54 protein-coding genes and 1 pseudogene (2 of these 55 cut by a window edge) are annotated in these 56543 nt (G+C 55.6%); 19 read left to right on the top strand and 36 right to left on the bottom strand.

The genetic code is table 11. The features are described from left to right. Together ACWKXT_RS13555 and rfaQ are read right to left on the bottom strand one after the other, a co-directional pair. Positions 1–40, bottom strand: partial view of a glycosyltransferase family 4 protein gene (locus ACWKXT_RS13555; protein WP_454532641.1) — the 5' portion only. 1088 nt of this gene lie to the left of the window's left edge; the window shows 40 of its 1128 coding nt (coding positions 1–40); the start codon lies at positions 38–40; its stop codon lies off the left edge, out of view. Next, a complete protein-coding gene (rfaQ, locus tag ACWKXT_RS13550) occupies positions 37–1107 on the bottom strand; it encodes a putative lipopolysaccharide heptosyltransferase III (protein ID WP_454532640.1) in 1071 nt (356 codons plus the stop codon). The genes ACWKXT_RS13555 and rfaQ overlap by 4 nt, the downstream gene beginning before the upstream one ends. Before the next feature lie 150 nt (positions 1108–1257). On the opposite strand from rfaQ, the gene ACWKXT_RS13545 reads away from it, so the two are divergent. Next, entirely contained in the window at positions 1258–2214 is a 957-nt protein-coding gene (locus ACWKXT_RS13545; protein ID WP_454528205.1) for a polysaccharide deacetylase family protein, read from the top strand. A 24-nt stretch (positions 2215–2238) separates the two neighbouring features. Here the strand turns inward: ACWKXT_RS13545 and ACWKXT_RS13540 are convergent, their stop codons facing one another. From ACWKXT_RS13540 to rfaD, 6 genes are read right to left on the bottom strand one after another with little or no spacing between them, the layout of a single operon-like run. Then, positions 2239–3453 (bottom strand): O-antigen ligase family protein, encoded by a 1215-nt coding sequence (locus ACWKXT_RS13540; protein ID WP_454532639.1) that lies wholly within the window; start codon positions 3451–3453, stop codon positions 2239–2241. After that, the gene (locus tag ACWKXT_RS13535) at positions 3441–4349 is read right to left on the bottom strand and encodes a glycosyltransferase family 2 protein (RefSeq protein WP_454528282.1); all 909 of its coding nucleotides are present in this window, start codon (positions 4347–4349) and stop codon (positions 3441–3443) included. The genes ACWKXT_RS13540 and ACWKXT_RS13535 overlap by 13 nt, the downstream gene beginning before the upstream one ends. A gap of 5 nt (positions 4350–4354) precedes the next feature. Further along, positions 4355–5455, bottom strand: coding sequence for a glycosyltransferase family 9 protein (locus ACWKXT_RS13530; protein WP_454532638.1), 1101 nt, complete (start codon positions 5453–5455; stop codon positions 4355–4357). Positions 5456–5458: 3 nt separating this feature from the next. Further along, positions 5459–6442: a lipopolysaccharide heptosyltransferase RfaC gene (gene rfaC / locus ACWKXT_RS13525; protein WP_454532637.1), complete on the bottom strand. Its 984-nt coding sequence runs from the start codon at positions 6440–6442 to the stop codon at positions 5459–5461. A 3-nt stretch (positions 6443–6445) separates the two neighbouring features. Further along, positions 6446–7492: an ADP-heptose--LPS heptosyltransferase RfaF gene (rfaF, locus tag ACWKXT_RS13520; protein WP_454532636.1), complete on the bottom strand. Its 1047-nt coding sequence runs from the start codon at positions 7490–7492 to the stop codon at positions 6446–6448. A 2-nt stretch (positions 7493–7494) separates the two neighbouring features. Continuing rightward, positions 7495–8427, bottom strand: a complete 933-nt coding sequence (gene rfaD / locus ACWKXT_RS13515; protein WP_454528210.1) for an ADP-glyceromanno-heptose 6-epimerase — start codon at positions 8425–8427, stop codon at positions 7495–7497. 215 nt (positions 8428–8642) lie between these two features. Here rfaD and kbl point away from each other — a divergent pair, with 215 nt between their 5' ends. Next, positions 8643–9839: a glycine C-acetyltransferase gene (kbl, locus tag ACWKXT_RS13510; RefSeq protein WP_024906617.1), complete on the top strand. Its 1197-nt coding sequence runs from the start codon at positions 8643–8645 to the stop codon at positions 9837–9839. Between the two features lie 9 nt (positions 9840–9848). Then, positions 9849–10877 (top strand): L-threonine 3-dehydrogenase, encoded by a 1029-nt coding sequence (gene tdh, locus ACWKXT_RS13505; protein WP_042717745.1) that lies wholly within the window; start codon positions 9849–9851, stop codon positions 10875–10877. A 27-nt stretch (positions 10878–10904) separates the two neighbouring features. Here the strand turns inward: tdh and ACWKXT_RS13500 are convergent, their stop codons facing one another. The 5 genes from ACWKXT_RS13500 to gpmM are packed head-to-tail and all read right to left on the bottom strand — an operon-like array spanning position 10905 to position 16852. Continuing rightward, positions 10905–11819: a hypothetical protein gene (locus tag ACWKXT_RS13500; protein WP_454532635.1), complete on the bottom strand. Its 915-nt coding sequence runs from the start codon at positions 11817–11819 to the stop codon at positions 10905–10907. A gap of 15 nt (positions 11820–11834) precedes the next feature. Further along, the gene (locus ACWKXT_RS13495; protein ID WP_454532634.1) at positions 11835–13040 is read right to left on the bottom strand and encodes a glycosyltransferase; all 1206 of its coding nucleotides are present in this window, start codon (positions 13038–13040) and stop codon (positions 11835–11837) included. Between the two features lie 20 nt (positions 13041–13060). Continuing rightward, on the bottom strand, positions 13061–14011 hold the full coding sequence (locus ACWKXT_RS13490; protein ID WP_454528214.1) for a divergent polysaccharide deacetylase family protein: 951 nt from the start codon (positions 14009–14011) through the stop codon (positions 13061–13063). Positions 14012–14014: 3 nt separating this feature from the next. Beyond that, entirely contained in the window at positions 14015–15274 is a 1260-nt protein-coding gene (gene envC, locus ACWKXT_RS13485) for a murein hydrolase activator EnvC (protein ID WP_454528283.1), read from the bottom strand. 33 nt (positions 15275–15307) lie between these two features. Continuing rightward, complete coding sequence (gene gpmM, locus ACWKXT_RS13480; protein WP_454532633.1) at positions 15308–16852, bottom strand: 2,3-bisphosphoglycerate-independent phosphoglycerate mutase; 1545 nt, start codon at positions 16850–16852, stop codon at positions 15308–15310. Between the two features lie 246 nt (positions 16853–17098). Here gpmM and ACWKXT_RS13475 point away from each other — a divergent pair, with 246 nt between their 5' ends. The 5 genes from ACWKXT_RS13475 to cysE all read left to right on the top strand — a co-directional run bounded on the left by ACWKXT_RS13475 (position 17099) and on the right by cysE (position 20209). Continuing rightward, positions 17099–17530, top strand: coding sequence for a rhodanese-like domain-containing protein (locus ACWKXT_RS13475; protein WP_014882007.1), 432 nt, complete (start codon positions 17099–17101; stop codon positions 17528–17530). A gap of 11 nt (positions 17531–17541) precedes the next feature. Then, entirely contained in the window at positions 17542–17793 is a 252-nt protein-coding gene (grxC, locus tag ACWKXT_RS13470; RefSeq protein ID WP_080329847.1) for a glutaredoxin 3, read from the top strand. A 32-nt stretch (positions 17794–17825) separates the two neighbouring features. Then, positions 17826–18293 carry a protein-export chaperone SecB gene (gene secB / locus ACWKXT_RS13465; RefSeq protein WP_003860835.1) on the top strand — a complete coding sequence of 156 codons (468 nt, stop codon included), beginning with the start codon at positions 17826–17828 and terminating at the stop codon, positions 18291–18293. Beyond that, entirely contained in the window at positions 18293–19312 is a 1020-nt protein-coding gene (gene gpsA / locus ACWKXT_RS13460) for an NAD(P)H-dependent glycerol-3-phosphate dehydrogenase (RefSeq protein ID WP_045630251.1), read from the top strand. The genes secB and gpsA overlap by 1 nt, the downstream gene beginning before the upstream one ends. Positions 19313–19387: 75 nt before the next feature. Then, positions 19388–20209 (top strand): serine O-acetyltransferase, encoded by an 822-nt coding sequence (gene cysE / locus ACWKXT_RS13455; RefSeq protein WP_008502718.1) that lies wholly within the window; start codon positions 19388–19390, stop codon positions 20207–20209. Here the strand turns inward: cysE and trmL are convergent. From trmL to ACWKXT_RS13410, 9 genes are all read right to left on the bottom strand, one after another. After that, positions 20206–20679: a tRNA (uridine(34)/cytosine(34)/5-carboxymethylaminomethyluridine(34)-2'-O)-methyltransferase TrmL gene (trmL, locus tag ACWKXT_RS13450; RefSeq protein ID WP_454532632.1), complete on the bottom strand. Its 474-nt coding sequence runs from the start codon at positions 20677–20679 to the stop codon at positions 20206–20208. The genes cysE and trmL overlap by 4 nt on opposite strands. Positions 20680–20724: 45 nt before the next feature. Continuing rightward, complete coding sequence (locus ACWKXT_RS13445; protein ID WP_454532631.1) at positions 20725–22065, bottom strand: MFS transporter; 1341 nt, start codon at positions 22063–22065, stop codon at positions 20725–20727. A 179-nt stretch (positions 22066–22244) separates the two neighbouring features. Continuing rightward, positions 22245–23432 (bottom strand): quinone-dependent L-lactate dehydrogenase, encoded by a 1188-nt coding sequence (gene lldD, locus ACWKXT_RS13440; RefSeq protein WP_454532630.1) that lies wholly within the window; start codon positions 23430–23432, stop codon positions 22245–22247. Further along, entirely contained in the window at positions 23429–24202 is a 774-nt protein-coding gene (gene lldR, locus ACWKXT_RS13435) for a transcriptional regulator LldR (protein ID WP_014882013.1), read from the bottom strand. The genes lldD and lldR overlap by 4 nt, the downstream gene beginning before the upstream one ends. Beyond that, positions 24199–25854 carry an L-lactate permease gene (lldP, locus tag ACWKXT_RS13430; protein WP_003860175.1) on the bottom strand — a complete coding sequence of 552 codons (1656 nt, stop codon included), beginning with the start codon at positions 25852–25854 and terminating at the stop codon, positions 24199–24201. Before lldP ends, lldR begins: the two co-directional genes overlap by 4 nt. A gap of 290 nt (positions 25855–26144) precedes the next feature. Beyond that, the gene (locus ACWKXT_RS13425) at positions 26145–26507 is read right to left on the bottom strand and encodes a YibL family ribosome-associated protein (protein WP_049001282.1); all 363 of its coding nucleotides are present in this window, start codon (positions 26505–26507) and stop codon (positions 26145–26147) included. A gap of 57 nt (positions 26508–26564) precedes the next feature. Beyond that, positions 26565–27155, bottom strand: a complete 591-nt coding sequence (gene mtlR, locus ACWKXT_RS13420; RefSeq protein WP_028015045.1) for a mannitol operon repressor MtlR — start codon at positions 27153–27155, stop codon at positions 26565–26567. Then, the gene (mtlD, locus tag ACWKXT_RS13415; protein ID WP_454532629.1) at positions 27152–28300 is read right to left on the bottom strand and encodes a mannitol-1-phosphate 5-dehydrogenase; all 1149 of its coding nucleotides are present in this window, start codon (positions 28298–28300) and stop codon (positions 27152–27154) included. Before mtlD ends, mtlR begins: the two co-directional genes overlap by 4 nt. A gap of 104 nt (positions 28301–28404) precedes the next feature. Beyond that, entirely contained in the window at positions 28405–30312 is a 1908-nt protein-coding gene (locus ACWKXT_RS13410) for a PTS mannitol transporter subunit IICBA (RefSeq protein WP_454528223.1), read from the bottom strand. A gap of 635 nt (positions 30313–30947) precedes the next feature. Here ACWKXT_RS13410 and ACWKXT_RS13405 point away from each other — a divergent pair. The 3 genes from ACWKXT_RS13405 (at position 30948) to ACWKXT_RS13395 (ending at position 33142) form a co-directional block, all read left to right on the top strand. Beyond that, the gene (locus tag ACWKXT_RS13405; protein WP_454532628.1) at positions 30948–31304 is read left to right on the top strand and encodes a DUF3302 domain-containing protein; all 357 of its coding nucleotides are present in this window, start codon (positions 30948–30950) and stop codon (positions 31302–31304) included. Positions 31305–31306: 2 nt separating this feature from the next. Continuing rightward, the gene (locus ACWKXT_RS13400; protein ID WP_454528225.1) at positions 31307–32443 is read left to right on the top strand and encodes an HlyD family secretion protein; all 1137 of its coding nucleotides are present in this window, start codon (positions 31307–31309) and stop codon (positions 32441–32443) included. Between the two features lie 90 nt (positions 32444–32533). Further along, entirely contained in the window at positions 32534–33142 is a 609-nt protein-coding gene (locus ACWKXT_RS13395; protein ID WP_454532627.1) for a glutathione S-transferase, read from the top strand. A 24-nt stretch (positions 33143–33166) separates the two neighbouring features. Here ACWKXT_RS13395 and ACWKXT_RS13390 read toward each other — a convergent pair whose 3' ends face one another. Further along, entirely contained in the window at positions 33167–34060 is an 894-nt protein-coding gene (locus tag ACWKXT_RS13390) for a hypothetical protein (RefSeq protein ID WP_454532626.1), read from the bottom strand. 226 nt (positions 34061–34286) lie between these two features. Here ACWKXT_RS13390 and selA point away from each other — a divergent pair, with 226 nt between their 5' ends. Both selA and selB read left to right on the top strand, forming a co-directional pair. Continuing rightward, a complete protein-coding gene (selA, locus tag ACWKXT_RS13385; RefSeq protein ID WP_454532625.1) occupies positions 34287–35675 on the top strand; it encodes an L-seryl-tRNA(Sec) selenium transferase in 1389 nt (462 codons plus the stop codon). Next, positions 35672–37510 carry a selenocysteine-specific translation elongation factor gene (gene selB, locus ACWKXT_RS13380; RefSeq protein WP_454532624.1) on the top strand — a complete coding sequence of 613 codons (1839 nt, stop codon included), beginning with the start codon at positions 35672–35674 and terminating at the stop codon, positions 37508–37510. The genes selA and selB overlap by 4 nt, the downstream gene beginning before the upstream one ends. Before the next feature lie 3 nt (positions 37511–37513). Here the strand turns inward: selB and ACWKXT_RS13375 are convergent, their stop codons facing one another. Beyond that, positions 37514–38398, bottom strand: a complete 885-nt coding sequence (locus ACWKXT_RS13375; RefSeq protein WP_454528230.1) for an ROK family protein — start codon at positions 38396–38398, stop codon at positions 37514–37516. Between the two features lie 165 nt (positions 38399–38563). On the opposite strand from ACWKXT_RS13375, the gene aldB reads away from it, so the two are divergent. Then, entirely contained in the window at positions 38564–40102 is a 1539-nt protein-coding gene (aldB, locus tag ACWKXT_RS13370; protein ID WP_454532623.1) for an aldehyde dehydrogenase AldB, read from the top strand. Here the strand turns inward: aldB and ACWKXT_RS13365 are convergent. Then, positions 40099–41064 carry a LysR family transcriptional regulator gene (locus tag ACWKXT_RS13365; RefSeq protein WP_454532622.1) on the bottom strand — a complete coding sequence of 322 codons (966 nt, stop codon included), beginning with the start codon at positions 41062–41064 and terminating at the stop codon, positions 40099–40101. The two genes, aldB and ACWKXT_RS13365, sit on opposite strands and share 4 nt — an antisense overlap. Positions 41065–41181: 117 nt before the next feature. Between ACWKXT_RS13365 and ACWKXT_RS13360 the strand changes: the two genes are divergently transcribed. The 3 genes and pseudogenes from ACWKXT_RS13360 (at position 41182) to ACWKXT_RS13350 (ending at position 42735) form a co-directional block, all read left to right on the top strand. Then, the gene (locus tag ACWKXT_RS13360) at positions 41182–41922 is read left to right on the top strand and encodes a MipA/OmpV family protein (protein ID WP_454532621.1); all 741 of its coding nucleotides are present in this window, start codon (positions 41182–41184) and stop codon (positions 41920–41922) included. Between the two features lie 209 nt (positions 41923–42131). Beyond that, a pseudogene (locus ACWKXT_RS13355) lies at positions 42132–42316 on the top strand (type II toxin-antitoxin system HicA family toxin). A 14-nt stretch (positions 42317–42330) separates the two neighbouring features. Then, the gene (locus ACWKXT_RS13350) at positions 42331–42735 is read left to right on the top strand and encodes a type II toxin-antitoxin system HicB family antitoxin (protein ID WP_080329864.1); all 405 of its coding nucleotides are present in this window, start codon (positions 42331–42333) and stop codon (positions 42733–42735) included. 43 nt (positions 42736–42778) lie between these two features. On the opposite strand, the gene ACWKXT_RS13345 is transcribed toward ACWKXT_RS13350, so the two are convergent. Together ACWKXT_RS13345 and ACWKXT_RS13340 are read right to left on the bottom strand one after the other, a co-directional pair. Then, positions 42779–44728 (bottom strand): glycoside hydrolase family 127 protein, encoded by a 1950-nt coding sequence (locus tag ACWKXT_RS13345; RefSeq protein WP_454532620.1) that lies wholly within the window; start codon positions 44726–44728, stop codon positions 42779–42781. Between the two features lie 10 nt (positions 44729–44738). Then, a complete protein-coding gene (locus ACWKXT_RS13340; protein ID WP_454528236.1) occupies positions 44739–46139 on the bottom strand; it encodes an MFS transporter in 1401 nt (466 codons plus the stop codon). Between the two features lie 225 nt (positions 46140–46364). Between ACWKXT_RS13340 and ACWKXT_RS13335 the strand changes: the two genes are divergently transcribed. Next, the gene (locus ACWKXT_RS13335; protein ID WP_454532619.1) at positions 46365–47183 is read left to right on the top strand and encodes a helix-turn-helix domain-containing protein; all 819 of its coding nucleotides are present in this window, start codon (positions 46365–46367) and stop codon (positions 47181–47183) included. On the opposite strand, the gene araD is transcribed toward ACWKXT_RS13335, so the two are convergent. The 8 genes from araD to yiaK are packed head-to-tail and all read right to left on the bottom strand — an operon-like array spanning position 47184 to position 54739. After that, positions 47184–47879 carry an L-ribulose-5-phosphate 4-epimerase gene (gene araD, locus ACWKXT_RS13330; protein WP_454532618.1) on the bottom strand — a complete coding sequence of 232 codons (696 nt, stop codon included), beginning with the start codon at positions 47877–47879 and terminating at the stop codon, positions 47184–47186. It lies immediately after the preceding gene. Then, positions 47873–48733, bottom strand: coding sequence for an L-ribulose-5-phosphate 3-epimerase (locus tag ACWKXT_RS13325; protein ID WP_454528239.1), 861 nt, complete (start codon positions 48731–48733; stop codon positions 47873–47875). The genes araD and ACWKXT_RS13325 overlap by 7 nt, the downstream gene beginning before the upstream one ends. 2 nt (positions 48734–48735) lie before the next feature. After that, positions 48736–49389: a 3-keto-L-gulonate-6-phosphate decarboxylase UlaD gene (gene ulaD, locus ACWKXT_RS13320; protein ID WP_454528240.1), complete on the bottom strand. Its 654-nt coding sequence runs from the start codon at positions 49387–49389 to the stop codon at positions 48736–48738. Beyond that, entirely contained in the window at positions 49386–50891 is a 1506-nt protein-coding gene (locus tag ACWKXT_RS13315; RefSeq protein WP_454528241.1) for an FGGY-family carbohydrate kinase, read from the bottom strand. The genes ulaD and ACWKXT_RS13315 overlap by 4 nt, the downstream gene beginning before the upstream one ends. Before the next feature lie 56 nt (positions 50892–50947). Then, positions 50948–52267, bottom strand: a complete 1320-nt coding sequence (locus tag ACWKXT_RS13310; protein WP_454528242.1) for an MFS transporter — start codon at positions 52265–52267, stop codon at positions 50948–50950. Positions 52268–52309: 42 nt separating this feature from the next. Then, positions 52310–53236, bottom strand: a complete 927-nt coding sequence (locus tag ACWKXT_RS13305; RefSeq protein WP_454532617.1) for a DUF4862 family protein — start codon at positions 53234–53236, stop codon at positions 52310–52312. Between the two features lie 26 nt (positions 53237–53262). Further along, complete coding sequence (locus tag ACWKXT_RS13300) at positions 53263–53730, bottom strand: YhcH/YjgK/YiaL family protein (RefSeq protein WP_454528244.1); 468 nt, start codon at positions 53728–53730, stop codon at positions 53263–53265. Between the two features lie 10 nt (positions 53731–53740). Beyond that, positions 53741–54739 carry a 3-dehydro-L-gulonate 2-dehydrogenase gene (yiaK, locus tag ACWKXT_RS13295; protein WP_080329875.1) on the bottom strand — a complete coding sequence of 333 codons (999 nt, stop codon included), beginning with the start codon at positions 54737–54739 and terminating at the stop codon, positions 53741–53743. 224 nt (positions 54740–54963) lie between these two features. Here yiaK and yiaJ point away from each other — a divergent pair, with 224 nt between their 5' ends. Continuing rightward, a complete protein-coding gene (gene yiaJ, locus ACWKXT_RS13290) occupies positions 54964–55782 on the top strand; it encodes an IclR family transcriptional regulator YiaJ (RefSeq protein WP_217479256.1) in 819 nt (272 codons plus the stop codon). 4 nt (positions 55783–55786) lie between these two features. Here yiaJ and avtA read toward each other — a convergent pair whose 3' ends face one another. Continuing rightward, a protein-coding gene (avtA, locus tag ACWKXT_RS13285; protein WP_454528245.1) for a valine--pyruvate transaminase crosses the window boundary here: on the bottom strand, positions 55787–56543 show its 3' portion. The gene runs 500 nt beyond the window's last position; the window shows 757 of its 1257 coding nt (coding positions 501–1257); its start codon lies beyond the right edge, outside the window; its stop codon occupies positions 55787–55789.

The raw sequence follows: 56543 nt of genomic DNA, 5'->3' as shown, positions 1-56543 counted from the left end.
GATACTTTTGGCGAACAATTGCCAGACGATGGTGTTTCATGACAAATATCTCCTTGCAGCGGAGACGACAGCATCAACAGGAATGGCGTCGAGGTAGCGTTCTTTCGTTTTGGTATCAATAGCGTCGGGGTCGGGGAGGGGGCCGTAGTCGCCAGCCCAGATGACTTCACCGTTGACTTGCCATGGAGACCAAAACGTCAGTTTGGATGGGCCAAAGAGCGCCACGCAGGGCGTTTGCAGCGCGGCGGCCATATGCATTGGAACGGAGTCAACGCCAATAAAAAGACGCGCGTGATCGATAAGTGAGGCCAGCTGGCGCAACGTGAGCTGGCCTGCCAGCGAGACAACTCCCGTCTTCGGTGAAGCGGCGAGAATGCGTTCGATCATCGCCAGCTCTTTTTTATCCGGCCCCGCAGTGAGTACGATAGTGTGACCATCCTGCTGCAGCGCAGTGATGGTTTGCGCCATTTTGCCTTCGTCCCAGCATTTAAAGAACCAGCGTGACGTAGGCTGAATCACGATGTAATTGTCTCCCACACCGTTTTGCTTCAGCTTTTGGTGTGCGTCGTGCCAGTCTTCGGCACGGTAGGCCATGGTCACAGCAGGTTGAGCGGTTACCGGTAATGGCGACAAAATGGAGAGATTCTGTTCGACAGTGTGCAGCGCGTTGTGCCCGGCCACAGAGACCAAATCACTATGGCAAAACCGCCAGAATGCGTTGTTGCGCTTGTTAAAAGCGAAGCCGAGTCGAACCGGCGCACCGGTGAAACGGGTGACGATAGCGCTGCGCCACTGATCGGCAAGATTGATCACCAGGTGATAGTGTTGTCTTCTTAACGCACAGAGCAATTGCCACTCTTTTTGCAGATGTTTCAGCGTGCCCAGCTGCTTCCATTTACGATCGATCCCGTAAACGGTACCGAGCGCCGGGTGAGCAGCGAGCATATCGCGGGTTTCTTCATACAACAGCACATCAATCTGTGCCTGCGGCCATTTTTGACGTAATGAATCAATGACGGGAGTGGTCAGCAACATATCGCCATGATGGCGGAGTTTGATAAGTAAAATGCGCAAATCAGGCGTGTCAGGTAAGTTATTCATCATCATCTTATCGGCGTTGTACTGTTGGCAATTCTAATAGACCTGATAGCGACTTGCACTCTTTCTCCATAATCTCAGGAATTTCCCAGGAAGGGTTTACTCAGGCTTTGGAGAGTGCGTAACATAGCGCTAACTTCCCTGTCTTGCGGACTCATTATGAAAAAACCAGCGTTTATCATCACGATTGATACTGAGGGCGATAATCTCTGGCAGAACCACCGCGTCATTAAAACGGAAAACGCGCGCTATCTGGCCCGGTTCCAGGCCCTGTGTGAGCGTTTTGGTTTTAAGCCCGTCTGGCTGACAAACTATGAGATGGCGATCGAGCCCGTTTTCATCGAATTCGCAAGGGACGTGATCGCCCGTGGTCAGGGGGAGGTGGGAATGCACCTTCACGCATGGAACAGCCCACCTGAGCACGATCTCACGGGAGATGACTGGCGCTGGCAACCTTATCTGATTGAATTTTCAGACGAGGTGATGCGTGAGAAAGTGCTGTTCATGACCCGTCTGCTGGAAGAGACATTCCAGACCAAGATGCTGAGCCATCGCGCCGGGCGCTGGGCATTTGATAGCCGCTATGCAAAATTGCTCGTTGAACTGGGTTACCAGGTTGATTGCTCCGTGACGCCACGCGTGAACTGGCGCAATGCGAAAGGTGCGCCGCAGGGTAATGGCGGAACGGATTATCAGCACTTCCCCGATCACGCCTATTTTATGGATTTAGATACGATTTCCCGGGCGGGTAATAGCCCTTTACTCGAAGTGCCGATGAGCATTCAGTATAAACATCCGGCATGGCTGAACACGATCAAACAGGGTTACGATCGGCTTCGCGGGAAATATCGCTCGCCTTCCGTGAACTGGCTACGACCGACCGGAGGCAATGCGTCGCAGATGATTCAGGTCGCTCAGCAATGCCTGTCGCAGGGACATGACTATGTGGAGTTTATGCTTCACTCGTCTGAATTTATGCCCGGCGGAAGCCCGACGTTTAAAGATGAGGCGGCGATTGAAGGGTTATATCAGGATCTAGACGCGCTTTTTAGCTGGCTATCCGATAAGACGACAGGGATGACGCTGGCGGAGTTTTATCAATACAAGAAAAAATAATGCCCGACTGGCGGGCATTACCTTTTATTGATGTTGTCTGGTTTGCGAGAACGGTGTGCTCAGCGCAAACACGGTGACAAAGAAGATTAGGGCTTCTGAGCTCAGTAAAATAACGTCCGTCAGGCCATAGAGTAATAACAGCAGCATGGTCGACAGCAGCAGGCCATTTCTGTTCTTCAGCGCGTACGCGATCATCGAAACGAAGAAAAAGAGTAATATCGCCAGGCCCGGGATCCCTTGCAGAGAGTATTTTTCGATGAATTCATTGTGCAGATGGACTCTGATATAATCGAGTGCGGCCGCGAGGTGCGGATGCCCATTTTTAACATACTGCTGTGTCCATACTTCACGGTCTTCTACCGACTGCCCCAGCGGGTGTGCAAGCCCGTTCTGAATACCAATTGTCCACATAGAAAAACGCGCCCCGAGTGACGTCGTGTCATGACCCTGTTGGTAGCTTTCCAGTTCCATCTGCGTTTGATCTATCTTTGGCGAGATCAACGGTTTGTAGCTAACGATAATAATACCTGCCACAATACATAAAAAAATCAGCGTTGATTTAAGATGAATTCTTCTGAAATGGTAAAGCGTGAGTACAATCGCAAGGAGCAAATATAATCCCATTGCAGCACGTGTACCCGTTAAAAGAATAACGAAGTAAGATATTAAGATGGTGAGACCCGCGACGATATACAGTGTTCTTTTTTTTTGAAGATAAAGACCGTATACCAGCGCCAGTGACAGAACAGAGTAAACATAGGCAGACACGGTGGCGCGATTGATTGCCATTTGTATACGTCCCATACCCTGTGATGCCTGCCACAAGCCATATCCCGTGGCGAGGACAACCCCCGCACCTGCCGCGTACAGAAAGTACTTCTGGAAAGTGATTTTATCGACGTAAGTTTTAAACCGGTCAATATAGAAAACGAGAATGCTCGCTAATATCAGTTTTTTGCTGGCACCCAGATAATCGCTGTAAGCATTTAAACCTTCTCTATGATATTCGTACACCATATACCAGACAAGATTGAGCAGCCCAATCAGCAATATGGGGAGCGCGATTGAAAAGGGGCGCAGGGTGATTTTTTTATATTCGCAAGCTAAGCCGATAATGCTGGCATAAACCGCAATATAGAAAAATTCGCGTTGTTTACCTGAGCTCAGCAGCGCCAGTGCAAATGAAATGAGGCTCAAAATCAGCGTCAGCTGATAGAGTCGCAGTTTTACTTTTTCCATAATGCCTCAATGACCCTTTTTTTGTAGCTGAAACGTACATCTCCGGAGAGGAAGAAAGAGAAAGAATAAAGTGCGTTTACCCGCTGCTTAACCAGTTTGAGCTGCGGGTCGGTCAGATGTTGCCGATGATTACTGTAGATATCAAACCAGTGGCAATTAACAAGATGCTTAAACGATCGCGGGAATGTTTTTTCCATCTGTAACGTACACTCAACCAGCGTAGCGATTTTACTGGCATCGAGACGGCTCGACAAACTGTCGCTGCGTTTGATGTAGTAATAGTGCCCCTGGCGCTGGTAGTATATTTTACCCGATTGCATCAGCATGCCGGGAAATACCGCGAAATCCTCATAACAGACCATTGCAGGGATCGGGTTGCTTGCGTACAGTTTGCGATGCGCGAATTGCCCGATGAGATGCGCCTGAAAATCTTTGTGCTGCAAGAAACGCTTTATTGCATCGCTTTGCGACAATAAGGCAGGTGTGAATCCTTGCCAGTCGGAGGTGATTTTCCGCATATCCCGTATTTCCAGCAGGCGCGTCAGCAGCATATCAGGATGCTCTGCTTTCAGGAATGCGATGGCGTCCCGGATGCTACCCGGTTTCAACAGGTCATCGCTATCCAGCATCGTAATGTATTCGCCTGATGCCAGAGAGACCGCACGGTTTCGAACATGCCCTACGTTACGGTACTCAACGTATCGGGATTGCGCATTCGGAAGCTTTGGTAACCAGGTCTCAATAATATTCTGAGTGGCATCATCGGAACTGTCATTAAAGATAATGACTTCTACATCATCGCCTGCATTCTCTATCGCGTTTTGCAGGCTTTCCAGCGTGGCGTGAAGCGTGTTTTCGGCATTATGTGCGGCAATAATGATGCTGAGAAAAGCCATAGTAATTAGTTTCCCTGCGCATCAACGGCAGAATTTGCTGTTGGCAGTCCGCAAATGAAATGTTTGAGTTCGTCCAGCGATTCATCTGTTACCGCGAAGAGTTCTTCCCGGCTTTGTGAGAAGTAATAACGAGTTTCAAAAACATACGAGCAAATATTGTCATCATTGCCAATCAGCAACACGTTGCCAAGCGGGCGCTGCTCGTAGTGACAGCACGGACCGAACAGTAAGACGACCGGCACGCCCACTGCATCGGCAATGTAGACATTTCCGGAGTCAGACGCGATATAGCAGTCCATCTTAGAAATGGCCCACGGAAGCTCTTCCAGCGAGAGCTTGCCAATCAGATTAATAAAGTTGGGCAGTTCACCGTAAGCGCGGGTGATATCGTCCATCCATGATTGTTCATTTGGCGCGCCAAACACGTAAAACTCGCAGGGCAGGTCGGCGAGGTGATCGGCAATCCGTTTCCAGATGCCCGGCGGAACGGTTTTCGCTTTATTCCCTGCAGCGATACTGATGCCAATGCGGATAACGCCGGGTTTATCAAGAATTGCCGGATAGGTTGCGGGTTTAAACAGTGGCTTTGTGGCGTGCTTGGGAGCGTCTTGCCAGGTCAGCGCGCGATCCGCCAGCTTAAGATAGTTCGTGACGGACAGCGTCTTCTTTTCGTGCTCAACCGTACCGTCTGCCGTTGCATAGAAAATCCCGTGATACCACCTGCGTGTGTAAGTGCTCAAAAATTGCTTGTTTTTAGCATTACACACGGAAGCGAAAAAGAGATTTACACTGTTGGGTTGCAGGAGATAGACGTTGTCATAGCGGTTCATGATCCTGCAGGCAAAGAGCAGCTTTCGCCACAGGTTACGTTTATGCTGCTCGATAAAAAAAATCTCTTCGATCGTCTCATCATGCTTCGCCAGCGCGCCTACGCCGCGACTGATGAGCACGTCGCTTTTTTGCAGCCAGGCCAGAAGGGGCGTTGCATTAACAAAATCGCCGATTTTGGCTGTCTGAATAACCAGGTTTTTCCCTGTCTCTTTGCGGAACAGCTTCCGGAGAAGCTTCACCGGAAAGAGTAAAATCAGCAGAAATACGTAACTCATGGGTTAAATATCCCTGTTAGAAAGCCAATGGCTGCCCTGTAAAAATGAAAAAATTGCATCTGCGCTGATATCCTTCGTTTGCTGAGTCGGGCTGACCATCTGATGCTGGTTTTTGCCGTATCCCCCGATCAGGCCGGGATCGGTCGGGCCAAAAAGGGTGATATTTGGACGATCCAGCGCCGCGGTTAAATGGCTTAAACCCGTATCCACGGAAACGACGGCGTTAGCGCCTGCCAGCTCTGCGGCAACCTGTGCCAGCGTGAGTTTGGGTAACACCTCGACGTGGGAAAAGCCTGCTGCCAGACGCTCTGCACGCTGCCGTTCATGCTCAGCGCCCCACGGGAGTTTAATATGGATAGCGGAGGGTTGCATTAGTTCAATCAGCCTTCGCCAGTGCGTTTCCGGCCAGTGCTTATCGTCACGCGTTGTGGCATGCAGGAAGACAAGATAAGGCTGAGCAGACGGATCTGTATTGTGCAAAAAGTGCTGCGCGATGGCATAGTCGCCCTGGGTTTCCGGTTTCGCATAGCCCAGGCTTTTCGCAAACAGCTCGCGGGTGCGTTCAACCGCATGCTGCTGTTTTGCGATGTGGTGGCGGCGGTTATAGAACAGGCTCGCCAGCGGTTCGCGGGCGGTGTGCCAGTCCATGCCGTGCTTTACGCCGTGTGCTAAACGCGTCACCAGCGCGGCGCTTTTAACCAGCCCCTGCGCGTCGATAATCGCGTCGTAACGATGTGCCTGCACCGCCTCGCGGAAGGCTTTGCGTTCGGCTTTAATCGGTGCGGAGAACCACGCTTTGCGCCAGCGGCGAATCGCCACCGGGATCACGCGGTCAACCGCTTCATGCCAGGTGGGGATCTGCGCGAAGCCTTCTTCCACCACCCAGTCAAAACGGACGCCGGGAATGGCCCGCACAGCGTCCGTCAACGACGGCAGCGTATGCAGAACATCGCCCATCGAGGAAGTTTTTACGATCAATACCCGCATCCGTTATCCTTCTTCGCTCAACAGCAGTGCGTTGAGTTCTTCGAGAACACGCTGGGGGGTAATGTCGATCAGGCTCTGATGGTAACCTTCTACGGCGTCGCCTTTGCGCACCTTGTGGTAGCCGGTGATCAAACGAATTACGCGCGCTTTGTGCGACAGCGGCGGCGTGAAGTCCGGGCTGCTTGGGCCATACAGCGCGACCAGCGGGCGATCCAGCGCGGCGGCGACGTGCATCAGACCTGAGTCGTTGCTGACCACGGCCTTACAGGCGGCAATCAGGATAACCGCCTGTTCGAGCTGCGTTTCGCCGGCCAGATTGCGGCACCAGGCCTGTTGCTCGGTGCTCAGCGTGGCGAGAATTTCGTTGCCCGCCTCGTGATCTTTCGCCGAGCCAAACAGGACAATCTGATAGCCTTCGTCGATCAGCTGTTTCGCCAGTTCGGCGTAGTGGTAGTGCGGCCAGCGTTTTGCCGGGCCGAACTCGGCGCCAGGGCAGAAGCCAATTATCGGGCGTTCAGACGAAATGCCAAACGCGTTGCAGGTGTGGGACTTCTCTCCGTCGTTAACCTGAAGCTGCGGCCACAGCAGCGGCTGCGGCAGGTCTTTCGCGCTGCGCATCACGCCTTTGTCGTAGGCCAGCGCCACGTAGCGCTCCACCATCAGCGGCCAGGCCTCTTTATCCAGCACCCGCGCGTCGTTCAGCAGACCGTAGCGCATTTCACCGCGCCAGCCGGTACGGTGTGGGATGCCCGCAAAGAAAGGCACGAGGGCGGATTTAAAGGAGTTTGGCAGCACGTACGCGCGGTCATAGCGCTTCTCGCGCAGGCTGTGACCGAGCTTGCGGCGTTCACCGATCTCCAGCGCCCCGTGGCCGAGCGGCATCGGGATCGCCTCGTTCACTTCCGGCATACGCGATAACAGCGGACGGCACCATGCAGGTGCCATCACGTCGATTATCGCCTGGGGATAACGCGCCTTGAGCGTGCGATAGAGACTTTGCGACATCATCATGTCGCCCACCCATGACGGGCCGATCACCAGAATCTTCATACTTATGCGTCGCGGTTCAGCCAGGCCATATATTCCGTTACGCCTTCGGCAACGGTCTTGAACGGCTTGTCGTAGCCTGCGGCGCGAAGGTTGGTCAGGTCCGCCTGCGTGAACGCCTGATAACGGCCTTTCAGCTTGTCCGGGAACGGAATGTACTCAATGCTGCCTTTCTGATGGTATGCCAGCGTCGCATCTGCCACCGCCTGGAAGGATTCCGCGCGACCGGTGCCCAGGTTGAAGATGCCGGAAACGCCGTTTTCCCAGAACCACAGGTTTACTGCGGCAACGTCGCCCACGTAGACGAAATCACGCTTAAAGCCGTCGCTCCCTTCAAACAATTTCGGGCTTTCACCGTTATTCAACTGGGTGTTCAGGTGGAACGCCACGCTCGCCATGCTGCCTTTGTGGCCTTCGCGAGGACCGTAGACGTTGAAATAGCGGAAGCCAACAACCTGGGAGTTCGCTTCTGGCAGGATCTGACGCACGTACTCGTCAAACAGGAATTTGGAGTAACCGTAAACGTTCAGCGGCTGCTCATATTCGCGGGATTCGATGAAATCTGAAGTGCGCCCACCGTAGGTTGCCGCTGAAGAGGCATACAGGAACGGAATTTCACGCTCCAGGCAGTAGTGCAGGAGCTCTTTGGAGTACTGATAGTTATTATCCATCATGTACTTGCCGTCCCACTCGGTGGTGGAGGAGCACGCACCTTCGTGGAAGATGGCCTCGATCTCGCCGAACTCTTCACCCGCCATAATCTGGATAAGGAAGTCTTCTTTATCCATGTAGTCAGCGATGTTCAGATCCACCAGGTTAACGAACTTGGTGCCGTCTTTCAGGTTGTCCACCACCAGGATGTCGGTGATGCCTTTGTCATTGAGGGCCTTGATAATGTTGCTGCCGATAAAGCCCGCGCCGCCGGTAACGATGATCATAACTGTAACCTTTGAAGTGTGGAGCCCGGGGACAATCCCGGACGCTAATATTCATATCATATCATTAGTATGACGACCCTTCAGCCATTCACCGATATGCAGCAGGGTTACACGTGATTTATGCTGCAAAAACGAGAAGAGATACTGCGTCATCTCGTCATGAACTATAGGTTTGGGTAATATGTGCCGAAATTTGCCGAGTCTGGAGAATTGCAATGCGTGGTGATTTTTACAAACAGTTAAACAGCGACCTCGACACCGCACGTGCGGAAGGGTTGTTCAAGGAAGAGCGTATTATCACGTCTGCTCAGCAGGCGGACATCACCGTTGCCGACGGCAGCCATGTGATCAACTTTTGTGCGAACAACTACTTAGGTCTTGCGAATCACCCTGAGCTGATTGCCGCTGCAAAAAACGGCATGGACACCCACGGTTTCGGCATGGCCTCCGTACGCTTTATCTGCGGTACGCAGGACAGCCACAAGCAGCTTGAGCAAAAGCTGGCGAGCTTCCTCGGAATGGAAGACGCGATTCTGTACTCCTCCTGCTTCGACGCCAACGGCGGTCTGTTTGAGACCCTGCTCGGCGCAGAAGATGCGATTATCTCCGACGCCCTGAACCACGCCTCTATCATCGACGGCGTACGCCTGTGTAAAGCGAAGCGTTTCCGCTACGCCAATAACGACATGGTTGAGCTGGAAGCGCGCCTGAAAGAGGCCCGTGAAGCGGGGGCTCGCCACGTGCTGATCGCCACCGACGGCGTGTTCTCCATGGACGGCGTGATCGCCAACCTGAAGGGCGTGTGTGACCTGGCGGATAAATACGACGCGCTGGTGATGGTCGATGACTCTCACGCGGTCGGTTTTGTGGGCGAAAATGGTCGTGGTTCCCACGAATACTGCGACGTAATGGGCCGCGTGGACATCATCACCGGTACGCTGGGCAAAGCGCTCGGCGGCGCGTCCGGCGGCTATACCGCCGCGCGCAAAGAGGTGGTCGAGTGGCTGCGTCAGCGCTCCCGTCCGTATCTGTTCTCCAATTCCCTGGCACCGGCGATTGTGGCTGCGTCCATTAAAGTGCTGGAGATGGTGGAATCCGGCGCTGAGCTGCGTGACCGCCTGTGGTCCAACGCCCGTCTGTTCCGTGAAAAAATGAGCGCCGCAGGGTTCACCCTGGCCGGTGCCGATCACGCCATTATCCCGGTGATGCTGGGCGATGCGGTCGTCGCGCAGCAGTTTGCCCGCGAACTGCAGAAAGAAGGGATTTATGTCACCGGGTTCTTCTTCCCGGTGGTGCCAAAAGGTCAGGCGCGCATCCGCACCCAGATGTCTGCGGCGCATACGCCTGAACAAATTGAACGTGCGGTGGAAGCCTTTACCCGCATCGGTAAACAGCTGGGCGTAATTGCCTGAGGACGTGTGATGAAAGCGTTATCCAAACTGAAAGCGGAAGAAGGGATTTGGATGACCGACGTGCCGGAGCCGGAAGTCGGTCATAACGATCTGCTGATCAAAATTCGTAAAACCGCCATCTGCGGTACTGACGTTCACATCTACAACTGGGACCAGTGGTCGCAGAAAACCATTCCGGTACCGATGGTTGTCGGTCACGAATATGTCGGCGAAGTGGTCGGTATCGGCCAGGAAGTGAAAGGCTTCAAGATTGGCGATCGCGTCTCCGGTGAAGGCCATATTACCTGCGGCCACTGCCGTAACTGTCGCGGTGGACGCACGCACCTGTGCCGCAACACCGTCGGCGTGGGCGTAAACCGTCCGGGCTGCTTCGCGGAATACCTGGTGATCCCGGCGTTTAACGCGTTCAAAATCCCGGACAATATCTCTGACGATCTGGCCTCCATCTTCGACCCGTTCGGCAACGCGGTACACACGGCGCTCTCCTTCGACCTGGTGGGTGAAGACGTGCTGGTCTCCGGCGCGGGCCCAATCGGCATTATGGCGGCAGCCGTGGCGAAGCACGTGGGTGCGCGCAACGTCGTGATCACCGACGTGAACGAATACCGCCTGTCGCTGGCGCGTAAAATGGGCGTCACCCGCGCGGTGGATGTCTCCAAAGAGAGCCTGACCGACGTGATGGAAGAGCTGGGCATGACCGAAGGCTTTGACGTGGGACTGGAAATGTCCGGCGCGCCACCGGCGTTCCGCACCATGCTGGACACCATGAACCACGGTGGCCGTATCGCGATGCTGGGTATTCCGCCGTCAGATATGTCCATTGACTGGAACAAAGTCATCTTCAAAGGGCTGTTCATCAAGGGCATCTATGGCCGCGAGATGTTCGAGACCTGGTACAAGATGGCGGCGCTGATCCAGTCCGGTCTGGATCTGTCCCCGATTATTACTCACCGTTTCTCCATCGATGAGTTCCAGCAGGGCTTTGACGCGATGCGTTCCGGCCAGTCAGGGAAAGTGATCCTGAGCTGGGATAAGTAATCAAAAAGGGGCCTGCGGCCCCTTTTTTTACTGATTCTTTTTCTCTTCGTCCGTCAGATAACGCACCTTGCGGGTGTAATCCTGACCTTTGAACAGCAGCTTATTATCCGGCGATTCAAGATACTTCTGCCATTCGGAAAGCGGGAAACCGCCGTGTGCGCCAATCACCTCTTTCGGCACAACGGCTTCCTGACCGCCGATCTTCTTGGAGACCGGCCAGTTCATCCAGTCACCCAGGTTAACCGTTTTTAGATCCAGCATGTCCAGCAGCGCGGCGAGCGGCAGCTGATCGGTCGGCGGCTGCGTGTCATCCATCAGCTCCCAGGTATCCTGGAACAGCGTCAGCCACAGCGGGCAGATACGGCGCCAGGTCTTTTTGGTGGCGGCAAGAAACGCGCCGTTAACGTGATCGACCAGATACGGGCGCACCGTTTCTTTGTAATACGCCGGCACCTTCTCCGCTGGCGCACCGTCCAGCTTGGCAATCATTTTGCCCTGACGGAAGCTGGAGTAGATGTGCATATCCGCCATGTTGATCTCTGGCATTTTCAGCAGGTTGAGATCGGAGTCGATCATCAATACCCCTTCACCGCGCGCCTGCAGCGGGGCGTTCAGCTTCACCAGACGGCTGAGGTAGATCTGCTTATAGCGGTAATTCTCCTCACGTACCGGAAGGGTAAGCGTGACCACACGGGTTTTTGGTGGCAGTTTGCCGAAAGCGGATTCAGGCTGATCGCTGACGATAACAATCTCGCTGACGTCCGTGGCGTAACGCTCTGCAAAGGTCGCTGACAATAACGCTTCTTCGACAAAATCCGCGCCCGTACACGGGATCACGATGGAGTCCACCGCCACGAGATCGCGCGTGACCGGAAGGGAAGCGTACGGAATGTTATGTCGCCCGGTGATGTGGCGGTAGCGGGCATTCAGGAATTTAAACATGTTCTTCTCGTTTGGTTATTGCGCGCCAAGCACGGCCTCGACACCGTTAACATAGCTTTCAATGGCATACACGTTGCAGACATTCTGATGCGCAGCCGCGGCGAGCCGGGCGCGTAAATCAGGATCCCGCCAGATATTATCCAGATGTTGAGCAAGTTGCGACACATCGCTCCAGGGGAATAACAGCCCGGTCGACTCGTGATCGATCAATTCTGCCGTGCCGGTCACTTTTGAACCAATGACGGGGATGTTCAGCAGCATCGCTTCCAGCACGACGCGGGGCAGACCTTCGCTCTGCGAGGCGAGAATAAACGCGTCAAAGGTAGCAAGGTAGTCAAAAGGCGTGTTCTGGAAACCGGTAAAAATCACGTGTTCAGCAATACCCAGCGCGTCAGCCTGTGCTGCCAGTGCGCCACGTTCAGCCCCTTCACCGACAAGCACCATCTTCCATTTTGCCTGCGGATGCTTCTGGCTGAACTGGGCCAGCGCCTCCAGCGTGTGGTGGTTGGCCTTGCGTGGGATTAATGAGCCAATGCTGCCGAACACAAACGTCTCTTCATCAATGTTCAGGCGCTGGCGCATGGCGCGTCGGTCGGGCAAAGGCTGGTGGATATCGATGGCATTATTGACCGTCGTGCACAGTTCGGGCCGGACGCCATGCTGAAGCAACACGCGCTCGACGCCGTGCGACACGGCAATGATTTTTGTGGCATGGGCATTCACCAGCTTCACCAGCGGCGGCGTCAGCACCGGTTCAATGCGGCAGTGCTGGATGATCCGAGTGCGCAGCTTTGCGCCCGCCAGGTAACCCTCTTCGTTAGAGCCCGGCTGGTTGTTCATATACAGCGTATCGAAACCGCCATCCCTGAAAATCGTCTCGATCTTACTGACGTTGGGGCGAATGCGCCACAGCGTATCAATATGTCGGGTAAACGCCTTGCGGGCGCTGCGCGAGAAAAACAGCAGGCCACGGCCCAGCTCTTTCGCAACCTTCGCCCAACCGGGCTGCTTTTGCTGCGGAATGACAATTAACGGGATGCCAATGCCGTTCAACACCTGGCCGATGGTTTCCCCTTCGGCCCGGCTGTAATCGCTGTAAAAACAACAGGTAATATCAAACTTCTCGCGGTTAATCCGCTTCAGAAGTTCGAGCATGCTGTTGGTGCCTCCTCCCCACTCTTTACCGGTATCGAGGAGCAGAATTTTGTGTCGTTGCGGCATCTTTCTACCTTAATCGCCTGTCACTGGGTTGGGCTCGCTGCTGTTTTTTTCCCCCAGCCCTGCCACTGATGCTGGAAGTATTGCACCAGCGTACTCTGGCTCACGCTTTCGCTGATGACCGCGAAGAAGCGGGTTGCATGCACCGGTTCAGGCGGTTGTTTCAGCGTGCAGTTTTTCACGCCGCGGAACGGATTACGCGGCTGCGTTGCCGGAGGTTGAGCGCTCTCCGGACGAGACGTATCTACCTGCGGTTCATTGAGCAGATCGCTCGGGCGTACCAGCGTGATATCGGCGGGTAAGGTCGGCAGCATTTGCTGTAAAACGCGAACGGTAGACGGATGCGGGTGCCCGATGGCAATGGCCGAACCGTTACGGCGCGCCAGCGCTACCGCGCGGTTAAACTGCACGCGGATATCCGCTTCATTCTGGGAGTCGTCCAGGAAGACTTTACGCTTAATGACCTTTACACCTGTACCCTGAGCGGCACGCATCGCCTGGCTGTTGCCGATGGTCATGCTGTCGAGGAAGTAGAGATTGTAACGTTCCAGCGCCTGCATCACTTTCAGCATACCGTACAGGCTGGAGGTCATCGCGCTGCCCATATGGTTGTTCAGACCCACGGCATACGGCACTTTGTTGTAGGCGTCGCGGATGATGCGCTCGATCTCATCGCTGCTCATATCCGGGCGCAGGGTATCTTTTTCCAGCGGCTGCTTGCTGAGCGGTGCCATCGGCAGATGGATAAGGACCTGATGGCCGCTATTGTGGGCTTTGGTCGCCATCTCATGCGCGTGTGGCGCATTCGGGAGGACGGCGACAGAGATGGCTGACGGCATCGCCAGCACCTGATTTTCATAGTGAGGACGATAACCGAAGTCATCAATCACGATGGCGAGTTTGCCTGCGTATACCGGTGCAGCCAGCGCCAGTGCGCTGACGACGGAGAGAATCATTCGACGAAATTGAAGCAAAACTTATCTTCCCAACCACGGCTGTGGATTGACCGCCTGACCCTGACGACGAATTTCGAAATAGAGTGACGGGCGGCCCTGACCGCCACTGCTGCCCACAAGGGCGATGGGTTGGCCCGCGCGCACCTGGGTGCCGACGCTGACCAGCGCGCTCTGGTTGTAGCCGTAAAGGCTCATGTCGCCTTTTCCGTGTTCGACCACGACCACCAGCCCGTAACCCTGCAGCCAGTCGGCCAGGATCACGCGGCCATCGGCGATGGCTTTCACTTCGCTACCTTCAGACGCACCGATAACGATCCCTTTCCAACGTAGCTCACCCTGCAGCTGTTCGCCATAGCGATGCAGAATAGAGCCGCGAACCGGCCAGTAAGCCTGGCCACGAGGGGAACCCAGACCACCGGTACGCGACATCAGGGAACGTTCGCTTTCGCTTGGCTTGTAGGTGGTTCCTTTGCGGGAGGCTTCCTGCTGCTTGTCGCGAACCGCCTGCGCCTCGCGGGCCTCTTTTTCGGCACGCGCCTTCGCTGCGGCTTCCGCACGGGCGATACTGTTACGCAGTTTTGATTCGTTGGCGCGCATTTCACTTAGCTGGCTCTGACCTTCCTGAATGGAAGATTCGAGACCGGACAGCGTTTTCTTGCGCTCATTACGGGCCTGCTCAAGCTTTGCCTGCTGCGCTTTTTGTTCATAGAGCAACGTCTGCTGCTGGCTCTGCTTCTCTTCCAGCTCCGCTTTTTGGGTGGAGACCTCTTCACGCGTCTGCTTCAGTTGCGCAATGGTTTCCTGGCGTGCCTGGTTCAGATAGCCAAAGTAGGCCTGCAGACGCTGGCCGCGCTGGCTCTCTTCACCGCTGAGGATAAGCTGCAGGCCGGTGTGTTCACCCTGGCGGAAGGCGGCATCGAGCTGAGCCGCGAGATTGCGTTCCTGCGCATCACGCTGGCGTTCCAGTTTGGCAATCGACGCGTTCATTTCGTCGATCTGTTTATTCAACTGAGCGAGGGTGTTTTGCGTTTCACGTAACTGACGCGCTGCCGCGGAGATGGCCTCTTCCTGCTTTTTAAGCTGGGCGAGCAGGGTGGCGCGCTGCTGTTGCTGCTGGCGTACCGCACGCTCTTTAGCGGCGATATCGGCCTGAATGGATTTCAGCTGGTCGCGGTCATCCGCGTGGGCGGATGCGGCGCACAGCAATACGCCAGCGCTGAGTGCGCTGGCGCAAAGCAGAGGTCTGACTGATAGCCTAAGCGGCTTCACGACCCATGTGATTGAAAAAATCGCCTTTCCCCTCATGGGGAGCGATTATTCCACGATGAACAGCGGCTTACCAGTCATCTCTTCAGGGATCGGCATGCCCATCAGCGACAGCATGGTTGGCGCGATGTCGGAAAGCTTGCCGCCTTCCACTGCTTTCACTGATTTATCACCCACATAAATCAGCGGAACCGGCAGGTTGGTATGAGCCGTGTGCGCCTGGCCGGTTGCCGGGTCGCGCATCTGTTCAGCGTTACCGTGGTCAGCGGTGATCAGCAGCTGGCCGCCGACGGATTCAACCGCTTTCGCGACCTGCTCAACGCAATGGTCCAGCGCTTCAACCGCTTTAACAGCTGCTTCCATCACGCCGGTGTGACCGACCATGTCGCCGTTCGGGTAGTTACAGATGATGGTGTCGTACTTGCCGCTCTCGATGGCCGCGACCAGTTTTTCAGTTAATTCTGCAGAGCTCATTTCTGGCTGCAGATCGTAAGTCGCAACTTTCGGTGAGTTGATCAGAATGCGCTCTTCGCCTTTGAACGGCTCTTCAACGCCGCCGTTAAAGAAGAAGGTCACGTGCGCGTATTTTTCGGTTTCGGAGATACGCAGCTGCGTTTTGTCGTTCTTCGCCATCCACTCGCCGAAGGTGTTTGCCAGAGATGCTGGCGGATAAGCGCAAGGCGCTTTGATGTCTGCGGCGTATTCAGTCAGCTGGATGAAGTCGATGCTCACCACTTTCTTGCGGGCGAAACCGTCGAAATCGCTATTCACGAACGCACGGGTGATTTCACGCGCGCGGTCAGCGCGGAAGTTCATGAAGATCAGCGCGTCGCCATCTTCCATGGCGGCATCGGCCTGGCCTTCAGCGCGGATCACGCTTGCTTTCACGAATTCATCGTTTTCATCACGCGCGTAAGCGGCTTCCAGCGCTGCAACGGCGGTCGCGAACTGGAATTCCCCTTTTGCCAGAGTCATCAGGTCATAGGCCTGTTCAACGCGATCCCAGCGGTTGTCGCGGTCCATCGCGTAGTAACGACCAATAATGGAGGCCACGCGGCCTTTGCCCAGCGCGGCGAATTTATCTTCGAAGGCTTGCAGAGAGCCTTTTGCGCTGCGCGGCGGCGTATCGCGACCATCGAGGAAGGCGTGCAGATAGATTTTTTCCGCACCGCGCTCGGCGGCCAGTTCAACCATCGCCATGATGTGATCTTCGTGGCTGTGCACGCCGCCTGCAGAGAGCAGACCCATAATGTGCACGGCTTTGCCTGCGGCAACGGCTTTATCTACAGCACCGCAGAGAACCGGGTTCGCGAAGAAGGTACGTTCTTTGATTTCGACGTCCAGACGAGTCAGGTCCTGATACACGATACGGCCTGCGCCGAGGTTAACGTGACCGACTTCGGAGTTGCCCATCTGGCGGTCCGGCAGGCCCACTTCCAGACCGGATGCGTCAATCAGGGTATGCGGACGTTTTGCCCACAGTGCATCCATGACCGGGGTTTTTGCGTTGAAAATAGCGTTATCCTGGCTGTCTTCACGGTAGCCATAGCCATCCAGAATCACCAGTACCATAGGTTTTTTAGAAACCGACATTGCAACAACCTCATGCTCAAGAGTCAAAATTTGCGTAATTTTACTACAGCTGAATCGATCAAATAGCCGCAGAAGATCAAAGAAAGCGCGGGGGCAAGGTGGTGACCAGACCATTTTGAGGCATTTTTTTAGGTGGCATGCCGCAGAAAATGGATTAGGTTATGGTCGCTGGCTGTATTTGCCAGAACGCACAGGTATACTCCTGTCCTGGTTTTTTTATCACTTAGTCGGGAGTAGTTACCCTCCATGCAAGAAATTATGCAATTCGTTAGCCGCCATCCGGTTCTGAGCATCGCGTGGATTGGCCTGCTGGCTGCTGTGCTGTTCACCACATTTAAGAGCCTGACGTCTAAGATTAAGGTTATCACCCGTGGTGAAGCGACGCGTCTGATTAACAAAGAAGATGCCGTCGTGGTCGATCTGCGTCAGCGTGACGATTTCCGTAAAGGTCACATTGCCGGCGCAATCAACCTGTTGCCAGCTGAAATCAAAGCTAACAACGTTGGTGAGCTTGAAAAACACAAAGCCCAGCCGATTATCGTTGTGGATGCGACCGGTATGCAGGCGCAGGAATCTGCCAGCGCGCTTTATAAAGCGGGCTTCGAAAATGTAACGGTACTGAAAGAAGGAATTTCCGGCTGGAGCGGGGAAAATCTTCCTTTGGTACGCGGTAAATAAGGAGTTCAGTCATGGCCAATATTGAGATCTACACCAAAGCGACGTGCCCGTTCTGCCACCGTGCGAAAGCGCTGCTGAACAGCAAAGGCGTCACGTTCCAGGAACTGCCGATCGACGGTGACGCGATTAAACGCGAAGAGATGATCCAACGTAGTGGTCGTACGACGGTTCCGCAGATTTTTATTGATGCACAGCACATTGGCGGCTGTGATGATTTGTATGCGCTCGACGCCCGTGGTGGACTCGATCCACTGCTGCGCTAAGAGACTTTAGGACAATTAAAAAGGGTATTTCCATGTCAGAACAAAATAACACCGAAATGACTTTCCAGATCCAGCGTATCTACACCAAGGACGTCTCTTTCGAAGCGCCAAATGCGCCGCACGTTTTCCAGAAAGACTGGCAGCCAGAGGTTAAACTTGATCTGGATACCGCATCCACCCAGCTGGCGGATGACGTGTATGAAGTCGTACTGCGTGTGACCGTGACCGCCTCTCTGGGCGAAGAAACTGCATTCCTGTGTGAAGTACAGCAGGGCGGTATCTTCTCCATCGGCGGCATCGAAGGCAACCAGATGGCGCATTGCCTGGGTGCATACTGCCCGAACATCCTGTTCCCGTATGCCCGTGAATGCATCACCAGCCTGGTTTCTCGCGGTACATTCCCGCAACTGAACCTTGCGCCAGTGAACTTTGATGCGCTGTTCATGAACTATCTGCAGCAGCAGGCTGGCGAAGGTGCCGAACAACATCAGGATGCCTGATGAGCACTGTTAATGCGTCAATGACTGTGATCGGTGCCGGCTCATACGGCACCGCTCTTGCCATCACGCTGGCAAGAAATGGTCACGACGTGGTCCTGTGGGGCCACGATCCAAAACATATCGCCACGCTGCAGCGCGACCGTTGCAATGTGGCGTTTCTCCCGGACGTTCCGTTCCCTGACACCCTGCACCTGGAAAGCGACCTTGCGACCGCGCTGGCGGCCAGCCGCAACATTTTGATTGTGGTGCCGAGCCATGTTTTTGGCGACGTGCTGAATCAGATCAAGCCGCTGATGCGTCCTGATGCGCGCATCGTCTGGGCGACCAAAGGGCTGGAAGCGGAAACCGGACGCCTGCTGCAGGACGTTGCCCGCGAAGCGCTGGGTGATGAGATCCCGCTGGCGGTCATCTCCGGGCCGACCTTTGCTAAAGAGCTGGCTGCGGGCTTGCCAACGGCGATCTCGCTGGCCTCCACCGATCAGGCCTTCTCTGACGATCTCCAGCAACTGCTGCACTGCGGCAAGAGCTTCCGCGTCTACAGCAACCCCGATTTTATCGGTGTACAGCTGGGCGGCGCGGTGAAGAACGTGATTGCCATCGGTGCCGGGATGTCTGACGGGATTGGCTTTGGTGCCAACGCACGTACAGCGTTGATTACCCGCGGCTTAACCGAGATGTCCCGTCTGGGCGAAGCGCTGGGTGCCGATCCGGCCACCTTTATGGGGATGGCGGGCCTGGGCGACCTGGTGCTGACCTGTACCGACAACCAGTCTCGTAACCGCCGCTTTGGCATGATGCTCGGACAGGGCAGCGATGTAAAAAGCGCGCAGGAGAAGATTGGACAGGTGGTGGAAGGCTACCGCAATACCAAAGAAGTTCGCGAATTGGCGCACCGGTTTGGTGTCGAAATGCCAATAACCGAGGAAATTTATCAGGTATTGTATTGCGGAAAAAATGCGCGCGAGGCAGCATTGACCTTATTAGGTCGTGCGCGCAAGGACGAGCGCAGCAGTAACTAGTCGGAACCGTTGTCACCTGAATGACCCAGCCAGCGCAGAACTGGCTGGTCATTATACTATCGTCTGGAGTTAGCAATGCCGTGTGAAGAACTGGATATCGTCTGGAACAATATTAAAGCCGAAGCCCGGGCGCTGGCCGACTGTGAGCCAATGCTGGCCAGTTTCTACCACGCGACGTTACTCAAGCACGAAAATCTGGGCAGCGCGCTGAGCTATATGCTCGCCAACAAGCTGGCCTCCTCGATCATGCCCGCTATCGCCATCCGTGAAGTGGTGGAAGAAGCCTACGCCGCAGACCCGGAAATGATCGCCTCTGCTGCCTGCGATATCCAGGCCGTGCGCACGCGTGACCCGGCGGTGGATAAATACTCTACGCCGCTGCTGTACCTGAAAGGTTTTCACGCCCTGCAGGCTTACCGCATCGGCCACTGGTTATGGAATGAAGGCCGCCGCGCGCTGGCGATCTTCCTGCAAAACCAGGTCTCCGTGACGTTCCAGGTCGATATTCACCCGGCGGCAAAGATTGGCCGCGGGATCATGCTCGACCACGCTACCGGGATTGTCGTCGGGGAAACGGCGGTGATTGAAGATGATGTCTCGATCCTGCAGTCGGTCACCCTGGGCGGTACCGGTAAAACCAGCGGCGATCGCCATCCGAAAATTCGCGAAGGGGTGATGATTGGCGCGGGTGCCAAAATCCTCGGCAATATCGAAGTCGGACGTGGCGCGAAAATCGGCGCAGGCTCCGTGGTGCTCCAGCCGGTTCCGCCGCACACCACCGCCGCTGGCGTTCCGGCGCGCATCGTCGGTAAGCCAGACAGCGATAAGCCGTCCATGGATATGGATCAGCACTTCAACGGTATTCACCATACGTTTGAGTATGGTGACGGCATTTAACTTCTGAGAATGGCGCCCGGATAACCCAGCTGGCGCCAGGCTTCATACACCACCACCGACACCGCGTTCGACAGGTTCATGCTGCGGCTGTCCGGCATCATCGGAATACGGATTTTCTGCTCAGCGGGCAGGGCATCAAGAATGGCGGCTGGCAGGCCGCGCGTTTCCGGGCCAAACATCAGATAGTCACCCTCCTGATAGCTCACGGCGCTGTGCGCTGGCGTGCCTTTGGTAGTCAGGGCGAACATGCGCTGCGGTTTCTCTGCTTCCATAAACGCGGCGTAATCGTGATGGCGCACCACGGCGGTAAATTCATGGTAATCCAGACCCGCGCGGCGCAGACGTTTGTCGTCCCACGTAAAGCCCATCGGCTCAATAATGTGCAGACGAAAACCGGTGTTGGCGCACAGGCGGATGATATTGCCGGTGTTCGGCGGAATTTCTGGTTCGAATAAGACGATGTTAAGCATGCTGCCCCCTTAATTGCGGGGGCAGAATAGCAGAAAAGAGAGGAACTACGCGACGCCGGGTTCCTGAGCGCGACAGCGCAGCATTTTGTAGACGGTTGCCGCAGCGGCCACCAGGGCGGGCACGCTGAGGATCATTAAAATACTGTCTGCCTGCCACTGCATGGAAAGAAGCTGGGCGCTGGTCATGGTGCCCGCTACGCCGCCAAAGCGGCCGATCCCCTGCATCCAGGCGATGCCCGTTGCGCGGCACTCGGTAGGGTAAAAGGTGGCCGCCAGGGTTTGCATACCCGACTGCGCGCCGTTCATGGCGATCCCCATCAGGAAAATCAGCCCGCCAAACAGGGCGATATGGTTATGCTCAATGCCAAGCAAAAGAATCAGGCCCATCGTCAGCACAAATCCCCCTGCGACCACCTTGTGCGCTTCCCAGCGGTCCATCATCCAGCCCGCGAGCAGAATGCCGGCGGTGCCGCCAAAGGTGAACAGCGAGGTGAGCCAGGCGGATTCCGCCAGCGCATAACCCATCCCCTGCATCAGCGTTGGCATCCAGCTCAGCAGGACGTAATAAATTACCAGTCCCATAAAGTAGGTGACCCACAGCATCAGGGTACCGGGCAGCCAGGGCATGGCAAACAGCTGCGACACACTCCCTTTTTTAGACGCGACTTTCTCCTCAGCCAGGAAAAAGCCCGTAACGCTCTCCAGCGTGCTGCGGGCGAACCGGCTGGCAATACGGCGAACCTGCATGACGTCCTTCCCGCGCTGCACCAGAAACTTCACCGATTCCGGCAACAGCAGCGCCAGCAGCACGGTTAAAATCAGCGGCGCAATTGCGCCGGTCAGCAGCACGCTTCGCCAGCCGTGGTGAGGTATAAGCCAGGAAGAGATCGCGCCGCCGCCCGCCGCACCCAGAGGGAAGCCGCAGTACATGGTATTAATCGCCATGGCGCGACAGCGCTGAGGGGCAAACTCGGAGATAAGCGTAATGGCGTTAGGCATGGCGGCGCCGAGGCCGAGTCCTGTCAGAAAGCGCCACAGCGTCAGGGTATTCAGGCTTTGCGCCCAGGCCGTGCCCAGACTCGCCAGGCCGAAGAACAGGCATGAAAAGACCAGCACGCGCTTGCGTCCCATCCGGTCCGATACCGGACCTGCAATCAGGGCTCCCAGCGACAGCCCCAGCAGCGCCGCGCTCAGCACCGGCCCCAGATCCTGTTTGTGTATTCCCCATTCTGCCGACAGCGTAGGCGCAATGTAGCCCATCGCTGCGGTATCGAAACCATCGATCGCCAGAACCAGAAAGCCCAGCACGATAAGAAGCCAGTGAAACCGTGAAAAAGGACTCTCGTCGATCACCTGCTGAATATCCACCTTACCTGAATACGCCATACGCTCCACTCCGATCTGATGTTGTTTTTGTGTTCTTGTATTTGCTTGTCTATACAATTGCGAACGGGCGGGGTGTGTCAAATTTTCTTATCAAGAATGTTACACAGGTGTTATTTTCAACAAAAAAGCGCCCGAGAGGGAAGTCGGGCGCATGCGAAAGGGAGTTTAACCGGAGGAGATCAGGCCGCGTTTCCCTGAGAAAGGGGCGCCAGCGCCGCAGGCAGCTTACTCAGTTCCTGCACAAGCGAGTCCTTGCTAATTTCGCTAATCGACTTCGCACCGGTCAGCGTCATCGCCACCTTCATCTCTTTCTCGATCAGATCCAGCAGGTTCGCCACGCCTGCCTGGCCCGCCGTCGCCAGCGCATACAGATACGCACGCCCCAGCAGCACGCTGTCGGCGCCCAGCGCAATCATGCGCACCACGTCCAGCCCGTTGCGGATGCCGCTGTCGGCCAGGATGGCAATATCGCCTTTCACCGCATCGGCGATGGCCGGCAGGGCGCGTGCGGAGGAGAGCACCCCGTCGAGCTGGCGTCCACCGTGGTTAGAGACCACGATCCCGTCCGCGCCAAAACGCACCGCGTCGCGGGCATCTTCCGGATCGAGGATCCCTTTGATCACCATCGGGCCGTCCCAGAATTCGCGGATCCACTCCAGGTCTTTCCACGAGATGGACGGATCGAAGTTGTTCGCCAGCCAGCCGATGTAATCCTCCAGCCCGGTCGGTTTACCGAGATAGGCCGAAATGTTCCCCAGATCGTGCGGACGACCGTTCAGCCCGACATCCCACGCCCACTGCGGGTGGGTCACGGCCTGCCAGTAGCGGCGGAGCGCAGCATTCGGGCCGCTCATGCCGGAGTGGGCATCACGATAGCGCGCGCCGGGAGTCGGCATATCGACGGTAAAGACCAGCGTGGAGCAGCCCGCCGCTTTGGCGCGCTCGAGCGCGTTACGCATAAAGCCGCGATCCCGCAGGACGTACAGCTGGAACCACATCGGGCGCTTGATGGTCGGGGCGACCTCTTCAATCGGGCAGACGGACACGGTGGAAAGGGTAAACGGAATGCCTTTGGCATCCGCCGCGGCGGCGGCCTGCACTTCGCCACGGCGGGCATACATGCCGCATAAGCCGACGGGCGCGAGCGCCACCGGCATGGAGAGCGTTTCGTTAAACAGCTTTGTCTCAAGGCTCAGGTCGGACATATTCTTCAGCACGCGCTGGCGCAGAGCCACCTCCGACAGATCTTCCACGTTGCGGCGCAGGGTGTATTCGGCATAGGCCCCGCCGTCGATGTAGTGGAACAGGAACGGGGGCAAAATGCGCTGCGCCGCGGCGCGATAGTCACTGGCTGCTGAAATAATCATGCTTTGTTCTCCCTGGAAATATCACTGTCGCCAGGCAGACGGGTAATACGCGCCTGTCGGGCCTGGTCTTCATCGAATCGTTTAATGGTGGTGTGCACGAAGCCCAGATGCGCCATCATCGCTTTGCGCGCGGCTTCGGCATCACCGGCCAGAATGGCGTTGAGCACCGCCTCGTGCTGTTCGGTCAGCTGGGCAAAGACCGGCGGAACCAGATACATGCGCTGGCGGCTCTGCTTCACGGAGGATTGCAGCAGGTCGAAAAAACCGCGCATGGTCTGGAGCAGCACCACGTTGTGCGAGGCCTCGGCAATCGCCAGGTGAAAACGCACGTCCGCCTGGGAGGCGATATCCGGGTCGCTGCTTTGCGTGGCTTCAAAACAAGCTTTGAGCTTCTCTTTGTCGGCCTCGGTTGCCCGCATCGCCGCGTGCCACGCGGTACTGGTTTCGATGGCGTGGCGCGCTTCAAGAATGTCGAAGCTGTAGTCCGGGTCGTTTTCCATCAGCGTCTTCAGCGGCTGGACGATGTTTTGCTCGGACCAGTCGTCATGCTGCCAGCGCACAAAGGTGCCGCCGCCGCGACGGCTCACCAGCACGCCTTCGCTGACCAGCGTGGCGAGAGCCTCGCGCAGTGAGTTACGCGATACGCCAAGCTGGGCGGCAAGCTGCCGCTCGGCGGGCAACTTCATGCCCGCTTCCAGCTGTTGTTCTTCAATCAGCGCCCGCACGCGAGAGGCAATCTCGTCGGACAGGCGTCTGGGCATCACTATCATGGAATCATCCAGGTTAAGACATAGGCCTGCAGGGTGGTGATCACCCCCACCATGCAGGTGAATATCAGGCTGTGTTTCACGGTAAAGCGGAACAGGTCCGACTCTTTGCCCACCAGTCCCACCGCAGCACAGGCAATGGCGATGGATTGTGGGGAGATCATTTTGCCGGTCACGCCGCCGGTGGTGTTCGCGGCGACCAGCAGCACGTCCGACACGCCAATCTGCTGCGCCGCCGTCGCCTGCAGGGCGGCAAACAGGGCGTTAGACGAGGTATCGGAACCGGTCAGGAATACCCCCAGCCAGCCGAGGAACGGCGAGAAGAAGGTGAACGCGTGTCCGGTGTGGGCCAGCGCTAACGCCAGCGTCGACGACAGGCCTGAGTAGTTCGAAATAAACGCGAACGCCAGCACCATGCCGATGGAGTAGATTGGCAGCATCAGCTCTTTAATCGTCGCCGCAAAGGTCTGCACCGCGGCGGCAGGCTTCATGCGCAGCCACACTACGGAAAGGATAGCGGCAAACAGGATGGCCGTGCCGGTGGCAGAGAACCAGTCGAACTTAAACACTGCCGCATACGGGGTCGCGTCGTGCACCACCGGCGGCATACGAGCGACCATCTTGTCGAGGAACGGCACGGAGATATTTATCACCATGTCGTACAGCGCGCCGCCCGGGGCGAACAGCGCCTTAAACGGCGGAATGCTCCACAGCGTCACGGTGGCGGTCAGGAACAGGAACGGTGACCATGCGCGCACAATCTGTCCGGCGGTATAGCCGGTGCGCGCCAGCGTCTGATCCACGTGCGATGCGCCCATGTCAGCAAAGCGGAAGATACGTACCGGCTGCCAGCGTTTCAGGAATAATGTCAGACAGACCAGCGACACCAGGGAAGAGATGATGTCCGGCAGTTCCGGGCCGAGGAAGTTGGAGCTGAGATACTGGGCAATGGCGAACGAACCGCCCGCCACCATCACCGCAGGCCAGGTCTCCTTCACGCCGCGCCAGCCGTCCATAATCGCCATGATCCAGAACAGGACGATAATGGTCAGGAACGGCAACTGGCGTCCAACCATCTGGCCGATCTCAAAGCTGTCCAGCCCGGTCACCTGTCCGGCCACCAGAATCGGGATCCCCATCGCGCCAAATGCTACCGGCGCGGTGTTGACGATAAGGCAAAGACCGGCGGCATACAGCGGGTTAAAGCCCAGCCCGACCAGCAGCGCGGCGGTGATTGCCACCGGTGCGCCAAAACCTGCCGCGCCTTCCAGAAACGCCCCGAAGGAGAAGCCGACAATCAGCATTTGCAGGCGCTGGTCCGGCGTGATGGAGAGAATCGACGAGCGAATAATGTCGAACTGCCCGGTTTTCACCGAGATTTTGTAGACAAAGACCGCGGCGATGATGATCCACGCAATCGGCCACAGGCCGTAGAAGAAGCCGTAGACAACGGAGGCCAGCGCGCGATCGACCGGCATCTTGTAGAAGAACAGCGCCACCAGCAGGGCGATGGCAACGGTGTACGTTGCGGCGAGGTAGCCCTTCAGCTTGAGCTTAATCAGCGCAAAGAAGAAGAACAGGATCGGAAGCGATGCGATCAGGCTCGACAGCCAGATATTCCCGGCCGGGTCGTAGTTTTGTTGCCAGAGGCTCATGCAGGTCTCCTGAGGACCAGACAGCCTGCGCTGCGGGTGAGTCTCCGCTCGATTCTGCATCACAGGTTGTGTAAAATTGGTCCTGCCAATATTGTGTTGTAGGGTTAATGACAATGAATGGTTAACCAAATGTTATGGCCAGGCAATAAATTTGTGAGCGGAATTAATGGAATTGTGAACCGGGAAAGAAAGAAAAGGGGGATTGGTTGGGCCAATTTGAAGCGGGATGGGAGAAAACTGCACCGTACAGGCCCCTCGCCCCTTTGGGGAGAGGGTGAGGGGAAGAATGATTAGAACGATGTCTTACAAAAACCCGTCATCTCTTTCAGGCCCATTTCACGGCCAAGCTCGGTCATCGGGTGCACTACCACCAGGCCACGGACGCTTTTCTTCAGCTTGCCCATGTCAGCCTGTTCTTTTTTGGTGATCGCGCGGCGGTGCGGCATGTTCATCAGCTTCTGCGCTTCTTTGCTCAGTTTCTGGCCTTTCACTTCGCGCAGGCGCTCGATTTCCGCTTCCAGCTTCGCGGTCTCTTTTTCCAGCTCGGCGTATTTCTCGGCGGAATCAACCAGAGACAGGCCGGCCATCTGGTGACGGATCAGATCCAGACGGTCGCTCAGGCGTTTAATTTCGTTCTTTTCGACTTCTTTCATGACAAATGACTCTAAATCGGGGGAATTTACAGGAAGGATACACCAATGTGTGCAGGCTTACTTCTGAAACGCTTTTTTTAAGCTGATTTTAGAAATCAGCTCAGTCAGGGAGAGGACCATAGTGGAACGGACAACCTGTTGATAGCGCAGCTTTTGCATCGCATACAGCTCAGGGTCGCTGTTATCAAAATGGGGAGCAGGGGGCAGGGCGGTGACGCAGTGCAGTTCGCCGAAAGGTCCCAGAATCTCATCATCGGTAAAGGTATACTCGTTACCGTCATGATTGAGCTCTTCGCGCAGCGCCATTAACAGCTCGGCGTCTTCATACTCCTGGCGGTTCAGCACGCCAAGACCGTAAATCAGCTTCAGCCGTACCGATAAATCGCCCAGCGGTCCGTCTCCGTCCAGTAACGGTTCTACAGCATACTTTACCGCGTAGTCGTCTTTGCGAAACACCTGAAGCACCAGAATATTCACCGCCTCGGTTAACAACTCGACGGCGGCAATCAGGAAGCTTCGTACGGTTTTGCCAGCATTCAGACGCTCAAGCACACGATTTTCAAAGGCCTGGGTTTGTTCCATTATTGCCTGCATATCTGACAATCTGTTATTCGGGCGCAGGCTAACCTGCGCCGGATTCTGCATCATTTGGTTGCGTTGTATGCGTTAACCGCCTCCACAACCACGTCGCTGTTGGCGTCCAGACCGGAAATCTGCGCCAGCGCAGCCTGCGCGCCTTTGTCATCAATCAGCTGAGCCAGCTCAATCGCCTGCGGGTCCTGCTCGCTGCGGTAGTGCATCGCGGCGGCAATCCCTTTCACCAGGTTGGCGTGCGGCAGGCCGTATTCCAGCGTGCCCAGCAGCGGCTTGATCAGGCGGTCGCCCGCGCTCAGTTTACGCAGCGGCTGACGACCCACGCGCTCAACGTCATCTTTCAGATACGGGTTTTCAAAACGACCGAGGATTTTCTGGATGTATGCTGCGTGTTTATCAGCATCAAAACCGTAGCGTTTGATCAGCACCGCGCCGCTCTCTTCCATCGCCCCTTTTACCACCGCGCGGATCTTCTCATCGAGGATCGCGTCACGAATCGTCTGATGACCGGCCAATTTTCCGAGGTACGCGGTTATAGCATGCCCGGTGTTCAGCGTGAAGAGTTTGCGTTCGACAAATGCCATCAGGTTATCGGTTAATTCCATTCCCGGAATGGTCGGCAGCGCGCCCTTAAACTGGGTTTGATCCACAATCCACTCGCTGAAGGTCTCCACGGTCACTTCCAGCGGATCGTGGGTGGCGGATTCTGACGGCGGAACGATGCGGTCCACGGCGGAATCCACAAACCCGACATGCGCTTCAACCCAGGCTTTATCTTCGTCTGCTACAGCGTTGAGCACGTGGCCTTTAAGCTGCGTGGTGCCGCGCACCATATTTTCACAGGCGATGATGTTCAGCGGTGTTTCAACGCCCTGTGATTTACGCTTCGCCAGGCCTTTCGCGACCGCCGGGGCGATACGCTCAAGCACCACCGGACCGACGGCTGTGGTGACCAGATCAACGCTCGCGATGAGGTCAATCACGTCGTCGCCAATGCTGCTCACCGCGTTGACGCCAGAGACCGTTTCAACCTGTTCGTTTTCACCCACCACGTGAACCTGATAGCTATGACGGGCATTCAGGGCATCCAGAACCACCTGATTCACATCGGCGAATGTCAGGGTAATGCCCGCGTCTGCCAGCAGTTTACCGATAAAGCCACGACCGATATTACCTGCGCCAAAATGTAATGCTTTCATAGTATTAACCTTCATCAATGTTTTTACCCGAGAGGGCTGGGGTGAGGAACGTTTCCCCCCTCACCCTAGCCCTCTCCCCGGGGGGGGAGAGGGAAGAGGCGCTGTTACTTGTTAAGCAGAGCCAGAACTTCGTCAACGCTTTCAGTCTGTGCCAGGCGCTCGATGACAGACTCATCATCCAGCGCGTTGGTCAGGCTGGTAATCACCTGAATGTGCTCGTTGTTGCGCGCGGCGATACCAATCACCAGACGGGCGATGTCGTCCTCTTCTTCACCGAAGCGCACGCCGTCAGGATACTGACAGAACACGACGCCGGTTTTCAGCACGCGGTCTTTGGCTTCCACCGTACCATGTGGAACCGCGATGGATTCACCCAGGTAGGTTGGCGTCAGTTTTTCGCGTTCCAGCATCGCGTCAACGTATTCTGGCTGAACGTAGCCGCCTTTCACCAGCTGCTCACCGGCAAAGCGAATCGCCTCTTCTTTGGTGCTCGCGGTACGGCCGAGGAAGATGTTCTCCGCGCCCAACTTGAACAGATGAGCATTGCTCTCGTCAAAGCTGTCCTGCAGGCTGGAGCGCACTTTCACTTCGTTGTCTTCGTGACGCTGCGCCGCAACCAGACGTTCTGTCAGGCTGGTGTACAGGCCGCTGTCGAGGAAGTTGGTCAGTGAAATGTGCTGAGCCTGCGGTACCTGACGCATAGCGCGCTCGGTCAGGTCGCGGTGCGTGATCACCAGGTCAACATCCGGTGGCAGGCTGTTAATCGCGCTGTTGGTCACAGAGATGTTGGTCAGACCCGCATCCTGCACTTTCTTACGCAGCACGCCTGCACCCATTGCGCTGGAGCCCATACCGGCGTCGCAGGCAACGATGATTTTACGCACGTGGCTCAGGTCGTTAGAGACATCGCCAGCCGCCAGCGGCGTTGCGCCTTTGGATTCGGCTTTCATGTCATGCATACGACGGGTCGCCGCTTCAATATCGTCGTCTTCTTTCACTTTGCTGGTTTTCAGCAGGATAGAAGAGACCACGAAGGAGACCGCCATGGCCGCACAGATCGCCGCGATGTTCGCGAAGTACGCCCCTTTAGGCGTCATTGCCAGCACTGCCAGAATAGAGCCTGGAGAAGCAGGGGAGACCAGACCACCACCCAGTACGCTCAGGGTGAACACGCCGGTCATACCGCCGAGGATTACGGCCAGGATCAGACGTGGGTTCATCAGCACGTACGGGAAGTAAATTTCGTGGATACCGCCCAGGAAGTGAATGATAGCCGCGCCGCCCGCAGACTGCTTAGCGCTGCCGCGACCAAAGAACATGTACGCCAGCAGAACGCCCATACCCGGACCCGGGTTCGCTTCAATCAGGAAGAAGATGGACTTGCCGAGATCGTGTGACTGCTGAATACCCAGCGGTGAGAAGATACCGTGGTTGATGGCGTTGTTCAGGAACAGGATTTTCGCCGGTTCAACGAAGATAGACGCCAGTGGCAGCATGTCGTGCGCCACCATAAAGTTAACGCCTGCCGCCAGAATTTTGGACAACACTTCAACCGCAGGGCCAATGCCGAGGAACGCCAGAATCGCGAGGATCATCCCGATGATGCCCGCAGAGAAGTTGTTCACCAGCATTTCGAAGCCGGATTTGATCTTGCCATCAACCCAGACGTCGAATTTCTTAATCGCCCAACCGCCCAGAGGACCGGCGATCATCGCACCGAGGAACATCGGCATATCCGCACCGACGATAACACCCATGGTTGTGATGGCACCCACGACGCCACCACGGTCACCGCCCACCAGACGACCACCGGTATAACCGATGAGCAGCGGCAGGAGATAGGTAATCATTGGGCCAACAAGTTTCGCCAGCGTTTCGTTAGGCAACCACCCTGTCGGAATGAACAATGCGGTGATAATACCCCACGCGATAAACGCGCCGATATTTGGCATCACCATGTTGCTGAGGAAACGACCAAAGCTTTGAACTTTGATCTTGAAATCGGATGACATAAAACACCCCTTCTTATGTTTACGCTTAGGCTTGCGGCCCGAGGTTTATCGTTAATGTGCGGCGGCAGAGGTAGCCGGGCCCTGTTCTGATGCTGTGAAATCTGGCACTGAATCGTTCAACTGTCCAGACAGTGAAAATTTATGTGATTTACATCACGTAAATGTAGGGGGTGGAGATATCAATGAAGTGATCTGAATCACAAAATAAGTGGATAAAAAAAATACGATGACGATAAATGAAGCAAAAACCACCCAATTTTGTGATTGTGATCTCATTTTGATTTTGTGTATTTGTTTCTGAATTGTGACTTGGTTCGCAAAATATTTTTATGCAGATTTCTCCGGTTGCGATGGGCGTCAGGATGGCCAGGAGTGACACGGAAAGCTAAAAAACACTTTTCATATGTGGTATGGCGGAAAGTTAAAACCTGAATTACGCTCATTATGTAAGGTTGAGTATATTATTATTCAGGATATATTTTGACACGCTTATAAACTTGCATGGAGATATTATAAAAAACGATACTCCCCGGCTCTGAAATAATCAGTGTGCCTTTTAAATTTAAAAATAAATTAATTAGGTTGCGTACTGTTTTATTAATTTAATGAGTTGACGTGGTTTAAGTGAGGAGAATATGTTTCTCAACTATTTTGCGCTGGGCGTGTTGATTTTTGTATTTCTGGTTCTTTTTTATGGAATCATCGCCATTCATGATATTCCCTATAATATGGCCAAAAAGCGTAATCATCCCCATGCCGATGCTATTCACACGGCTGGCTGGATCAGCCTGTTTACGCTCCATGCCATCTGGCCGTTCCTGTGGATTTGGGCCACGCTTTATCGGGAAGATCGCGGTTGGGGTATGCAGAACCACATCACTGAGCCTGATGAGGTTCCGGGTATGGATGCGCTGGCCAAACGCGTGGCCGAATTAGAACAAAAGCTGGCAGCGGTACAGCCCACTGCTGATAAGAACACGCTGGAGCGCTAATTATGGATCTGTTGATTATTTTGACCTATGTGGCGTTTGCCTGGGCGATCTTTAAAATATTCCGTATTCCGGTCAATCAGTGGACGCTTGCCACCGCGACGTTAGGGGGGGTATTTATTGTCGCCGGGCTCATTCTGCTAATGAATTATAACCATCCGTACACCTTTACGGCGCAAAAAGCGGTTATTTCTATTCCGATTACACCACAGGTTACGGGGGTGGTTACTGAAGTTACTGATAAAAATAACCAGCTCATTAAAAAAGGCGAAGTGTTATTTAAACTGGATCCAGGCCGCTATCAGGCGCGCGTCGACAGGCTCCAGGCTGACCTGGTGACCGCGACGCACAATATCGACAATCTGAAAGCGCAGCTGTCGGAAGCGGTTGCCAATACGACACGAGTCTCCGCTGAACGCGATCGCCTGTATAAAGATTATCAGCGCTACCTGAAAGGCAGCCAGGCGAAGGTGAACCCGTTTTCTGAAAGCGATATTGATAACGCGCGGCAGAACTACCTGGCGCAGGATGCCATGGTGAAAGGCTCCGTTGCTGAACAGACGCAGATTCAAAGCCAGTTAGACAGCATGGTGAACGGTGAGCAGTCGCAGATTGCCTCGTTACGCGCTCAGCTTGCTGAAGCGAAATATAACCTCGAACAGACCGTCGTGCGCGCGCCGAGCAATGGCTATATCACCCAGGTGCTGATCCGTCCGGGAACCTATGCCGCCGCGCTACCGCTGCGCCCGGTGATGGTCTTCATTCCTGAACAGAAGCGCCAGATTGTGGCCCAGTTCCGTCAGAACTCGCTGCTGCGTCTGAAGCCGGGCGATGAAGCGGAAGTGGTGTTTAACGCGCTGCCGGGCCAGGTGTTTACCGGTAAGCTCACCAGCGTTCTGCCGGTGGTGCCGGGCGGATCGTATCAGGCGCAGGGCGCGTTGCAGGCGCTGACCGTCGCGCCGGGGACGGATGGCGTACAGGCGCTGATTGAGCTGGAGCCTAACGCGGACGTTGATGCGCTGCCAGACGGTATCTATGCCCAGGTTGCGGTCTACTCGGACCATTTCGCCCACGTCTCGGTGATGCGTAAGGTGCTGCTGCGTATGACCAGCTGGATGCACTATCTCTATCTCGATCACTAATCCTTCCAGGGCAGGAATGCGACACGCATACCTGCCCTTTTTTCATTGCTTGATCCATACTGACACTTTTCCGGCATCAAGGATCAGGCAATGAAACTCATCGGTAGCTACACCAGTCCCTTCGTGCGAAAAATCTCGGTTCTCCTGCTGGAGAAAGGGATTGAATTTGAATTCGTCAATGAACAACCCTACAACGCCGAAAACGGCGTCGCGCAATACAATCCGCTGGGGAAAGTTCCGTCGCTGGTGACGGACGAGGGCGAATACTGGTTCGATTCCCCGATTATTGCAGAGTATATCGAACTGCTGGGCGTTGCCCCGGCAATGCTGCCGGCTGACCCGAAAGCGGCGCTGGCGATGAAGCAAATTGAAGCCCTGGCCGACGGCATTATGGATGCGGCGTTAACCTCCGTGCGTGAACAGGCAAGGCCCGCCGCGCAGCAGTCAGAAAGCGAACTGCTCCGCCAGCGGGAAAAAATCAGCCGCAGTCTGGATATGTGCGAAAAACTGATCCGGGAGGGCAAGATTCAAACCGATAGCCTGAACCTGGCAACTATCGCTATCGCCTGCGCCATCGGCTATCTCAACTTCCGTCGGGTTTCCCCAGGCTGGTGCGTTGACCGTCCACTGCTGGTGAAACTCGCAGAAACGCTCTTTAGCCGCGAGAGCTTTGCCCGCACTGAACCGCCAAAGGCTTGACCGTACCGTTTTATTAACGAAGTGCTATTGCTGGCACTTCGTTAAAAGGGCTTTTTGATCGTCGGTGAAATAATAAAACTTAGCGCCACCATATATTTCACCTAATTTTCCGCCAGCGTATTTCACTCTAAAGTCCATTGACTGAATGGATGAACGATCGAGGCGTGTCGGGAATGTGGTCAGCGCACTATTTGCAAGAGGCCGTGCAATGCGACTCTTATCATCAAGAAAATAGTTTGTTTTATCTACACTACTGTTTCTGTATTCCAGTACAATAGGCTCCGCTCCGGTATCATGCATCCATTGGTCATTTACATCTGCATCTCCCCATTTTGTGACGGCAAAGAGCTCAATGCGCAGCAGCTTAAATCGCCGGGTTGATGTAAAAATTGTCGTTCGTAACGTGTCATCGCTCAGAGACGGGAAAACGCCAGAATGCACTATTATAAAATCATTGGGGTAATAAGTTTTGATATTGTCATAAGCTGACAAACCAAAGTTGACGGTTGGTGACCAGCTTTCCGGGTAAGGCTGGCAGTCATTTTTCGTCGTACAAACAGGTTTTGAAATATAGCTGGTCATTGCCCCTTCTGCGTTATTGCTTCTCACACCAATTGCCTGGGCGATACCTGTGGTATCTTGTTGCTGTGAAAAGTAATCATACCCGTCACTGTTTATATAAAGGCTATACATGTCTGAACGATTACTTTCATCTTCTGGAATATAGATAATGTTATAAGCAATGCCCAGAAAATCGTGAACGTAATCGTCTATCTCAAACGAAATAGGGAAGGGGGCATCCGGTAATGCACAGCGCGTTGTAGCAAAGCCAAATTTATGTTCGGCATACAGTTGAGACGAGAACATTGCACATGCTGAAAACAACATAACTGCGAGTGACGTTGGAGAGATTTTCATTTAATGCGTCCTTGCAAATGGAGGATAAAAACTCGTGTATACTATTCGTTTCGTCACTTTTTAAATATTGATGTATTCTGATTTTATTATTTTATTTTAATATGGATATTGCTTATTGATTCGCGAGGTTTATTGATCCAAATAAAGTAAAGCCCTACGACGTCTGAGGACGTCTCGTGACCAACCTGCTAAAATACCCCCAATTTTCTGACTCTCAGGCAGGCATATGAACACGAATCCTCGCTCACTTTACCGCCACCTTCCCGCTACCGATCGCCTCCTGCGTGAGGACACCTTTCATACGCTACTGAACATGTATGGTCATACCCGCGTGGTGTCGACGCTTCGGCAATTGCAGGAAGAGGCACGCAGGCTGATTCGCGAGGAAGGAAAGCTGCCTGTCTGGCATGAAGACTGGGCAAAAGCGACGTTAGCGCAGCTGAAGAAAAACACTCGGCATGCCCTGCGGCCGGTCATCAACCTGACGGGGACCGTGCTGCATACCAACCTGGGGCGCGCGCAACAGGCTGAAGAGGCGGTCGCGGCGGTAGTGCAGGCTATGCGCTCGCCGGTGACGCTGGAGTACGATCTGGACGGCGCTGGGCGCGGTCACCGCGACCGGGCGCTGGCGGAGCTGCTATGCCAGCTGACCGGGGCGGAAGATGCCTGCATTGTAAACAACAACGCGGCAGCGGTACTGCTGATGCTGGCGGCGACCGCCAGCGGCAGAGAGGTGGTGGTGTCCCGCGGCGAGCTGGTGGAGATTGGCGGAGCGTTTCGCATTCCGGACGTGATGCGCCAGGCGGGTTGTACGCTGCATGAAGTCGGCACGACCAACCGCACGCATGCTAAAGACTACCGCGCGGCGGTGAATGAAAATACCGCCCTGCTGATGAAGGTCCATACCAGTAATTACCATATCGAAGGTTTCACCAAAACCGTCGAGGAAGCTGAGCTGGCGGCGATGGGCCGCGAACTGAATATACCGGTGATTGCCGATCTCGGCAGCGGTTCGCTGGTGGATTTAAGCCAGTACGGTCTACCGAAAGAGCCGATGCCGCAAGAGATGATTGCCGCGGGCGTCAGTCTGGTCAGCTTTTCCGGCGACAAACTGCTGGGCGGGCCGCAGGCGGGGATTATCGTCGGCAAGCGCGAGCTGATAGCCCAGCTGCAGCAACATCCGCTGAAGCGCGCGTTACGCGCCGATAAAATGACGCTCGCCGCGCTGGACGCGACGCTGCGACTCTATCTCCACCCGGAAAAACTGGCCGACAGCCTGCCCACGCTGCGTCTGTTAAGCCGGGATGCCGCCTCGATTCGCGCGCAGGCCGAACTGCTGTTGCCACGCGTTGCCCCGCATTACCCCGATTTTGACGTTCGCATTGAGCCCTGCCAGTCTCAGATTGGCAGCGGTTCGCTGCCGGTGGACAGGCTGCCGAGTGAAGCGCTCACCTTCACCCCGCGTGACGGGCGCGGCAGCCACCTCGAAGCCCTGTCGTCGCGCTGGCGCGGCCTGCCGGCGCCGGTTATCGGGCGGATTTACGATGGCCGAATGTGGCTGGATTTACGCTGTCTTGAAGATGAAGAGCGATTTCTGGAGATGTTGTTGAAATGATTATTGCCACCGCCGGTCACGTCGACCACGGAAAAACCACGTTACTGCAGGCGATTACCGGCATAAACGCCGATCGTCTGCCGGAAGAGAAAAAGCGCGGCATGACCATCGATCTGGGCTATGCCTACTGGCCCCAGCCGGATGGCCGCGTACTGGGCTTTATTGATGTTCCGGGGCATGAAAAATTCCTTTCTAACATGCTGGCGGGCGTTGGCGGCATCGATCACGCCCTGCTGGTGGTGGCCTGCGATGACGGCGTGATGGCGCAAACGCGTGAGCATCTGGCGATCCTCCAGCTGACCGGCAACCCGCAGCTGACCGTGGCGCTGACCAAAGCCGATCGCATGGATGAGGCGCGCGTCAGCGAGGTGCGCGAAGCGGTACAGGAGACCTTGCGAGAATATGGTTTTGCCGATGCACCGCTTTTTGTCACGGTCGCGACTGAAGGACGCGGTATCGATGAACTTCGCCACCATTTACAGCAGCTTTCATCACGTGACCACGCCAGCCATCACCGTTTCCGTCTGGCGATTGACCGGGCATTTACCGTCAAAGGCGCGGGCCTGGTGGTCACCGGTACGGCGCTGAGCGGTGAAGTGAAGGTCGGTGATAGCTTATGGCTGACGGGTGTTAACAAACCGATGCGCGTGCGCGGCTTACATGCACAAAACCAGCCCGCGGAGCACGCCCACGCCGGGCAGCGGATTGCGCTCAATATTGTCGGGGATGCGGAAAAAGAGCAGCTTAACCGCGGCGACTGGCTGCTGGCCGATGCCCCGCCTGAACCGTCTGAACGCGTCATTGTCTCTCTGCAGACAAACGTGCCCCTGACCCAATGGCAGCCGCTGCATATTCACCACGCGGCGAGCCATATCACCGGGCGCGTGTCGCTGCTGGAAAACGATCTTGCCGAACTGGTTTTCGATTCGCCGCTCTGGCTGGCAGACAACGACCGTCTGGTACTGCGGGACATTTCCGCGCGGGAAACGCTGGCCGGGGCGCGGGTGGTGACGCTGAATCCACCGCGACGCGGCAAGCGTAAACCTGACTATCTGCAGTGGCTGGCTGCGCTGGCGAAGGCCCGCGATGATAACGCCGCGCTGTATGTTCATCTTGAACGCGGGGCGGTGAGCCTGAGTGATTTTGCATGGGCACGCCAGCTGAGCGGTGAAGGGTTACGTCAGCTGAGCCAGCAGCCGGGCTTTATTCAGGCAGGAAACAATCTTCTGAACGCTCCGGTTGCGGCAAACTGGCAGCGTAAGATCCTGAACACGCTGGCGACGTACCATGAACAGCATCAGGATGAGCCGGGCCCGGGCCGCGAGCGTCTGCGCCGCATGGCGCTGCCGATGGAAGACGATGCGCTGGTGCTGCTACTGATTGAAAACATGCGTGAAAGCGGGGTGATTAAAAGCCACCACGGCTGGCTGCATCTGCCGGATCACAAGGCCGGGTTCACCGCAGAGCAGGACGCGGTATGGCAAAAAGTGGCCTCGCTGTTTGGCGATGAGCCGTGGTGGGTTCGCGATCTGGCGCGTGAAACGAACACCGACGAGCAGGTGATGCGCCAGGTATTGCGCCATGCGGCGCAGCAGGGGCTGATAGTCGCGATCGTGAAAGATCGTTATTACCGTAACGATCGCATTGTGGCGTTTGCTAACCTGATCCGCGAGCTGGATCAGGCGCGCGGCTCCACCTGCGCAGCCGACTTCCGCGACCAGCTGAACGTAGGCCGCAAGCTGGCGATTCAGATCCTGGAGTATTTCAACCGCATCGGCTTTACCCGTCGCCGGGGTAATGACCATGTACTTCGCGACGCGCAGTTGTTTCCCTGAGGGTTACGTATCGCGGGAAAGTTTCTGCTTAGCCAGCCATACCGCGCCCAGCCTTCCCGCCTGGTTACCCAGTTCGCAGGGCAGGATGGGCACCTTGAGTGCCTCCCACTCCTCGAAACGCTGCAGGTATTTATCGAGCAGGAGATAGATTTTCTCCTGCTCGCTTATTCCGCCGCCAATCAGCACGGCCTGTGGATCGAACATCGAGATCACGCTGTAAACGCCGCGCGAGAGGCAATGCGCCCACTCCTCAATGGCCTCACGCAGATGTACGTCGCTGTCCATACGTTTAAACAGCTCCTCACCGTCAGGCATTTCTTCTTCTGATACGGCCAGCGCGCGACGACAGGCTTTCATCAGGCCGCTGGCCGACGCCACGTCATGCATGGGTTCGCCGTTATTGCCCACGGGCAGCACGCCAAATTCGCCAGCACGGTAATGCGACCCGCGATAAAGATCGCCTTCCATCACAATCCCTCCCCCGATGCCGGTGCCGATGGTGATGCAGACAAAATGCTCGTAGTCCTTACCCGCACCCTGCCAGCGCTCGCCCAGCGCCGCACAGTTGGCGTCGTTTTCCACGGTGACGGGAAGGTCGGTCAGCCCGGCGAAAAGTTCGCACAGATTTTCACCGTCGAGATAGTCGAGCGCGCCCGCTTTTGCTGCTTCGCCGCTGTGGTGGTTAATATGGCCGGGAAAGCTCACGCCGATGCCGACGATGTCATGTTCTTCCTGATACCCTTCAACCACCACTTTCCACTTCTTTTTGAACGTGTTTTCATCTTCAGGGGTATCGTACTCGTCCGTCGTCAGCTCCTTGCCATTTTCATCAATCACGCCGTGCTTGATGTGGGTTCCGCCTACGTCAAAACCGATAAACAGCTGCATCGCATCGTTCCTCATGAGCCCTTGAGCTGTTAAGTATGGCTCAGTAGCAGAAACGAAACGTAAAGTACGGTAATCCGTGATACGGCTCGTAAACCCGTCACCCACTGGCGAGAAAACCGCCAGCCGGGACTACCCTTGATGTACACCAACAGCAAGGAGACGGTCATGACAAACAATCCTCCCTCTTCGCGTATCCAGCCTGGCGAGTATGGTTTTCCCCTCAAGCTGAAGCCCCGTTATGACAACTTTATCGGCGGCGACTGGGTGGCACCCGTCGACGGCGAATACTATTCCAACCTGACACCCGTTACCGGCCAGCCGCTGTGCGAGATCGCCAGCTCCGGCAAGCGGGATATCGATCTGGCGCTGGATGCGGCGCACAAAGCGAAAGAGAAGTGGGGTCACACCTCTGTTCAGGATCGTGCGGCCATCTTGTTCAAAATCGCCGACCGGATGGAGCAGAATCTGGAGCTGCTGGCGACGGCGGAAACCTGGGATAACGGCAAGCCGATCCGGGAAACCATGGCGGCAGACGTGCCGCTGGCTATCGACCACTTCCGCTATTTTGCCTCCTGTATTCGTGCTCAGGAGGGCGGGATCAGCGAAGTTGACAGCGACACCGTGGCGTACCATTTCCACGAACCGCTGGGCGTGGTAGGGCAAATTATTCCGTGGAACTTCCCGCTGCTGATGGCGAGCTGGAAAATGGCGCCCGCGCTGGCGGCCGGGAACTGCATTGTGCTTAAACCGGCGCGTCTGACTCCGCTCTCGGTTCTGCTGCTGATGGAAATCGTTGGCGATCTTCTCCCCCCGGGCGTGATTAACGTGGTCAACGGTGCGGGCGGTGAAATAGGGGAATATCTGGCTACTTCAAAACGGATCGCTAAAGTGGCGTTTACCGGGTCGACGGAAGTGGGCCAGCAGATTATGCAGTACGCCACGCAAAACATCATTCCGGTGACCCTGGAGCTGGGCGGGAAATCCCCGAACATCTTCTTTGCGGACGTGATGGAGGAAGAGGATGCCTTCTTCGATAAAGCCCTGGAAGGGTTTGCGCTGTTTGCGTTTAACCAGGGCGAAGTCTGCACCTGCCCAAGCCGTGCGCTGGTGCAGGAATCCATCTACGAGCGCTTTATGGAACGGGCCATTCGCCGCGTCGAGTCTATCCGCAGCGGTAACCCGCTCGATAACGTCACGCAGATGGGGGCGCAGGTCTCACATGGCCAGCTGGAGACTATCCTGAACTACATCGATATCGGCAAGAAAGAAGGGGCGGATATCCTGACCGGCGGTCGCCGTAAGGTACTCGGTGGGGATCTGCAGGAAGGCTATTACCTTGAGCCGACGATCCTCTTCGGTAAGAACAACATGCGCGTGTTCCAGGAGGAGATTTTCGGGCCTGTACTGGCGGTGACTACCTTCAAAACGATGGAGGAGGCGCTGGAAATTGCCAACGATACGCCGTATGGACTGGGGGCAGGCGTCTGGAGCCGCAACGGCAACCTGGCCTATAAAATGGGCAGAGGCATTCAGGCGGGGCGTGTATGGACCAACTGCTACCACGCTTATCCGGCGCACGCGGCATTTGGCGGGTATAAGCAATCAGGTATCGGACGTGAAACCCACAAGATGATGCTGGAGCATTACCAGCAGACGAAATGTCTGCTTGTCAGCTACTCCGATAAACCGCTGGGGCTATTCTAATCGCCCAGTTCAGGCCGTCCATGGGCGGCCTGAGCGATTTGCTGGCGCAGGCAGTTGAGGACACCATCCAGAACATACTGTACGCGCCAGGGCTGATATTCGCGCTTGCGGAAGATGGCGGTCAGATCGAGCCACCACTCTTCCTGATGCGGGAAGCAGGGAACCAGCATCCCTTGCGTTAATTCTTTTCTCAGGCTCTCTTTCGGCGCGAACACAATGCCAAGATTATTTCTTGCCAGCTCCAGGGCCGTCTGGGTATTGTCGCAAATATAGTTTCCGGTGACCCGGTAGTCATTGACGTTATCACTGCCGTGTACGCGAAAACGCCAGATGTTTGCGTCATCAACCAGCATGGAATCTATCAGGATACAGGAGTGATTAATTAAATCTTCCGGCCCGGATAAGGGGTGGTTATTTAAATATTCACGGGTTGCGAATGCCGTAACGGAATATTTTGTTAAGACGCAGGCGACCAGACTTTCATCTTTGGGCTGAGCATAGGTAATTAAAATATCGCAGTCATCCGGGAAGGAAACGCCTTCTGAAAACTCATTGCGATCCAGATTGTAGGTTTTCAGACAGATGCGAATGTCCCCGATGTCGTTTATCTGGTGGATCACGTGGCGCGCGAGATAGGTCACAATCCCCGTTGGGGCGTAAAGGGTCACTTTCCCGCTTTTTTCATGCTTATAATCGGCAATGAAATTAGCGAGTTGGTTGTTCTTTTCCAGTGTGGCATTCACATACGGGAGCAACGCTTCACCGAACTGGGTAAGGGCTAACTGGCGCGTGGTACGCTCAAAAACCTTAAGCCCAACTCGTATTTCAAAATCAGAGAGATATTTGCTGACGTTGGCCTGCGCCATACCCAGCAGGGCGGCGGCATCACCAATGCTGTGGGTGGCTGCGATGACGGAAATTATTTTTAATTCGCGTGGCTTTAGCTGTAATTTGCTCATCATGCGCGCCCATCTATATGATTCTATATATAATATTATATAAACCGCAGCGTTGCATTGCCAAATTTGTAACCATTATTATTCGCCCCGCTTGTTTGGCGTTTAAATGGATTACTTAGCATGACTATTAAATACAATTTACTCATCGCTGCCACGTTATTTGCAACATCCTCTGCAATGGCCGGTGACTTTTCACTTGGAGCGGGGGCGGTATTTAATGAGTCTCCATACAAAGGATATAACGAAAATACCACTGCGGTGCCGTTAATTAGTTATGAAGGCGACCGCTTCTATGTTCGTCAGACCACAGGCGGATGGATCCTGTGGAAAGACGCAAAAAATGAATTCAGCCTGACCGCATCCTGGATGCCGCTGCATTTTGATCCGGATGATAACGACGACCATCAGATGAAGCAGCTGGATGAGCGTAAAGCCTCTGCGTTCCTCGGCGGTGCGTACTACCGCCATGAAAGCTGGGGCTCGCTGAAAGTTGCCGTTTCGGGTGATGCGATGGATGAAAGCGGCGGCGTGGTGGGCGAGGTATCTTACTTTCGTCCAGTCAAAATGGAACGCCTGACCCTGACGCCTTCTGTCGGTATTTTCTACAGCGACGAAAGCTATAACGACTACTACTACGGCGTATCCGGCAGCGAGTCTCGCCGCTCAGGTCTGGACGCATACACCACCGGTGACAGCTGGACGCCATACGTTGGCCTGGCGGCTAAATATCAGTTAACCCAGCAGCTGTACCTCAACGCCAGCGCGGTTTACACCGTGTTGCCTGATGACGTGAAGAGCAGCCCGATGATCGACCGTGACGACAGCTTCGCGCTGATGACCGGCCTGACCTGGCGTTTCTGATGCGGTAAAGCCGGGTGGCGGCGTTGCCTTGCCCGGCCTACGATCGTGCCTGCATATTTGTCTGCAATACAATGTATTCCTTTTTCATTTCTCGATGCTTCTTCCCGTTCCGTCAAAACACCGCTGCACTGATGTTCCTTGTGCGCTAATGTGATTTAACTCGGTAGTAATGGTGTGTATCATGTGTATAATCATGGAAGGATTGGGATGTGAAAAGTGCGGATGTCATTACTGTTCTGATTGGCCACGGCTGGAAATGTGTCAGAACGAAAGGAAGCCATCATCAGTTTCGCCATCCCGTGCAGAAAGGACTGGTTACCGTCCCACATCCTAAAAGGATATTAAACCGGGCACGCTCGCGCAGATATGGCGGCAGGCGGGAATTAAACACTGATATCAGGAGTAGTTATGTTTTATCCGGCTTACATTCATTCTGACACCGACGGCAGTGCCAGCGGCTTTTTCCCTGACGTTCCAGGCTGTTTTTTTGCAGGTGATTCCCTGGATGACGCATTTCAGGATGCACGTGAGGCGCTCACAGCGCACTTCGAAGCGCTGTTTGAAATGGATGAAGCGTTGCCGCTCCCGGGTAACGTGGAAGCGCACCTGGAAAGTCACCCTGACGACTTCACTGGCGGACAATGGCTGCTAGTGGATATTAATATGAAACAGTTCGACGGCAGGGCCGAGCGAATCAACATCACGATGCCTCGTCGTTTACTGATGAAGATTGATTCCTTTGTCAGTGAGCATCCTCAGTTCAGCAATCGAAGTGCGTTTCTGGCTGAGGCAGCACGTCGCGTGCTGCCATAGCGTTCACCCTCTCCCGTGGGTGAGAGCAACAGACCGCCGCTATTCAGCCTTCATCCACCCAGATCCGCATTTCCCCTTCTCCCCGGTTAGCCCAGCTAAACCACGGAATAAAGGTCAGCGTCTGGGGCTGACGCAGTACCGGCGAGCGGTCGTACTGCCACAGCGCATTTGTGTCTTTCGCGTGGCACCCTGTCCCCTCTGCCTGTATCAGCATCTTGTGCGCGAAGATCCCTTTGCCTTCAAACACCCGGAATTCGCTGTCCTGAGGCAAGGAGAGGTTGTGCAGGTTGGCGCCGTTATCGGCTTCTTCCAGGCAGTAAACCAGCGGCCCGCGCTGAAGTGCGACTTTACCCGCCTGCTGGCGCACCTGCGGGTTGCCGTATACGCGGCGGACCGGCATCGGTAGCGTCAGGATCAGCGTATCGCCTTCCTGCCAGCTGCGGGTGAGGTACAGGTATCCGCGTGACACCTCGCCGGTAATGGCTTCGCCATTTAGCGAAACGACAGGCTCCGCGCACCAGTCCGGCAGCCTGAGTGCCAGCGTGTGGGTGACCGGAACAGGTGAGGTGATTTCCATCTTCACCTGTTCATGCCATGGATAGTTACCGCTAATGCGCAGCTGTAGGGCGTTATCGCCAACCGGAATGGCGACGTCGTTCCCCACGTACAGATTGATCAACAGCGCATCCGGGCGAACGGTATAAATATAGTGCCCCAGCGAGGTCAGCACGCGGGCAATATTCGGCGGGCAACAGGCGCAGCCGAACCAGCGCTGACGCACCGGCTTCACGTGGTCATAGATATGGTTAAAGGCCAGCGTTTTCGGATGCACTTCCAGCGGATTCACGTAAAAGAAATGCTTACCGTCCAGCGCCATCCCACCCAGCACCGTGTTGTACAGCGCGCGCTCCATCACGTCGGCGTAGTGGCCGTCTGCCTCCATCTCCAGCATCCGGCGGGCAAACATCATCAGGCCAATGGAGGCGCAGCTTTCGGCGTATACCGTATCGTTGGGCAGATCGTAATCGCTGCTGAACGCCTCCCCGCTGCTTTGCGAGCCAATCCCGCCGGTAATGTACAGCTGGCGCTGCGCCATATTGTTCCACAGCCGCAGACAGTCCTGGCGTTTACCTTCGTCGTTGCTCAGGCGCGCCAGATGCGCCATGCCCGCCATCAGGTAGACGAAACGCACGGCGTGGCCGATGGACGTTTGCTGCTCGGCAAGCGGCTGATGCGCCTGGCTGTAGGCTTTGTCCTTGACCATCCACGCCGGGCCATAGGTGTTCCAGTAGGATGTTTTGCCGCGCTTCTCATATTCAATGTCGTAGAAGTGAGGCTGCGCGCCGCGTTCCTCAATAAAGTATTTCACCAGATTGAGATAGCGTGGCTCCTGCGTGACGTCGTACAGCCGCATCAGCGCCAGCTCGATTTCCGGGTGGCCAGGGTAACCGTGTAGCTGTGTTTCGCCAGGGCCAAACACGCCGTCAATATGGTCCGCCAGCCTGCACACCACGTCCAGCAGGCGGCGTTTTCCGGTTCCCTGGAAATACGCCACGCCCGCTTCAATCATATGCCCGGCGCAGTACAGCTCGTGGCATTCGGCCAGATTCGTCCAGCGTTCCTCGGGGGCTTTTACCGTAAAGTAGGTGTTGAGGTAGCCATCTTCACACTGCGCCGCCGCGACCAGCTCGATCACCTTGTCGGCGGTTTTTTCCAGTTCGGCATCCGGCTTCTGGCACAGCGACCACGCCACGGCTTCGAGCCATTTCGCCACGTCGCTGTCCTGAAACACCATCCCGTAGAATTCCCCCTGTTCCAGACCGGCCGCGATGCGAAAGTTGGCGATGGCGTGGCTGGGTTCGGCCTCCGCCACGCGGTCGTTAAGCGCATCCCACTGGTAAGGGATCACCACGTCACGGACCAGCCGTTGATATTGCCCAAGAAACGGGTCGTTGATTTTCAGCTGATGCAGGTCGGGTTCCATTATGGACATAGCATTCTCCTCAGGACGTTACGTGACGCTGGCGCAGGTCAGTGGCAATGCGCGACATCATTGGGTTGTTAAGCCTGCACCAGCGGATAGCGACCGCCAGCAGCAGGTGGAAAAGGGCAGGCAGCAGCGTCTCCATGGCGGTGATGCCCTGTAGTGAGGCTGGCGTCTGGTTGCCCGCGCCTGGCTGATAGGCCACGGCAATAAACACCAGGCTGATAATCCCGGCGCTGGACGCCCACGCAAGCTTGATGAAAAACAGGTTGAAGGCGAAGTTCATGCCCGACGAACGCACGCCGGTTTTCCACTCGCCGTAGTCATCGGCAAAGGCCATGAGCGAGAAGTGCAGCGGCAGGGTGAAGCCCAGGATCACGCCGTTGCTTAAAATAACGATAAGCCAGAGCGTCTGGTGCGCCGGGCCACCCGGCAGGAACCACATGCCCACCGCAAGCGCCGCGAGCACCAGGTTGGTGTAGTAGTAGAGTTTGACGGTATCAATTCGGCGCGACAGCGGGTTGACGATCACCGCGCCCAGAATGGCGGCAAAGGTCACCATGGTGAAAAACAGCGAAGTGTACGCCGTGCTGCCCTGAAGCACGTAGGTGATGAAATACATGTACCCGCCGCCGCGAATGTTGAAAACGTTGATCAGCAGAAACGACATCACCAGCATCAGCAGTAGCTGATCGTTTTTACGCAGGCCCGCCAGATGCTCGCGAAGGGTGAATTTGCCCATCAGCGCCAGCGGGACGCGCTCGCGTACCCAGAAGAAGCAGCATAAAAACATCACCACGGCGATGGCGCACAGCACGCCGACGCCGAGCTGATAACCCCGGGCCGTATTGCCCTGGCCCAGCTCCGCCACCAGCCACGGCAGGCCAACGGAGACCAGGAAGCCCGCCACGCCGCAGAGCACAAAGCGCCAGGACTGGCAGGATATGACCTCGTTGTGGCGGGTGGTCATGGTGTTGATCAGCGCGCAGTAGGGCACGTTGATGGCGGTATAACCCACGGACAACAGCAAATAGGTACCGAACGCCCAGGCGATTTTCACGCCCATGCTGGCTTCCGGAACGGTGAAGGTCAGTACGCCGATAATGCCTATCGGGACGGCGACCCAGAGCTGCCAGGGACGAAAACGCCCCCAGCGGCTCTGGGTGCGGTCTGCAATCACGCCCATCACCGGATCGGAAATCGCGTCAAACACGCGCAGGGCAATAAACAGCGTGCCCACGAGCGCAGGGGTGAGGCCAAATACATCGGTATAGAAAAAGGTCAGAAAGTTCATGATGAGGCAAGTCATTACCGTGCCGCCCGCGTCGCCCAGGCCATAGCCTATTTTTTCGCGAACGGACAACCGGTCATCTGCCGCCCCTTGTGTCACGTCTGATTCTGTAATCGGTGTGGAAGTCATGAAGTAACTCCTCGGAGAACGAATTTATTATCGTATTTATGCAAGGTACCTCTTTATTCTGCATCGAACGAAAAGGCCAACAAGGGAAGGGAAAAGTATAAAAAGGTGACGATTCCGACCTGATGATAAAAATGTGATTCCGATCGGACAGATATTCGAATATTGATTAATAATCAACGTGTAAGTCGAATATTAACGGCAATAAAAGCGGAATGGTGAATATCCATGCTCGAATTATCCATAGCGCTTCCGATTAAGGTTCAAAATGGCGGGCTATTTATCTCCCGCGGAGTGGGCCGCCATCCTGCGCGAAAATTAACGTCGTGGGAGATTATTTTTGTCGAAAAAGGGACATTAACGATCCAGGAAGAAAATCATGTTTTTGACGTTAATGCGGGAGAGAGTTTGTTGCTTTGGCCGCAGCGTCGGCATGTGGGCGTGGAAGATTTCCCGGCGGACCTGCGCTTTTACTGGTTGCATTTTGAGGTGGAGCCGCAAGATCCAACGTTACTCAACGCCGCTCCTCTGGCAATAGAACAACACTGCCGCGTCAGAGATGCGGAATATGTGATTGCGCTATTTCGTCAATTTCTCAGCGAGCAGGAGAAATTAAAGCGCAGCCTGGCGCTGGAGATGATTTTATTATTGATTTTACAGCAGGTGTCGAACTCTTCAGGGTATGAAGACAGCGCAGATCAGGCCGGTGCGGCGATGGCCTGGAAGGCAAAACAGCTTATACGCACGCAGTTTCATTTACCGATATCCACTTCACAGCTGGCAAAAGCGTTGCACTGTAATGCAGATTATCTCGGGCGTGTATTTCGCCGGACATTCCATTTAACCCTGACGGAGGCGATACATCGCCAGCGCGTCAGGGCGGCGGAAAAATTGTTGCTGGATGGTTCTGCTTCGCTTACCGAAGTGGCAACCCGCTGCGGCTTTAACGACGTGGGGTACTTCCGGCAGATATTCTCGAAGCACACCGGATTAACCCCCGCCGTCTGGAAACGGCGGTACTGTAAGGAGCATATTAATTCCGGTTGATTACTGCCCGTAATAGGCGTTCGCCCCGTGTTTGCGCAGATAATGCTTGTCGAGCAGCTCCTGCTGCATAACCGGTAACTGCGGTGCGAGCTGGCGTGAGAACAGGCCCATGTACGCGCACTCTTCCAGCACGACGGCATTGTGGACCGCATCGGCAGCATCTTTACCCCAGGCGAACGGACCATGGGAATGAACCAGTACCGCCGGGATCTGCATTGGGCTGAGATCGCGCTCCTCGAAGGTTTTGATGATCACTTCACCCGTCTGGTACTCGTATTCTCCTTCGATCTCTGCCGTGGTCATCAGCCGCGTGCAGGGGATCGCGCCGTAGAAATAGTCTGCGTGCGTCGTGCCCCAGGCGGGGAGATCCAGCCCCGCCTGCGACCAGATGGTGGCGTGGCGGGAATGGGTATGTACGATGCCGCCAATCTCCGGGTAACGGCGATACAGTGCCAGATGGGTTGGTGTGTCAGAGGAGGGTTTTTTACTGCCTTCGACCACCTGGCCAGTGGCGATGTTTACCATCACCATATCCTCTGCCGTCATCACGTCGTACTCCACGCCGGACGGCTTGATCACCATCATGCCGCTTTCGCGATCTATTGCGCTGACGTTGCCCCAGGTAAAGGTCACCAGCTGGTGGGCGGGCAACGCCAGGTTTGCCGCCAGCACCTCGGCTTTGAGTTGTTCTAACATGTCATGCCTCCTTCCTGCATACGGGCTTCAATCCAGCGGCGCGCCTGGATAATCTCCAGCACCGGCTCTTTGGCTTTTTCAGTCCACATTTCAATCAGAAACGCGCCGCGATAGTTCAGCTTATTCAGCGTGTTAAACACGCCGACAAAATCGACGCAGCCTTCGCCAAACGGCACGTCGCGGAACTGGCCGGGGCTTTGTTCGGTCACGGGTTGGGTATCTTTCAGGTGGATAGCGGCGATGCGGTCGATGCCCAGCGTCAGCTCGGCGGTGACGTCGTTGCCCCACGCGCTCAGGTTGCCGACGTCCGGGTAAACGCTGAACCATGGTGATGCGAGCATATCGTCCCACTTTTTCCATTTGCTGATGGAGTTCATAAACGCGGTATCCATGATTTCTACGGCCAGCATCACCTGCGCGGCGGCGGCCTGCTCGACGGCCCATGCCAGTCCTTCGGCAAAACGTTGTTGAGTACCTTCATCATGTTCTTCGTAATAGACGTCGTAACCCGCAAGCTGAATGGTGCGAATACCTAAGTCGCGCGCCAGCCTGATGGCTTTAGTCATGATCTCACGGGCGCGTTGGCGCACCGTTTCGTCGCGGCTGCCAAACGGGAAGCGACGGTGGGCAGATAAGCACATAGATGGGATCGCCACGCCCGTTTCGAGCATTGCTTCGACCAGTGATGCACGCTGCGTGGTGCTCCACTCAAGGCGCGATAAGCGCTCGTCGGTTTCATCCACCGACATCTCAATGAAATCGAATCCGCAGCTCTTCGCCAGGACCAGGCGCTCCGGCCAGGAGAGATCTTTTGGCAGCGCTTTTTCATAAATCCCTAACGGATGCTGACGCATGGTTATTCTCCCCATATATCGCGGATTTGCGAATGGAATGCCTTTGCCACCTGCGGCGGATTAGCGGCGCTTGCCAGCGCGCGCCCGGCAATAAAGGCTTTGACGTTGATCTGCTTAAACAGCGGCAGGTCGGCGGGGGTGATGCCGCCGGTAATCGAAAGCTGTAAACCAATGTCGGAGAGCGCTTTCATTTTCGCGAGATCCGCTTCGCCCCACTGCTGACCGCTCGCCTGTGCATCGCGCCCGCGGTGATAGATGGCCTGCTTCACGCCGACGCGATGCCATGCGCGCGCGTCGTCCAGCGTCCAGTTGCCAAAGAGCTCTATCTGGATTTCTCCCCCGCAGTGCAGCGCCACCTCGTGGCCTCGTTCAACGGTGGCCAGCGGGGCGGCGCAGATGATGGTCATCCAGTTCGCGCCCGCGCCAAACGCCTGTTCTGCCAGCGTTTCTCCGGCATCGGCGACTTTCCAGTCCGCCACGATAATTTTCTCCGGGCACTGTTTGCGCAGCGCGCGGACGGCGCTTAGCCCTTCGGTCAGGCATAAAATGGTACCGGCTTCGACGATATCGACGTGATCTGCAAGCGTCGCGACATCGCGCTGCGCGGCCTGAAGTGAGGTGTGATCGAGCGCCAGCTGCAGTAATGGTTGGCTCATAGGTCGTGCTCCTTAACCTGGGCGTGATAGCCCTGTAATGCTGAAATCAGTAACTGATAGCGGTGATATTTGCGTTGATAGGCCGCATGGGCGCCCATGTCGGGTTCAATCACCCGGATGTCATGTTTAAGGGCGCGTTGCGCCGTGTGGAAATCGGGATAGATGCCTGTACCGACCAGTGCGGCCAGCGCTGCGCCGGAACAGCCAGTCTCTTCAACCTGGGGTAATTGAATTGTCAGACCGCTGACATCCGCAAGCATCTGCATCCACACGTCCGAATGGGCTGGGCCACCCGTGACGCGCAGTGCCTGCACCTGGGTAAAGCGCTCAAGCATACGGTTAAGATGGGTCATATGGCTGAACACCACGCCTTCGTAAACCGCCTGTAGCAGGTGCGCGCGAGTGTGCAGCGCCTGCATGCCGTAGAAACCGCTGGTCATCTCCAGCCCGGCGTTGCTGCCGTAGAGGAACGGCAGGAAGTACACATCGCTTTCGGCTTTCGGCAGGCTGGCGACGGCGTGGTTGATCTCGCTGAACGACATGTCGCCCCACTGCGCAGTGAGCCACTCAAGGTTGCCGGAGGAGGTGGGGCTGGCTTCGTGAACAATGTACTGTTGCGGGTGAACGTAGCGGCCATAGACATAGGGAAACGGTTCGTTGTCCCGAAGCGCATTGGCAATCCCGCTGGTGACGGCCCAGGTGCCCATCACGGCATTCAGCGTGTGTTCGTCGTGCAGCCCGGCGCAGAGCGCGGTGGAAACCACATCAAACAGTCCACCAACGACGGGCGTGCCCGCCGCGAGACCGGTAAGGGCGGCTGCCTGAGCGGTGATTTCCCCGCAGATTTCTGCTGAACCGACAATCGGCGGCAGGGCGCCGTCAATTTCGCTGATACCGAGCCAGCACGTAAGCTGCGGGTCATACTGGCCGGTATTCATGTTGTAGAGATTGGACTCGGAGATATTGCTCTCTTCGCAGCCCTTCACGCTGGTCAGACACCAGCGCAGATAGTCGTGCGCCATCATCACGCAGCCAATTTGCTGATAACGCTGCGGCTCGTTCTCTTTGACCCAGCGCAGAAGCGAGGCCGGGTGCCCGGTCCACAGCGTCTGGCGCGTATGCGGGTAGAGTTTTTCGGGGATGCCGTCCTGCTGCCAGCGCTGCACAATCTCCAGTGCCCGGCGGTCAGAGGAGAGCATGGCATTGCCCAGGGGCCGATCCTGTTTATCGAGAAGAAACAGTCCCTTGCCCTGAGCAGAAATGCCGACGCCTTTGATCTGCTCTCCGTCTACGCCTGACTGTTTGAGCAGCGTGGCGACGGTAGCGTGGCAGTGCTGCCACAGTGACGGCATATCCCGCTCGGCGTAGCCCGCACGCGGGCTGAGCGTGGCAACGGAGCGGCGTTCGATACTGACTTCTTTGCCCTGGCTGTTGTATAACCCGGCTTTCAGATAAGTACCGCCACAATCGATACCCAGCCAGAAGGGCTCTTTTTCACTCATCTTTGACTCTCTCGTCTTGCTCCCTCTCCCTGTGGGAGAGGGCTGGGGTGACGGCATCAGGCCGCACGCTTATGCGGATTCACTGTGGGATTGGGTTCTGAGCCGGCATCACATTTCGCTGGTAACAGCAGTGCCAGCAGCGCGGCCAGCGCCAGAGAAACAGCCAGGCAGTAAACCCCCGCGTCTTTGCTGTAGAGCGTAATCAGTACGCCCACGGCATAAGGGCCGCAGAATCCGCCAAGGTTGCCAAGCGCATTGATCACGCCGCGCGCACCGCCTGCCATTTCGGCGCTAAACAGACGTGCAGGAATCGTCCAGAACACCCCAGCGGCGGACTGCAGGAAGAATCCGCAGCCGACCAGAGCGGCATAGGCCAGCCAGGTGTTTGCTTTCAGCGCCACGGAGAGGAACATGCAAAGTGCGAAGCCAATCAGCGGCAGGGAGACAAACAGCTTGCGCTTGCCGGTGCGGTCAGAAAGCGTAGAGAACAGGAACATCCCCGCAATGGCGCCGATGTAAGGCAGAATGGCGAGCATCCCGACCTGGCCGATGCTGGTGTGCGTCAGCTCCTTCAGGATGGTTGGCAGCCAAAGGGTGTAACCGTAAATCCCGGTCTGGTAAAAGAAGTTCAGGGCGATTAATTGCCACATGGTTTTATCGGAAAGCACGACGCTCAGTGAGGCATTTTTCACCTCTTTTCCGGCGATGGCCTGCTGTTCTGCGGCCAGCGTTTGCATCAGATAGTTTTTCTCGGCCTCTGAGATCCAGCGGGCTTCCTGCGGACGGTCGTAAACGGTGAACGCCCACAGTACCAGCACCACCACGGACATCAGCCCTTCAATGATGAACAGCCAGCGCCAGTCGAGCGCAGTGATGATCCAACCAGAAAGCGGCGCGGTGATGATCCCGGCAATCGGCACGAACATGATCACAATCGCGTTGGCGCGGCCACGCTCGGCGTCCGGGAACCAGTTGCTGATCATGGTGAGCACAACGGGCAACATCCCGCCTTCCGCCACGCCGAGTAAGAAGCGCAGCACCAGAAGCTGATACTGGTTAGTGACAAGCCCGGTCAGCACCGAGATCACCGCCCAGGCGACCAGCGACCAACCGATAAACTTCTTGCCGCTGCCGTGCACGGCAATCTTGCCACCCGGGACCTGCAGGAACAGATAGCCGATAAAGAAGATCCCGCCTGCCAGGCCTGCCATAGTGGCGGAAATGCCCAGTTCTTCATCCATTCCGCCGGGCATCGCAAAGGCGATATTTACGCGGTCCATGTAAGAAATAATGCAGGCGATAAGAATAGGTGGAATGATTCTTAGCCAGCGCTGGCGCGGAATATCCGCATGTAGAGCATTCGATGAAATATTCATGGTTAATGTCTCAGTGAATGTAATCGGAATATGTTTTTGTTTTTATTGTGTCGCTTTATTCATTGCATTAATGCCGTCACGCAAAATGGCGATGCGATGGCTGACATCAGCATTAGCATTTATTTCCAGTAATTTAATACCGGAGAATTTCAATGTTGCGCTGCTCGCCGCAGTAAAGAGAGATGTCGCCTGTTCAGTCGTCATTAAACTGTCGGCACAGAACGAAGAAAACGGCGCGTGCAGATCCTGCCACTCCCCATATTCGCCGCGGGTGGTGGTGCCGGAGAACATCAGCGCGCCCAATTTTCCGGCTTTACATGCGGCCTGAACGTGTTCAAGCGGAACGGTGGAATTACGCCCTTCAATGGCCGACCGCGCCCAGTTGATGCAGACGTTGATGTCGGTGTCTTTCACCACCTCCAGCACCTGCTCTAAGGGCAGGAAACCCTTGCGCGGTGCCGGGCCGTTCATGGCATCGCAGTGTTCCAGTACCAGATCGCAATCCCAGTCCCAGCCCGCGATTTCCCGAATCGAGCGGGAAAACGCTTCGGTAGCCTGTTCGACGGATGTATTCCCGGCCTGCGGCGCCGCCTGCATTTCCAGGGCGATGACTTTTCCTGGAAAACGTGCATTTACAGCGTCAATTTTCTGGTGCAGATGCCAGTAAAAGTCTACACTTGCTTTACGCTGCGCTTCGTCGGCTGACGCCAGACCAAACGCGCCGTTCGTGCCACGACGGCGCATGGTTTCCATCACCGCCGTGACGACGATTTGCCACTCGCCCGGCGTATGACGGAACAGCCACTCGTCACCGAAAGGATGAAGGTTTTCCAGGCAAGGTTGTTCCAGCCCGCGTATGTACGGTGTGTCGGAAAGTTCCCGCCAGAAGGATTGTTCTTCTTGTTCCCCTTTCTGGTGAAACGAGGGTGCGCAGGGGTACGCACCAATAATAAAACCGGCGTTGGTCATTTCGCGTTCCTGTATTTGTCAGAAAATTACAATAATTCGCTAATTGCCACTTTCACCACAATTTTACGAATTACTGTTTCCTTGTTTTTAATACAGGCAGGACGATGCACATCCTGCGGGAAAAATATGGCATAACTGCCGGGTATCATTTCGATAAACGACTCATTTTCGCTGTCGTGATAAAAAATAATATCTCGCTGTTCCAGTAATGATTCGCTTATTTTGTTATTTCCGGTATCAATAGCGATACCGATTTTCTCTTCACCCCAGGCCAGAAACTGAATATCCAGATAGCGGCGGTGTACTTCAGGACGGTTTTCGTGTTGTTCCTTTGTGGTGAGGTCGAGCACCTGGGCAAAAATAGTGCGGCCTTCAATTTCCACCACGCCTGGCGCCAGGGTCGTGAAATCCGTGGTGCGCAGAAAATGAAGCGCTTTTTCAATCGCCAGCGGCAGGCGACACGGATTGGGCTGGGAAATATGTCCGAATATCATGGTCCACTCCTTACAGAGACTGGATTTTCGCCCATACGCTGTCGTCAATGGTTATGCCGTTGCGACGGTTCTCTTCCTGCAGACGCGTGAATTCATGTCCCGGCAGACGAACGGCAACATTTTCATCAGCGCGTTCGGCGGTAGTGATGAAGTCCATGATGCGTTGCAGTTTGGCATCGCGGGTTGGCCCGTCGATCAGGCGATCCACTTCGATGGCGATAAAGATCTGCGATACGCCATATTCGTCGCTATTGTCCTGGGTCACTTCTGCGACGGAAGAGCCGTTCGAAAGCAGGGTGGCGATCATGTCGAGCACGATGGATAAGCCTGAACCTTTCCAGTAGCCCATCGGCAGGATGCGGCGGTTTTTCTCTATCACGCCCGGCTCTCGGGTGAGATTGCCCTCGTCGTCAAAGCCGCCATCTACAGGCAACTCGCGCCCGGCCAGGCGGTTCACTTCCAGCATGCCGTAGGAGAACATCGACATCGACATATCGACCATGGTGATGGGATTCGACGGGATAGCGACGATCAGCGGGTTGGTGCCGATGCAGCATTCTTTTGATCCCCATGCGGGCATAACGGCAATGGAGTTGGTCCAGCAAATTCCAATATAACCTTTCTCAGCCGCCTGCCAGCCGTAGCTACCGCCGCGCATCCAGTGGTTGGCGTTACGCAGCGCCACCAGGCCGATACCGTGGTCGGAAGCCAGTTCGGTGGCGCGATCCATCATCTTTTTCGCCGTCAGGTTGCCAATGGAGCGTCGGGCATCCCACTGTTCGATGGCGCCTAATGAGGTCACCCGCTGTGGCTGGGCGTCAGGAATGATGTCGCCAGCATCCAGTTGCTGAATAAAACGCGGGAAGCGGTTTACGCCGTGTGAATAAACGCCGGATTCGGTGGTGCGGGCAAACATCTCTGCGCAGGCATCGGCAGTCTCCACTTTTACGCCGCGATCGAGCAGAACCCGATTGAACGCCGCTTTCAACTCTTCGAAGGTCACTTTCATCCCTGTTCTCCTGTTTTTTAGGGGCAAGTGCGAATGCTTTTTTATCTCTAAATTTCACTATGCGAAATATGATTTCAAATATAGCGATCAAATTTTGTCAGATCAACGACATTCATGTTTTTCAAAAACCATTAAAATCAACTGGTTGTGTTTTTTCTGTTGAGATCGTGAACTAAACCACACTTTGCGCTACCATCAGGAGCGCGATAAAAAGGAGCGATTTGATGAGCATGAAAGAGAGCGAAATAACGCAGGAAAAAGAGAGGCCAGCAGGCAGCCAGAGCCTGTTTCGCGGCCTGATGCTGATTGAGATCCTCAGCAACTACCCGAACGGGTGCCCGCTTGCGCATTTATCGGAACTGGCAGGTTTGAATAAGAGCACCGTCCACCGGTTACTCCAGGGACTGCAGTCGTGCGGATACGTTACCCCGGCGCCAGCGGCGGGCAGCTATCGTTTGACCACTAAATTCATTGCCGTCGGGCAGAAGGCGCTGTCATCGCTCAACATTATTCACGTGGCGGCCCCGCATCTTGAGGCGCTGAATATTGCCACTGGCGAAACGGTAAACTTTTCCAGCCGGGAAGATGACCACGCGATCCTAATCTACAAGCTTGAACCAACAACCGGCATGCTGCGTACGCGTGCTTACATTGGCCAGCATATGCCGCTCTATTGTTCTGCAATGGGCAAGATCTATATGGCCTTTGGTCATCAGGATTACGTGGCGAGTTACTGGCAAAGCCATCAGGAACAGATCCAGCCTTTGACCCGCAATACCATCACTGAACTGAGTGCTATGTACGATGAGCTGGCGGAAATTCGCGATCGCAGCATGGCTATGGACAAAGAAGAGAACGAGCTGGGTGTCTCCTGTATCGCCGTGCCGGTGTTTGATATTCATGGTCGTGTGCCGTATGCGATTTCCATTTCGCTGTCGACATCCCGCATGAAGCAGATAGGCGAGAAAAACCTGCTCAAGCCTCTGCGCGAAACGGCAGAGGCGATATCAAAAGAGCTGGGTTTTAACGTGCGTGAGGGGTAACGCGTTACTGGCTGCCTTCGTGCCACGCTTTTTCAATTTCTTCAGCGAGAATTTTGACGCCTGCTTCGATTTTCTCCGGATCGGGCACGTAGTTCATGCGCATGCACTGGTGCGTATGCGGCCATGGCTTATCCAGACCCGGGAAGAAGTAATCGCCCGGCACCATCAGCACGCCGCGCTTTTTCAGACGCTGATAGAGCAGTTCGGTGGTGATAGGCAAATCCTTAAACCACAGCCACAGGAAAATCGCTCCTTCAGGTTTGTGGATCAGGCAGCGTTCTTCCGGCAAGTAGCGGCGAAGCGTCGCAATCGTCTCCTGAACGCGCTGGAAATAGAACGGCTTGATCACCTCATTAGACAGACGCAGCAGGTCGTTGCGCTTGATCATTTCGCACATCATCGCCGGGCCGATACCGCCCGGTGAAAGGCTGATAATGCCGTTCATATTGGTAATAGCGGTGATGATTTTTTCGTTGGCGATGATGATGCCGCAGCGGCTGCCCGGCAAACCCAGCTTGGAAAGGCTCATGCACAGGACAATGTTCGGGTTCCACAGCGGGCGTGCTTCGCTGAAGATAATGCCCGGGAACGGTACGCCGTAGGCGTTATCGATAACCAAAGGGATGCCGTGCTGATTTGCCAGAACATCCAGCTTCATCAGTTCGTCGTCGGTAATGACGTTACCCGTTGGGTTGGTCGGACGTGATACGCAGATCATGCCCGTCTCTTCGCCAATATGCAGGTGTTCAAAATCGACGTGA

The organism is Enterobacter sp. UPMP701 (assembly GCF_053709515.1).
The sequence above is the reverse complement of the archived record's forward strand: the minus strand, read 5'-3'. Positions and strand labels throughout refer to the sequence as shown.

What these genes read in the sequence shown, in the direction of transcription:
- rfaQ (WP_454532640.1), bottom strand. Translation starts at nt 1,107, where the DNA reads ATGATGATGAATAACTTACCTGACACGCCTGATTTGCGCATTTTACTT.
- ACWKXT_RS13545 (WP_454528205.1), top strand. Translation starts at nt 1,258, where the DNA reads ATGAAAAAACCAGCGTTTATCATCACGATTGATACTGAGGGCGATAAT.
- ACWKXT_RS13540 (WP_454532639.1), bottom strand. Translation starts at nt 3,453, where the DNA reads ATGGAAAAAGTAAAACTGCGACTCTATCAGCTGACGCTGATTTTGAGC.
- ACWKXT_RS13535 (WP_454528282.1), bottom strand. Translation starts at nt 4,349, where the DNA reads ATGGCTTTTCTCAGCATCATTATTGCCGCACATAATGCCGAAAACACG.
- ACWKXT_RS13530 (WP_454532638.1), bottom strand. Translation starts at nt 5,455, where the DNA reads ATGAGTTACGTATTTCTGCTGATTTTACTCTTTCCGGTGAAGCTTCTC.
- rfaC (WP_454532637.1), bottom strand. Translation starts at nt 6,442, where the DNA reads ATGCGGGTATTGATCGTAAAAACTTCCTCGATGGGCGATGTTCTGCAT.
- rfaF (WP_454532636.1), bottom strand. Translation starts at nt 7,492, where the DNA reads ATGAAGATTCTGGTGATCGGCCCGTCATGGGTGGGCGACATGATGATG.
- rfaD (WP_454528210.1), bottom strand. Translation starts at nt 8,427, where the DNA reads ATGATCATCGTTACCGGCGGCGCGGGCTTTATCGGCAGCAACATTATC.
- kbl (WP_024906617.1), top strand. Translation starts at nt 8,643, where the DNA reads ATGCGTGGTGATTTTTACAAACAGTTAAACAGCGACCTCGACACCGCA.
- tdh (WP_042717745.1), top strand. Translation starts at nt 9,849, where the DNA reads ATGAAAGCGTTATCCAAACTGAAAGCGGAAGAAGGGATTTGGATGACC.
- ACWKXT_RS13500 (WP_454532635.1), bottom strand. Translation starts at nt 11,819, where the DNA reads ATGTTTAAATTCCTGAATGCCCGCTACCGCCACATCACCGGGCGACAT.
- ACWKXT_RS13495 (WP_454532634.1), bottom strand. Translation starts at nt 13,040, where the DNA reads ATGCCGCAACGACACAAAATTCTGCTCCTCGATACCGGTAAAGAGTGG.
- gpmM (WP_454532633.1), bottom strand. Translation starts at nt 16,852, where the DNA reads ATGTCGGTTTCTAAAAAACCTATGGTACTGGTGATTCTGGATGGCTAT.
- ACWKXT_RS13475 (WP_014882007.1), top strand. Translation starts at nt 17,099, where the DNA reads ATGCAAGAAATTATGCAATTCGTTAGCCGCCATCCGGTTCTGAGCATC.
- grxC (WP_080329847.1), top strand. Translation starts at nt 17,542, where the DNA reads ATGGCCAATATTGAGATCTACACCAAAGCGACGTGCCCGTTCTGCCAC.
- secB (WP_003860835.1), top strand. Translation starts at nt 17,826, where the DNA reads ATGTCAGAACAAAATAACACCGAAATGACTTTCCAGATCCAGCGTATC.
- gpsA (WP_045630251.1), top strand. Translation starts at nt 18,293, where the DNA reads ATGAGCACTGTTAATGCGTCAATGACTGTGATCGGTGCCGGCTCATAC.
- cysE (WP_008502718.1), top strand. Translation starts at nt 19,388, where the DNA reads ATGCCGTGTGAAGAACTGGATATCGTCTGGAACAATATTAAAGCCGAA.
- trmL (WP_454532632.1), bottom strand. Translation starts at nt 20,679, where the DNA reads ATGCTTAACATCGTCTTATTCGAACCAGAAATTCCGCCGAACACCGGC.
- ACWKXT_RS13445 (WP_454532631.1), bottom strand. Translation starts at nt 22,065, where the DNA reads ATGGCGTATTCAGGTAAGGTGGATATTCAGCAGGTGATCGACGAGAGT.
- lldD (WP_454532630.1), bottom strand. Translation starts at nt 23,432, where the DNA reads ATGATTATTTCAGCAGCCAGTGACTATCGCGCCGCGGCGCAGCGCATT.
- lldR (WP_014882013.1), bottom strand. Translation starts at nt 24,202, where the DNA reads ATGATAGTGATGCCCAGACGCCTGTCCGACGAGATTGCCTCTCGCGTG.
- lldP (WP_003860175.1), bottom strand. Translation starts at nt 25,854, where the DNA reads ATGAGCCTCTGGCAACAAAACTACGACCCGGCCGGGAATATCTGGCTG.
- ACWKXT_RS13425 (WP_049001282.1), bottom strand. Translation starts at nt 26,507, where the DNA reads ATGAAAGAAGTCGAAAAGAACGAAATTAAACGCCTGAGCGACCGTCTG.
- mtlR (WP_028015045.1), bottom strand. Translation starts at nt 27,155, where the DNA reads ATGATGCAGAATCCGGCGCAGGTTAGCCTGCGCCCGAATAACAGATTG.
- mtlD (WP_454532629.1), bottom strand. Translation starts at nt 28,300, where the DNA reads ATGAAAGCATTACATTTTGGCGCAGGTAATATCGGTCGTGGCTTTATC.
- ACWKXT_RS13410 (WP_454528223.1), bottom strand. Translation starts at nt 30,312, where the DNA reads ATGTCATCCGATTTCAAGATCAAAGTTCAAAGCTTTGGTCGTTTCCTC.
- ACWKXT_RS13405 (WP_454532628.1), top strand. Translation starts at nt 30,948, where the DNA reads ATGTTTCTCAACTATTTTGCGCTGGGCGTGTTGATTTTTGTATTTCTG.
- ACWKXT_RS13400 (WP_454528225.1), top strand. Translation starts at nt 31,307, where the DNA reads ATGGATCTGTTGATTATTTTGACCTATGTGGCGTTTGCCTGGGCGATC.
- ACWKXT_RS13395 (WP_454532627.1), top strand. Translation starts at nt 32,534, where the DNA reads ATGAAACTCATCGGTAGCTACACCAGTCCCTTCGTGCGAAAAATCTCG.
- ACWKXT_RS13390 (WP_454532626.1), bottom strand. Translation starts at nt 34,060, where the DNA reads ATGAAAATCTCTCCAACGTCACTCGCAGTTATGTTGTTTTCAGCATGT.
- selA (WP_454532625.1), top strand. Translation starts at nt 34,287, where the DNA reads ATGAACACGAATCCTCGCTCACTTTACCGCCACCTTCCCGCTACCGAT.
- selB (WP_454532624.1), top strand. Translation starts at nt 35,672, where the DNA reads ATGATTATTGCCACCGCCGGTCACGTCGACCACGGAAAAACCACGTTA.
- ACWKXT_RS13375 (WP_454528230.1), bottom strand. Translation starts at nt 38,398, where the DNA reads ATGCAGCTGTTTATCGGTTTTGACGTAGGCGGAACCCACATCAAGCAC.
- aldB (WP_454532623.1), top strand. Translation starts at nt 38,564, where the DNA reads ATGACAAACAATCCTCCCTCTTCGCGTATCCAGCCTGGCGAGTATGGT.
- ACWKXT_RS13365 (WP_454532622.1), bottom strand. Translation starts at nt 41,064, where the DNA reads ATGATGAGCAAATTACAGCTAAAGCCACGCGAATTAAAAATAATTTCC.
- ACWKXT_RS13360 (WP_454532621.1), top strand. Translation starts at nt 41,182, where the DNA reads ATGACTATTAAATACAATTTACTCATCGCTGCCACGTTATTTGCAACA.
- ACWKXT_RS13350 (WP_080329864.1), top strand. Translation starts at nt 42,331, where the DNA reads ATGTTTTATCCGGCTTACATTCATTCTGACACCGACGGCAGTGCCAGC.
- ACWKXT_RS13345 (WP_454532620.1), bottom strand. Translation starts at nt 44,728, where the DNA reads ATGTCCATAATGGAACCCGACCTGCATCAGCTGAAAATCAACGACCCG.
- ACWKXT_RS13340 (WP_454528236.1), bottom strand. Translation starts at nt 46,139, where the DNA reads ATGACTTCCACACCGATTACAGAATCAGACGTGACACAAGGGGCGGCA.
- ACWKXT_RS13335 (WP_454532619.1), top strand. Translation starts at nt 46,365, where the DNA reads ATGCTCGAATTATCCATAGCGCTTCCGATTAAGGTTCAAAATGGCGGG.
- araD (WP_454532618.1), bottom strand. Translation starts at nt 47,879, where the DNA reads ATGTTAGAACAACTCAAAGCCGAGGTGCTGGCGGCAAACCTGGCGTTG.
- ACWKXT_RS13325 (WP_454528239.1), bottom strand. Translation starts at nt 48,733, where the DNA reads ATGCGTCAGCATCCGTTAGGGATTTATGAAAAAGCGCTGCCAAAAGAT.
- ulaD (WP_454528240.1), bottom strand. Translation starts at nt 49,389, where the DNA reads ATGAGCCAACCATTACTGCAGCTGGCGCTCGATCACACCTCACTTCAG.
- ACWKXT_RS13315 (WP_454528241.1), bottom strand. Translation starts at nt 50,891, where the DNA reads ATGAGTGAAAAAGAGCCCTTCTGGCTGGGTATCGATTGTGGCGGTACT.
- ACWKXT_RS13310 (WP_454528242.1), bottom strand. Translation starts at nt 52,267, where the DNA reads ATGAATATTTCATCGAATGCTCTACATGCGGATATTCCGCGCCAGCGC.
- ACWKXT_RS13305 (WP_454532617.1), bottom strand. Translation starts at nt 53,236, where the DNA reads ATGACCAACGCCGGTTTTATTATTGGTGCGTACCCCTGCGCACCCTCG.
- ACWKXT_RS13300 (WP_454528244.1), bottom strand. Translation starts at nt 53,730, where the DNA reads ATGATATTCGGACATATTTCCCAGCCCAATCCGTGTCGCCTGCCGCTG.
- yiaK (WP_080329875.1), bottom strand. Translation starts at nt 54,739, where the DNA reads ATGAAAGTGACCTTCGAAGAGTTGAAAGCGGCGTTCAATCGGGTTCTG.
- yiaJ (WP_217479256.1), top strand. Translation starts at nt 54,964, where the DNA reads ATGAGCATGAAAGAGAGCGAAATAACGCAGGAAAAAGAGAGGCCAGCA.